The sequence below is a fragment of the Methylobacterium sp. M6A4_1b genome (assembly GCF_053345175.1).
Map to the genome: position 1 here is coordinate 172,132 of NZ_JBKEZQ010000004.1, position 56,897 is coordinate 229,028.

Annotated in this window: 48 protein-coding genes and 1 other RNA gene (1 of these 49 running past the window's edge); 18 read left to right on the top strand and 31 right to left on the bottom strand. The window is 72.1% G+C overall.

Annotated features, from left to right (window positions below; genetic code table 11):
- Positions 1–1,484: the 3' portion of a DEAD/DEAH box helicase gene (locus ACLBWX_RS06125; RefSeq protein WP_447676185.1), read on the top strand. 232 nt of this gene lie to the left of the window's left edge; only the last 1,484 of its 1,716 coding nucleotides appear in the window; the start codon falls outside the window, past its left edge; the stop codon is at positions 1,482–1,484.
- A gap of 35 nt (positions 1,485–1,519) precedes the next feature.
- Here the strand turns inward: ACLBWX_RS06125 and ACLBWX_RS06130 are convergent, their stop codons facing one another.
- Together ACLBWX_RS06130 and ACLBWX_RS06135 are read right to left on the bottom strand one after the other, a co-directional pair.
- Positions 1,520–2,413: a hypothetical protein gene (locus tag ACLBWX_RS06130; protein WP_447676186.1), complete on the bottom strand. Its 894-nt coding sequence runs from the start codon at positions 2,411–2,413 to the stop codon at positions 1,520–1,522.
- Positions 2,414–2,628: 215 nt separating this feature from the next.
- Complete coding sequence (locus ACLBWX_RS06135) at positions 2,629–3,522, bottom strand: DUF6925 family protein (RefSeq protein ID WP_447676187.1); 894 nt, start codon at positions 3,520–3,522, stop codon at positions 2,629–2,631.
- A gap of 100 nt (positions 3,523–3,622) precedes the next feature.
- Between ACLBWX_RS06135 and ACLBWX_RS06140 the strand changes: the two genes are divergently transcribed.
- On the top strand, positions 3,623–5,113 hold the full coding sequence (locus ACLBWX_RS06140; protein ID WP_447676310.1) for an ATP-binding protein: 1,491 nt from the start codon (positions 3,623–3,625) through the stop codon (positions 5,111–5,113).
- The gene (locus ACLBWX_RS06145; RefSeq protein WP_447676188.1) at positions 5,110–5,769 is read left to right on the top strand and encodes a response regulator; all 660 of its coding nucleotides are present in this window, start codon (positions 5,110–5,112) and stop codon (positions 5,767–5,769) included. Before ACLBWX_RS06140 ends, ACLBWX_RS06145 begins: the two co-directional genes overlap by 4 nt.
- 13 nt (positions 5,770–5,782) lie before the next feature.
- Here ACLBWX_RS06145 and ACLBWX_RS06150 read toward each other — a convergent pair whose 3' ends face one another.
- From ACLBWX_RS06150 to tsaD, 5 genes are read right to left on the bottom strand one after another with little or no spacing between them, the layout of a single operon-like run.
- Complete coding sequence (locus ACLBWX_RS06150) at positions 5,783–6,199, bottom strand: EVE domain-containing protein (protein ID WP_447676189.1); 417 nt, start codon at positions 6,197–6,199, stop codon at positions 5,783–5,785.
- A gap of 48 nt (positions 6,200–6,247) precedes the next feature.
- Entirely contained in the window at positions 6,248–6,712 is a 465-nt protein-coding gene (locus ACLBWX_RS06155) for an opioid growth factor receptor-related protein (protein ID WP_447676190.1), read from the bottom strand.
- Positions 6,709–7,698 (bottom strand): NAD(P)H-dependent glycerol-3-phosphate dehydrogenase, encoded by a 990-nt coding sequence (locus ACLBWX_RS06160; protein ID WP_447676191.1) that lies wholly within the window; start codon positions 7,696–7,698, stop codon positions 6,709–6,711. The genes ACLBWX_RS06155 and ACLBWX_RS06160 overlap by 4 nt, the downstream gene beginning before the upstream one ends.
- Positions 7,695–8,627: a GNAT family N-acetyltransferase gene (locus tag ACLBWX_RS06165; protein ID WP_447676192.1), complete on the bottom strand. Its 933-nt coding sequence runs from the start codon at positions 8,625–8,627 to the stop codon at positions 7,695–7,697. The genes ACLBWX_RS06160 and ACLBWX_RS06165 overlap by 4 nt, the downstream gene beginning before the upstream one ends.
- Positions 8,620–9,663 (bottom strand): tRNA (adenosine(37)-N6)-threonylcarbamoyltransferase complex transferase subunit TsaD, encoded by a 1,044-nt coding sequence (gene tsaD, locus ACLBWX_RS06170; protein WP_447676193.1) that lies wholly within the window; start codon positions 9,661–9,663, stop codon positions 8,620–8,622. The genes ACLBWX_RS06165 and tsaD overlap by 8 nt, the downstream gene beginning before the upstream one ends.
- Positions 9,664–9,809: 146 nt before the next feature.
- Here tsaD and ACLBWX_RS06175 point away from each other — a divergent pair, with 146 nt between their 5' ends.
- The 4 genes from ACLBWX_RS06175 to ACLBWX_RS06190 all read left to right on the top strand — a co-directional run bounded on the left by ACLBWX_RS06175 (position 9,810) and on the right by ACLBWX_RS06190 (position 15,957).
- Entirely contained in the window at positions 9,810–10,535 is a 726-nt protein-coding gene (locus ACLBWX_RS06175) for a uroporphyrinogen-III synthase (protein WP_447676194.1), read from the top strand.
- A 129-nt stretch (positions 10,536–10,664) separates the two neighbouring features.
- Entirely contained in the window at positions 10,665–12,878 is a 2,214-nt protein-coding gene (locus ACLBWX_RS06180) for a translation initiation factor 2 (RefSeq protein WP_447676195.1), read from the top strand.
- Between the two features lie 135 nt (positions 12,879–13,013).
- On the top strand, positions 13,014–14,690 hold the full coding sequence (locus ACLBWX_RS06185) for a heme biosynthesis HemY N-terminal domain-containing protein (protein WP_447676196.1): 1,677 nt from the start codon (positions 13,014–13,016) through the stop codon (positions 14,688–14,690).
- A gap of 142 nt (positions 14,691–14,832) precedes the next feature.
- Positions 14,833–15,957 (top strand): DUF2336 domain-containing protein, encoded by a 1,125-nt coding sequence (locus ACLBWX_RS06190; RefSeq protein WP_447676197.1) that lies wholly within the window; start codon positions 14,833–14,835, stop codon positions 15,955–15,957.
- A 33-nt stretch (positions 15,958–15,990) separates the two neighbouring features.
- Here ACLBWX_RS06190 and ACLBWX_RS06195 read toward each other — a convergent pair whose 3' ends face one another.
- From ACLBWX_RS06195 to ACLBWX_RS06205, 3 genes are all read right to left on the bottom strand, one after another.
- Positions 15,991–16,332, bottom strand: a complete 342-nt coding sequence (locus ACLBWX_RS06195; RefSeq protein ID WP_447676198.1) for a DUF1491 family protein — start codon at positions 16,330–16,332, stop codon at positions 15,991–15,993.
- A gap of 31 nt (positions 16,333–16,363) precedes the next feature.
- Positions 16,364–17,113 (bottom strand): peptidoglycan-binding domain-containing protein, encoded by a 750-nt coding sequence (locus ACLBWX_RS06200; RefSeq protein WP_447676199.1) that lies wholly within the window; start codon positions 17,111–17,113, stop codon positions 16,364–16,366.
- 89 nt (positions 17,114–17,202) lie between these two features.
- Complete coding sequence (locus ACLBWX_RS06205; RefSeq protein WP_447676200.1) at positions 17,203–19,143, bottom strand: ATP-binding protein; 1,941 nt, start codon at positions 19,141–19,143, stop codon at positions 17,203–17,205.
- 321 nt (positions 19,144–19,464) lie between these two features.
- Between ACLBWX_RS06205 and ACLBWX_RS06210 the strand changes: the two genes are divergently transcribed.
- Genes ACLBWX_RS06210 through ACLBWX_RS06220 form a run of 3 tightly spaced genes read left to right on the top strand, consistent with a single transcriptional unit; the run spans position 19,465 to position 20,994 of the window.
- Positions 19,465–19,788 (top strand): hypothetical protein, encoded by a 324-nt coding sequence (locus ACLBWX_RS06210; RefSeq protein ID WP_447676201.1) that lies wholly within the window; start codon positions 19,465–19,467, stop codon positions 19,786–19,788.
- A 40-nt stretch (positions 19,789–19,828) separates the two neighbouring features.
- Entirely contained in the window at positions 19,829–20,875 is a 1,047-nt protein-coding gene (gene cydB / locus ACLBWX_RS06215) for a cytochrome d ubiquinol oxidase subunit II (protein ID WP_447676202.1), read from the top strand.
- On the top strand, positions 20,872–20,994 hold the full coding sequence (locus ACLBWX_RS06220) for a hypothetical protein (protein WP_447676203.1): 123 nt from the start codon (positions 20,872–20,874) through the stop codon (positions 20,992–20,994). Before cydB ends, ACLBWX_RS06220 begins: the two co-directional genes overlap by 4 nt.
- A gap of 79 nt (positions 20,995–21,073) precedes the next feature.
- On the opposite strand, the gene dgcA is transcribed toward ACLBWX_RS06220, so the two are convergent.
- Positions 21,074–22,060, bottom strand: a complete 987-nt coding sequence (gene dgcA, locus ACLBWX_RS06225) for an N-acetyl-D-Glu racemase DgcA (RefSeq protein ID WP_447676204.1) — start codon at positions 22,058–22,060, stop codon at positions 21,074–21,076.
- Positions 22,057–23,103: an N-acetyltransferase DgcN gene (gene dgcN / locus ACLBWX_RS06230; protein WP_447676205.1), complete on the bottom strand. Its 1,047-nt coding sequence runs from the start codon at positions 23,101–23,103 to the stop codon at positions 22,057–22,059. Before dgcN ends, dgcA begins: the two co-directional genes overlap by 4 nt.
- A 186-nt stretch (positions 23,104–23,289) precedes the next feature.
- Here dgcN and maiA point away from each other — a divergent pair, with 186 nt between their 5' ends.
- The 3 genes from maiA (at position 23,290) to ACLBWX_RS06245 (ending at position 25,762) form a co-directional block, all read left to right on the top strand.
- Entirely contained in the window at positions 23,290–23,934 is a 645-nt protein-coding gene (gene maiA, locus ACLBWX_RS06235) for a maleylacetoacetate isomerase (protein WP_447676206.1), read from the top strand.
- A gap of 105 nt (positions 23,935–24,039) precedes the next feature.
- Complete coding sequence (locus ACLBWX_RS06240; protein WP_447676207.1) at positions 24,040–25,371, top strand: NAD(P)/FAD-dependent oxidoreductase; 1,332 nt, start codon at positions 24,040–24,042, stop codon at positions 25,369–25,371.
- 22 nt (positions 25,372–25,393) lie between these two features.
- On the top strand, positions 25,394–25,762 hold the full coding sequence (locus ACLBWX_RS06245; RefSeq protein WP_447676208.1) for a hypothetical protein: 369 nt from the start codon (positions 25,394–25,396) through the stop codon (positions 25,760–25,762).
- 24 nt (positions 25,763–25,786) lie between these two features.
- Here ACLBWX_RS06245 and ACLBWX_RS06250 read toward each other — a convergent pair whose 3' ends face one another.
- The 9 genes from ACLBWX_RS06250 to rnpB all read right to left on the bottom strand — a co-directional run bounded on the left by ACLBWX_RS06250 (position 25,787) and on the right by rnpB (position 36,986).
- Positions 25,787–27,046 (bottom strand): O-antigen ligase family protein, encoded by a 1,260-nt coding sequence (locus tag ACLBWX_RS06250; protein ID WP_447676209.1) that lies wholly within the window; start codon positions 27,044–27,046, stop codon positions 25,787–25,789.
- Positions 27,047–27,155: 109 nt separating this feature from the next.
- Positions 27,156–28,517, bottom strand: coding sequence for a UDP-N-acetylmuramoyl-L-alanine--D-glutamate ligase (gene murD / locus ACLBWX_RS06255; protein ID WP_447676311.1), 1,362 nt, complete (start codon positions 28,515–28,517; stop codon positions 27,156–27,158).
- Between the two features lie 25 nt (positions 28,518–28,542).
- Positions 28,543–29,628, bottom strand: a complete 1,086-nt coding sequence (mraY, locus tag ACLBWX_RS06260; RefSeq protein ID WP_447676210.1) for a phospho-N-acetylmuramoyl-pentapeptide-transferase — start codon at positions 29,626–29,628, stop codon at positions 28,543–28,545.
- 86 nt (positions 29,629–29,714) lie between these two features.
- The gene (locus ACLBWX_RS06265; RefSeq protein WP_447676211.1) at positions 29,715–31,190 is read right to left on the bottom strand and encodes a UDP-N-acetylmuramoylalanyl-D-glutamyl-2,6-diaminopimelate--D-alanyl-D-alanine ligase; all 1,476 of its coding nucleotides are present in this window, start codon (positions 31,188–31,190) and stop codon (positions 29,715–29,717) included.
- Entirely contained in the window at positions 31,187–32,665 is a 1,479-nt protein-coding gene (locus ACLBWX_RS06270) for a UDP-N-acetylmuramoyl-L-alanyl-D-glutamate--2,6-diaminopimelate ligase (RefSeq protein WP_447676212.1), read from the bottom strand. Before ACLBWX_RS06270 ends, ACLBWX_RS06265 begins: the two co-directional genes overlap by 4 nt.
- Positions 32,662–34,566 carry a peptidoglycan D,D-transpeptidase FtsI family protein gene (locus ACLBWX_RS06275; protein ID WP_447676312.1) on the bottom strand — a complete coding sequence of 635 codons (1,905 nt, stop codon included), beginning with the start codon at positions 34,564–34,566 and terminating at the stop codon, positions 32,662–32,664. Before ACLBWX_RS06275 ends, ACLBWX_RS06270 begins: the two co-directional genes overlap by 4 nt.
- A gap of 38 nt (positions 34,567–34,604) precedes the next feature.
- Positions 34,605–35,033: a cell division protein FtsL gene (gene ftsL, locus ACLBWX_RS06280; RefSeq protein ID WP_447676213.1), complete on the bottom strand. Its 429-nt coding sequence runs from the start codon at positions 35,031–35,033 to the stop codon at positions 34,605–34,607.
- Entirely contained in the window at positions 35,030–36,088 is a 1,059-nt protein-coding gene (rsmH, locus tag ACLBWX_RS06285) for a 16S rRNA (cytosine(1402)-N(4))-methyltransferase RsmH (RefSeq protein WP_447676214.1), read from the bottom strand. Before rsmH ends, ftsL begins: the two co-directional genes overlap by 4 nt.
- A 486-nt stretch (positions 36,089–36,574) precedes the next feature.
- Positions 36,575–36,986: RNase P RNA component class A (gene rnpB, locus ACLBWX_RS06290), an RNA gene on the bottom strand.
- A gap of 186 nt (positions 36,987–37,172) precedes the next feature.
- Here rnpB and ACLBWX_RS06295 point away from each other — a divergent pair.
- Positions 37,173–37,346 carry a hypothetical protein gene (locus tag ACLBWX_RS06295; RefSeq protein ID WP_447676215.1) on the top strand — a complete coding sequence of 58 codons (174 nt, stop codon included), beginning with the start codon at positions 37,173–37,175 and terminating at the stop codon, positions 37,344–37,346.
- A 44-nt stretch (positions 37,347–37,390) separates the two neighbouring features.
- Here the strand turns inward: ACLBWX_RS06295 and gloA are convergent, their stop codons facing one another.
- On the bottom strand, positions 37,391–37,831 hold the full coding sequence (gene gloA, locus ACLBWX_RS06300; protein ID WP_056476082.1) for a lactoylglutathione lyase: 441 nt from the start codon (positions 37,829–37,831) through the stop codon (positions 37,391–37,393).
- Positions 37,832–37,962: 131 nt separating this feature from the next.
- Between gloA and pepN the strand changes: the two genes are divergently transcribed.
- Both pepN and ACLBWX_RS06310 read left to right on the top strand, forming a co-directional pair.
- Positions 37,963–40,593 carry an aminopeptidase N gene (gene pepN, locus ACLBWX_RS06305; RefSeq protein WP_447676216.1) on the top strand — a complete coding sequence of 877 codons (2,631 nt, stop codon included), beginning with the start codon at positions 37,963–37,965 and terminating at the stop codon, positions 40,591–40,593.
- A 193-nt stretch (positions 40,594–40,786) separates the two neighbouring features.
- Positions 40,787–43,177 carry a PAS domain-containing sensor histidine kinase gene (locus ACLBWX_RS06310; RefSeq protein ID WP_447676217.1) on the top strand — a complete coding sequence of 797 codons (2,391 nt, stop codon included), beginning with the start codon at positions 40,787–40,789 and terminating at the stop codon, positions 43,175–43,177.
- Positions 43,178–43,577: 400 nt separating this feature from the next.
- Here ACLBWX_RS06310 and ACLBWX_RS06315 read toward each other — a convergent pair whose 3' ends face one another.
- From ACLBWX_RS06315 to ACLBWX_RS06335, 5 genes are all read right to left on the bottom strand, one after another.
- Positions 43,578–46,499 (bottom strand): bifunctional [glutamine synthetase] adenylyltransferase/[glutamine synthetase]-adenylyl-L-tyrosine phosphorylase, encoded by a 2,922-nt coding sequence (locus ACLBWX_RS06315; protein ID WP_447676218.1) that lies wholly within the window; start codon positions 46,497–46,499, stop codon positions 43,578–43,580.
- A 3-nt stretch (positions 46,500–46,502) separates the two neighbouring features.
- Positions 46,503–47,915 (bottom strand): sensor histidine kinase, encoded by a 1,413-nt coding sequence (locus tag ACLBWX_RS06320; RefSeq protein ID WP_447676219.1) that lies wholly within the window; start codon positions 47,913–47,915, stop codon positions 46,503–46,505.
- A complete protein-coding gene (locus ACLBWX_RS06325) occupies positions 47,912–48,622 on the bottom strand; it encodes a winged helix-turn-helix domain-containing protein (RefSeq protein WP_447676313.1) in 711 nt (236 codons plus the stop codon). The genes ACLBWX_RS06320 and ACLBWX_RS06325 overlap by 4 nt, the downstream gene beginning before the upstream one ends.
- Positions 48,623–48,848: 226 nt before the next feature.
- Complete coding sequence (locus ACLBWX_RS06330) at positions 48,849–49,391, bottom strand: DUF3016 domain-containing protein (protein ID WP_447676220.1); 543 nt, start codon at positions 49,389–49,391, stop codon at positions 48,849–48,851.
- Position 49,392: 1 nt separating this feature from the next.
- Positions 49,393–49,929 (bottom strand): DUF2244 domain-containing protein, encoded by a 537-nt coding sequence (locus ACLBWX_RS06335; RefSeq protein ID WP_447676221.1) that lies wholly within the window; start codon positions 49,927–49,929, stop codon positions 49,393–49,395.
- 20 nt (positions 49,930–49,949) lie between these two features.
- Here ACLBWX_RS06335 and nth point away from each other — a divergent pair, with 20 nt between their 5' ends.
- Positions 49,950–50,684: an endonuclease III gene (gene nth, locus ACLBWX_RS06340; protein ID WP_447676222.1), complete on the top strand. Its 735-nt coding sequence runs from the start codon at positions 49,950–49,952 to the stop codon at positions 50,682–50,684.
- 333 nt (positions 50,685–51,017) lie between these two features.
- A complete protein-coding gene (gene purC, locus ACLBWX_RS06345; RefSeq protein ID WP_055955211.1) occupies positions 51,018–51,812 on the top strand; it encodes a phosphoribosylaminoimidazolesuccinocarboxamide synthase in 795 nt (264 codons plus the stop codon).
- A 6-nt stretch (positions 51,813–51,818) separates the two neighbouring features.
- Here purC and ACLBWX_RS06350 read toward each other — a convergent pair whose 3' ends face one another.
- Genes ACLBWX_RS06350 through ACLBWX_RS06365 form a run of 4 tightly spaced genes read right to left on the bottom strand, consistent with a single transcriptional unit; the run spans position 51,819 to position 56,765 of the window.
- Positions 51,819–53,489: a glycosyltransferase gene (locus ACLBWX_RS06350; protein WP_447676223.1), complete on the bottom strand. Its 1,671-nt coding sequence runs from the start codon at positions 53,487–53,489 to the stop codon at positions 51,819–51,821.
- Positions 53,482–55,563, bottom strand: a complete 2,082-nt coding sequence (locus tag ACLBWX_RS06355; RefSeq protein ID WP_447676224.1) for a glycosyltransferase family 2 protein — start codon at positions 55,561–55,563, stop codon at positions 53,482–53,484. Before ACLBWX_RS06355 ends, ACLBWX_RS06350 begins: the two co-directional genes overlap by 8 nt.
- Positions 55,529–56,191 carry a hypothetical protein gene (locus tag ACLBWX_RS06360; protein ID WP_447676225.1) on the bottom strand — a complete coding sequence of 221 codons (663 nt, stop codon included), beginning with the start codon at positions 56,189–56,191 and terminating at the stop codon, positions 55,529–55,531. Before ACLBWX_RS06360 ends, ACLBWX_RS06355 begins: the two co-directional genes overlap by 35 nt.
- Before the next feature lie 55 nt (positions 56,192–56,246).
- Positions 56,247–56,765 (bottom strand): invasion associated locus B family protein, encoded by a 519-nt coding sequence (locus tag ACLBWX_RS06365; protein WP_447676226.1) that lies wholly within the window; start codon positions 56,763–56,765, stop codon positions 56,247–56,249.
- Between the last annotated feature and the right edge of the window lie 132 nt (positions 56,766–56,897).

Consider the following 56,897-nt stretch of genomic DNA (forward strand, 5'->3'; position numbering starts at 1 on the left):
TCATCGCCCCGACGCGCGAGCTCGCGTTGCAGGTCGAGCGCGAACTGACCTGGCTCTACGCCGAGACCGGCGCCCGCGTGATCTCCTGCGTCGGCGGCATGGACCCGCGCCGCGAGAGCCGCCAGCTCAACGACGGTGCCCACATCGTCGTCGGAACTCCGGGCCGCCTGCGCGACCACCTGGAGCGGCGCAACCTCGCCACCCAGGACCTTCGGGCCGTCGTCCTCGACGAGGCCGACGAGATGCTCGATCTCGGCTTCCGGGACGACCTCGAATTCATCCTGTCGGTGACTCCGAAGGAGCGGCGCACGCTCCTGTTCTCCGCGACCCTGCCGAAGGCGATCGCGACGCTGGCCGAGCGTTACCAGAGCGATGCCCTGCGCATCGCCGTGAAGGGCCAGGAGCGCGGCCACGCCGACATCACCTACAAGGCCATCCGCGTCGTGCCGCGTGAATTGGAGCACGTGGTGGTCAACACCCTGCGCTTCATGGATGCGCCGACGGCGATCATCTTCTGCAACACCCGCAACGCGGTGCGTCACCTCCAGGCGGTGCTCACCGAACGCGGCTTCTCGGCCGTGGCGCTCTCGGGCGAGCTCGGCCAGGGCGAGCGCAACGCCGCCCTCCAGGCGCTCCGCGACGGCCGGGCCAAGGTCTGCGTGGCCACCGACGTCGCCGCGCGCGGCATCGATCTGCCGACGGTCAGCCTCGTCATCCACGCCGATCTGCCGCACGATGCCGAGGTGCTGCAGCACCGCTCCGGCCGCACCGGCCGCGCCGGGCGCAAGGGCACCAGCCTCCTGCTGATCCCCGCCTCGAAGCGGCGCCGGGCCGAGCAGATGCTGATGATCGCCAAGGTCTCGTTCGAGTGGGCCGGCCCGCCCACCGCCGACGAGATCCGCCGCCTCGACGGTGAGCGCATGTGGCAGGACCCGATCTTCACCGAGGAGCCGGCCGAGGAAGACGTGGCCATGGCCGAGACCCTGATGGCGCAGCGGACGCCCCAGGAACTCGCCGCGGCCCTGGCCCGGATCTACCGCTCCCGCCTGCCCGCGCCCGAGGACGTCACCGATCCGGGCGCCGGTCCCGAGCGCAAGACGCGCCCGGTCTACGATCCCGCCGACACGGATCGGATCGACGCCCAGGGGCCGGCCGTGTGGTTCCGGCTCAATCTCGGCCGGCGCGACAACGCCGACCCGCGCCGCCTGCTGCCGATGCTGACCCGGCGCGGCAATATCGGCCGGCAGGAGATCGGCGCGATCCGCATCTTCGATCGCGAGACCAAGTTCGAGGTCCGCAGCGGCGCGGCCTCGCGCTTTGCCCAGACCTTCGCCAAGAACGGCTCGCCCGAGATCCAGGTGGAGCCGATCCTCGACGGCGATGCGGCGCAGGAGGAGAAGGGGCCGAAGGGCCTCAAGAGCCCGCGCGGCGCGCGCCACGAGCGCGAGGTCGCCAAGAAGCCGCGCGCCAGCCGGGCGCGCTGACCCAGGGGGGGGCGCCCGAAGCGGGCGCTCCTCTCTCAGAAGCGGTCAGGCAGGCTCTTCACCGCGTTGCCGAACGCCTCGACGCTCTCCGCGATCTTGCGCCCGGCCGGTGCGAAGGACGGCACCTTCACACCCAGGAACTCGGTCTGCTCCGGCTCGGGCTCGGCCTGCGCGACCTGCGCAGCCGGCGCGGGCTTGGCTGCCGGTTTGGCCGCGACCGGCTTGGCATGGGCCGCAGCGGCCACGGGCTTGCGCTTCTCGGGCTCGCGCTCCGGCGTCAAGGCGGTAAAGGTGCCGGCGGTGGCGGTAGCGGTGACCCGCGACCGGGTGGTCTCGTTGGGCAGAGGCGCGATCAGCGCCGCGGTCCGCGTCGCCGGTATCAGCGAGGCCGGACGGGCAGGCGGCAGCACGGCGGCGTTCTCGATCTGCGGCAGGCGCGGCGGCTTCGGCGCAGCCGCCAGGACAGCGGGTTTCTCGGCGGCTTTTTCGGCGGGTTTCGCCTCGGGCAGCTTCACGGCGATCGGCCTCGCGTCGGCCACCCGAGCCAATGGCTGGGCGATCGCGGCCGGCTGCGGCTCCACCTGTGCGGGGGCGGCCGGCAGCGCCTGCGCTGCGGCAGCTTCGGGCGCCGCCGCGACGGGCTTCGGAGCCGTGGGTGCCAGGGACGGAACGCCGTCGCGCAGGTCCGGCCAGTCGGAGGCGCTGTGCCCGAGGCCGGCGCTGGCGGCCGTGGCCTTGGCCAGGGTCGGCCGGGTGAATTGGGGTCCTGCGAGGCCGCCGAGGGTCGTGGAGGCCACGGCGGCGAAGGCGGCGAGCGACAGCACGCCGAGGCCGGAGAGCAGCACGACCCGGAGATTCACCCGCGACGGGCGCGGAGCCGGCGTCGCCGGGCGCCGGGTCTCGGAGGGATCGATCGTCACGGACATCATGGTCTCAGACATCTCGCACGCTTTAGGAGGTTCGAATTGACCGTTGCCGGTCGATCACGCGGCGCCGGCGGGGCACGACCGGCGCAGCGACGCCGGAGCGGCGACACCTGCGTGTAACGACAAAGGCGCCGCATTGGGGCATGAAGATGTCCTCGATCCAGGCCCTGAACAGGTTCGGATCAGACGCGGCGCGAAACTGAATAAACCCGGCAGGTTTAACGAGGGGTGTCTGGAGACGACTTCGGACTGTCCTGATTCGCCTCCGCCTCGGCCTGAAGCTGTACGACCCGGCCGATCCCGCGCGTGAACCGGGTCGCCCCCTTCGGCGAAAGCGGCGCCCCCGCGACGCACTGCGCCTTGAGCCGGGCGAGAGCCGGGTCGCCCCAGCGGGCGAGCACGGCCTGGAAGGCGGCGTGCGCCGCGGAATCGAAGGGGCGGGCGCGGCCCGCACGATCCCGGCAGGGATGGGGCGGCACGAACTGCGCCACGGGGACGAGCCCGCGCGGGATCGGAGCGGTGGCGGCATGGGTGCGGCCGAGGGCGAGGATCTTCGGATCGAGGAAGGCGCGCGGACCACTCGGTTCGGTTCCCGTTCCCGCAAGGACCTCGATGCGGCCGAGCGGCGTGGTCACGACCACGTCGGCGACGCCGAGCAGGTCGAGGACGCCGACCGGATCGTCGGTCCAGGCGTGGCCGACCAGCCTCGCGAGGCGCGCCAGCGTATCCGGATCGGTCGAGCGCAGGAGCATCCGGCCCTGCGGCAGGGCCAGTCCTAAGTCGAACCACTTATCCCCAAGATTTCGCGCATGAAGGGCCGCTGCGTCACGGCCAGCCGCGCGGATCGATCCGGTTTCGAATCGCGGGCAGCGCGCCGTCGGCAGGCACAGGGCGACGGCGTGGCTCCAGCCTCCGGCGAAGGCCGTCTCGTAGGCGAGAGGGACCGTCTCGGCCGGATCGAGGGCGATCCCGCCGCGCGGCGTGACCAGCCCGAGGCGCCCGTCCGCCGGAGCGCCCGCCGCCTCGTCAGGATGCCGGTCGAAACGCGCGAGTGCCCCGAACCCGCCCATCGTCCAGGCGGTCTCCGGGTCGGCCAGGGCCGTGGCGATCAAACCCGTCGCCGTATCGGAAAGCTGCCATCCGGCCCCGGGTCCGCTACACACGGGGCGACGACCGCTCACCATGTCCCCGACGGGCCTCTCCCCAAACGCCATGCCTCACGACGCCGCCTCCGCTTCCGGCCTCCGGTCGGACCCGCCTGCCCGGACGGGAGCCCACCCGGCTCCGTCCGGGCGGGCCGGCCGCTGGCCGCGCTGGGCCTCGTGGTCGACGCGGACCCGGATGATCGTCCTGGTCCTCGCCATCGACCTCCTGGCCGCCCTGGTCTCCTGCGCCGTCATCGTGCTGAACGCCCGCTCCGCCGTCGAGGTCGAGATGCAGGCGGCGATGACGAATGTCGAGCTTCTGGTCTCCGACACCATCGACCTCGCCCAGTCCGGCCCGCCCGCGGGCATTCTCCAGACCCTGAACCTGCGCATCCACGACCTGCGCCACGTCCGCGTCACCGTGCTCGACGCCGGCGGCAAGGTCGTCACCGGAGGCCTCGGCCGGGTCCGGCGGGACCAGCACGCGGCGCCGGCCTGGTTCGCGGCGCTGATCGCTCCACCGATCCGGGAGCACGACCTGCCCATCGTGGCCCAGGGCCTGCGCATCGGCACCGCCCGCATCACCACCCAGCCCAACGACGAGATCGACGAGGTCTGGGGCTATGCCCTGTCGCTGTCCCTCGCGAGCCTCTGCCTCAGCCTCGGCCTCCTCGCCGCGCTGACGCTGGCCTTCGGCCGGGTGCTGGCGCCCCTGACGCAGCTCTCCGACGGCCTGATCCAGCTGGAGCAGCAGGACTACACGGTGCGCCTCGAACCGCCGGCCTCGCGGGAGCTCGCCGCCATCGCCGCCCGCTTCAACCGGGTGGCGGAGGCCCTCTCGGAGACCCGCGCGGCCAACGGGCGCCTGAATCGCCAGCTCCTCTCGGCCCAGGACGACGAGCGTCGGCGCACGGCCCTGGAGCTTCACGACGAGTTCGGTCCCTGCCTCTTCGCCCTGGAGGCGACCGCCGCCTCGGTCGTCCGCATGGCCGAGGCCGAGGCGGCGCCCGACCGGGCCCGCCTGAAGCAGCGCGCCCAGGACATCGCCAGCATCGTCGGGCAGGTCCAGACCCAGAACCGCGACCTCCTCAACCGCCTGCGCCCGCACGCCCTCGGGCAGGTGCCGCTGCCGGACTGCCTCGACCTGCTGCTGCGCGACTTCCGCCGGCGCCATGCCGGCACGCGCTTCGCCGGCAGCTTCGACGGGCTGGCCCGCGGCTACGGCGACGTCACCGACCTCACGGTCTTCCGCTGCATCCAGGAGAGCATGACCAATGCGGTGCGCCACGGCCGCGCCTCGAACGTCACCGTGCGGGCCCTCGATGCGGCGGCCGGCGTTCCGGGCGGCCGGGCGCTTCACCTCACCATCCGCGACGACGGCAGCGGCATCACGCCCGAACATGGCCTCGGGCTCGGCCTGTCGGGGATGCGCGAGCGCGTGGAGGCCCTCGGCGGCACGTTCCGGCTTGACAATGCCCAGCCCGGCGCGGTTGTCCGGATCTTGATTCCGCTCGATGATGAGCGCGACGCCGAAACGAGTCCGATTCCCAGCGCATGACCGCGATCGCCACCGCCACCGAGGCCCAGACCCTCGTCATCGACGATCATCCGATCGTGCTCCAGGGGTGCCGGCGGGTGCTGGAGGACGCGGGGATCGAGCGGATCCTCGAGGCCACCAGCGTGGCCGCGGGCTATCGCCGCTTCCTGCGCCGGCGTCCCGCCACGGTGATCTGCGACCTCACCTTCCAGGGCAGCGGCCTGGCCGGCCTCGAATTGATCCGGCGGATGCGCAGGGCCAGCCCGGCGGTCCGCATCCTCGTCTTCAGCATGCACAACGATCCGGTCATCGTCTCGCGGGCGCTGGAGGCCGGCGCCCTCGGTTACGTGCTCAAGGACCACGCCTCGGGCGAGCTGTTCGAGGCCTTCGATCGGGTCCGGTCCGGCCGGCCCTACCTCGATCCGCGGCTGGCCACCGAGGTCGCGATGCTGCGCGCCGATCCGAGGCGCACGCCCGAGACCCAGCTCACACCACGCGAATTGCAGATCCTGCAGCGCCTGGCGCAGGGCAAATCCTACGGCGCCATCGCGAGCGATCTCTCGGTCAGCTACAAGACGATCACCAATGCCTGCTCGATGATGCGTCAGAAGCTCGGGCTGCGCACCCTGGCGGAACTGATCCACGTGGCGGTGACGCAGGCGCAGCGCCAGGGCTGAGCCCCGCCGGGGTTCAGCCGAGTCCGCCCATCTCGCACACCACCGCCCACTCCGCCTCGGTGACCGGCTGGACCGAGAGGCGCGAGTTGTTGGCGAGCACCATGACGGCGAGCCGCGGCTCAGCCTTGATCGCCTCGAGGGTCACGGGGCGCGGCAGCGTCTCCACGGCGCGCAGGTCGACCATGCCGAAGCGGCCGGTCTCGTCGGAATCGTCCGGATAGTAGGGCCGGATCACCTCGACGATCCCCACCACCGCCTTGCCCTCGTTCGAGTGGTAGAAGAATCCGCGCTCGCCCACCTCCATGGCCATGAGGTGCTTCTTCGCGACGTGGTTGCGCACGCCGTTCCAGTGCGTGCCGGCGGCCCCCGCGGCGACCTGCTGCTCCCAGGACCAGGTCGAGGGCTCGGACTTGTAGAGCCAGTAGGCCATGCGCTTCTCCAGAGACGCCGGCTCCATAGCACCGGCCGAGCGTGGCCGTCAGACCCTTCGGAGCGCGGCGTCCCAGTAGCGGAGGCTCGTGGCGTTGACCGGCGCGCCGGCCTTCCCGTTGCGGGCGGTCACGAAGGCGTGGAACTCGGCCGCCGCCTCGGACCCGAGGAGATCCGAGACCGCCGAGAGGATCCGTGTGATGCGCAGGTGATTGTGGTCGTGCGTGCGCAGCCAGCCCTCGGTCTCGGCATAGAACCGGGTCATCCGCCCGAGCGCGGCGCGCAGGCCCGAAAGGGCGGCCGGATCGTTGCGGATCGCCTCGGCCTCGGCCCGGCTCAGCACCGGCGTGCCCGGCACGGCCAGGCTGGCCTCGTGCAGGGGAAAGCACCACTGGATGAAGTCGTGAACGCCCTCGATATGGGCGTCGTCGAAGGCGAGGACGTCTGCGAGGTGCCGGCCGGCCCCGTCGCGGCCGTCGCCGGCCAGGAAGGCGCGGACGGGATGCTGGCTCACTCGGCTTCTCCGCGCAGCGGCCGCGCCAGCAGGGCGGCGATGACGCCGTCGACGCTGGCGCCGCCCGAGACGATGGCGGCGACCGCCTCGGCCACCGGCATCTCGATGCCCCGGGCGCGCGCGAGGTCGACGAGGGCCGCGGCCGTGAAGGCGCCTTCCGCGAGCTTGCCGCCGGCGGCCGCCTCGGGCGAGGCCCCGGCGCCGAGGCGCTCGCCGAAGGCGAAGTTGCGCGATTGCGGCGAGGAGGCGGTGAGCACGAGGTCGCCGAGGCCGGAAAGGCCCATCAGGGTCTCGGGCCGGCCGCCATAGGCGCGGGCGAAGCGCATGAGCTCGGCGAAGGCCCGGGCGATCAGGGCCGCCCGGGCGCTCTCGCCGAGGCCGCGACCGGCGACGATGCCCGACGCGATGGCGAGGACGTTCTTGCCGGCCCCGCCGATCTCGACGCCGCGCACGTCGTCGGTGTGGTAGACCCGGAGCGTCGGCCCCGAGAGCGTGCCGGCGAGGCGTGCGGCGAGCGCCGCGTCCGCCGCCGCGAGCGTCACCGCGGTGGGCAGGTTGCGGGCGACGTCCGCGGCGAAGCTCGGGCCGGACAGGACCGCCACCGGGGCCGGGCCGCCCAGCTGCTCGGCCGCCACTTCGCTCATGAAGGCGTCGGTGCCGCGCTCGATTCCCTTGGCGCAGAGCACGATGGCCGCCTCCGGGCCGAGCGCGGGCGCCAGGTCGGCGAGCACCCCCCGCAGGGTCTGCGCCGGCGTGACCATCAGGACGGTCCCGGCCGCGGCCAGCGCCGACGAACCGGCCGTGACCGCGATGCGCGCATGGAGGGGCACGCCCGGCAGGTAACGGGCGTTCTCGCGGGTGTCCTCCAGCCGCGCGGCCGCTTCCGGATCGCGCAGCCACAGGGTGACGTCGTGCCCGGCCGCCGCGGCCGCGTTGGCCAGCGCCGTTCCCCAGGCGCCGCCGCCGACGACTCCGATCCGTGTCATGCGCACGTCCCCTGCACCCGGTCCTTCACTTGATCCTGCACCTGATCCCGCACTTGGAATTGCGCGTGAGATTCGAATGCGCCCGCCTGCAGACGATACAGGAGATGCGGGCGCAGAGGATGCCCCGGCGGCAGGGCCGGATGGGGGAAGCCTCCTGCGGGACGCATGCCCAGGCGCTCCATCACCCGGCGCGAGGGCGTGTTCGCCTCCGCGGTGAAGGCGACGATCTCCTGGAGGCCGCAGCGGCCGAACAGGTCGGCGAGGGCGAGGCGGGCGCCGCGCGTGGCGATGCCGAGTCCCCAGGCGCTCCGCGCGAGGCGCCAGCCGATCTCGACGGTCCGCCCGGGCCTGTCGCCGCCGGGAAAGGGCATCGGGCGCAGGAGGCGCGCGCCGCCGATCATCCCGACGAAACCGCGGCCCTCCACTTCGACGGCCCAGGGACCGAAGCCGTCCACCGCGAAGCGCCGGGCACAGGTCCGCGCCTCGGTTCGGCTCGCGGCCGCGTCCTTCGGCGCGGGGAAGTGGCGCATGACCTCGGGATCGGCATTGAGGGCGGCGAAGGGCGCCTCGTCGTCCGCCCGCCAGGGACGCAGCAGGAGGTCACCGTCGCGAAGGCTTTTCGGCGGCGTCGCGCCCTCCGCGTTCTGCAGCTTGCCGCGCAGGGCCAGGGAGCGCCGGTTCAAGGCGAAGAGGTCGGCGCGGCCGGTCAGGACGGCCTCGCCGAGTTCTGTGGCCGCCGCGAGCTGGTCCAGGGGCAGGTTCGCCCAGGCGGGGGCCGGCACGCTCTCGCGCCAGGGGCCGCCGCAGGTGTTGTCGAGAAGGATGCGCGCGAAGCAATGATCGCGCTGCACGGGCCAGTCGGGGCCGGCGGCCTCGGGCAGGCGCCGTTCCACCAGGGCGCGCCAGCGCAGCCGCGCGGCCTCAGGCAACCGCCTTCGGCTCCGCGAAGGGCCAGCGGGCGCGGGCCGGCGCGGTGAGATCGTCCACGAGACCGAGGCGCAGGCGCTCGATCCCGGCCCAGGCGATCATCGCGCCGTTGTCGCCACAGAGGGCGAGCGGCGGGGCCACGAAGGCGAGGCCCGCCTCGCCGGCCTGGGTGGTGAGCGCCCGCCGGATCGCGCCGTTCGCCGCGACCCCGCCGGCCGCCACCAGGGCGGTGGGATGGCCGGCGACGGCCGCGAAGTCGCGCATCGCCACCCGCAGGCGGTCGACCACCACGTCGACCACCGCCGCCTGGAAGCTGGCGCAGAGGTCGGCGACGTCGACGGAAGAGAGCGGCGCCAGCTTCTCGGCCTCGATCCGCAGGGCGGTCTTCAGGCCGGACAGGGAGAAATTGGCTTCGCGCCGGCCGAGCATCGGCCTGGGCAGGGCGAAGCGCTCGGGATCGCCGGTCTCGGCCATGCGCTCGACCTCGGGGCCGCCCGGGTAGCCGAGGCCGAGGAGCTTGGCGACCTTGTCGAAGGCCTCGCCGATGGCGTCGTCGATGGTGGTGCCGAGGCGCACGTAGTCGCCCACCCCCTTCACCGCCACGAGCTGGGTGTGCCCGCCGGAGGCGAGGAGGAGGAGGTAGGGGAAGCCGATTCCGTCGGTGAGCCGCGCCGTCAGCGCGTGCGCCTCCAGGTGGTTGACCGCGATGAGGGGCTTGCGTGCCACCAGCGCCAGGGTCTTGGCGGTGACGAGGCCGATCAGGACGCCGCCGATCAGGCCGGGCCCGGCCGCCACCGCGATGCCGTCGACCTGGGCCAAGGTCAGGCCGGCACTGCTCAGCGCCCGCTCGATCAGCCGGTCGAGCACCTCGACATGGGCGCGGGCCGCGATCTCCGGGACGACGCCGCCATAGGCCGCGTGCTCGGCGATCTGGCTCAGCACCTCGTTGGAGAGGATGCGCCCGCGCCCGTTCTCGCCGGGGGCGACCACGGAGGCGGCGGTCTCGTCGCAGGTCGTTTCGATGCCGAGGACGTTCATGGACGGCGGATCATCTCGAAGGATGGCGGGGTGGCCCGTGGGATGCGCGGCACCCTATCGTCCGCCTCCCCCGGCGGCAACGACGGGTTGCCACGGGCGGCGGGACGGGCATGGATGGGAGCCGGGTTCGGGGAGTGCGGAACGGAATGCGGATCTGGGTCGCACGGCCGGAACCGGGAGCGACGCGCACGGGCGCGCGCCTGGCCGCCCTCGGGCATCGCCCCCTCGTCGCCCCCGTCCTGACCGTGCACCCCACCGGCGCGCGCCTGCCGCAGGACGCCTTCGCCGGACTGATCCTCACCAGCGCCAACGCGGTGACGGCGCTGGGACCGGAAGACTGCGCGCGCTTGCGGACCATTCCGACCTTCACGGTCGGGAGCCGCACGGCCGCCCTGGCACACGCGGCCGGCTTCGCGGACGTCCGCGAGGCCGCGGGCGAAGCGACGTCCCTGGCGCGGCTGGTCGGGGCTTCGCTGGCCCGGGGCGCCCGCCTGCTCCACGCCGCCGGGGCCGAGCGCAAGGCCGAGCCCGCCGCCGCCCTGGTCGCGGCCGGTTTCCGGCTCACGGTTCAGGACGTCTACGCCGCACGGGCTGTGGAGCGCCTGCCCGGCGCCGTGGCCGAAGGTCTCGGAGGTGGCGAACTCGAGGCGGCGCTGCACTACTCACGGCGCAGCGCTCGGATCGCACACGATCTCGCCAACGCGGAAGGGCTCGGCGGAGCCTTCGCGGCACTGACGCATTACTGCTTGTCGGCCGATGTCGCCGTGCCCCTGGTCGCCGCCGGGGTCGCGGTCCATTTCGTGGCCGAACGCCCCGGGGAGGATGCGCTCCTCGCGGGATTGCCGGCCCCCGGGCCAACAGGATTACGATAAGGGCCTCGCTCCGGCGGCGGCCCTGGTGCTAGGACGAACGCAAGAAGCTGCGCCGCCAGCCACGACCCACCGGGCGCCGGATGCGCCGAACGGGTCGGGCTGCGGGAGACGGGAAGGGAGCCTTGAACCGTGAAACCACCCAACAGCGACGCCAACCGCCCGGACTCTCCCACGGGTGGCCGGCCGGCCGAGCCCGGCAAGCCCGCCACGCCGGGCGGCGCCGTTCCGCCGAAGGTCGAGGCATCGGCGAAGCCGGGGCAGCCCGGCGGGACGCCCGCTACGGGTGAGCCGGTCAAGGAAGGCACGAAGACGGACGCCGTGAAGACGGAAGCCGCCAAGGCCGCGATCCTCACGCCCGATGCCGCCAAACCCGACACCATCAAGTCCGACGCGGTGAAGCCGGAGGCCTCCAAGCCGGATCTGGCCAAGCCGGACCTGGCCAAGCCGGACCTGGCCAAGCCGGACCTGGCCAAGCCCGATCCGCTGGCCGCCGGGTCCGCGAAGACCGATGCGATCAAGGCCGACGCGCCGAAGCCGGATGCCCTCAAGCCCGATCCGCTGAAGTCCGACGCACCGAAGGCCGAGCCGTACAAGGCGGATGCCGCGAAATCCGAGCCGCCCCGCTCCGGCGGTTTCGGTGGAGCGCAGCCCGGTGCTCGTCCGGGTCAGTCCGTGACCGATGGCCCGATCATCGACCTGAAGGCCAAGCGCATGCCGGACCCGGTGCCGCCTGCCGGGGCTGCCGGGGCTGCCGGGGCTGCCGGGGCTGCCGGGGCTGCCGCTGGGATGTCGGGCAAGCCGGTGGACGGCAAGACGCCGGACGGCAAGCTTCCGGACGGCAAGACGTCCGACAGCAAGAGTTCCGATCCGAGGGGCGCGGCGGAGCCCGCCAGGGCCGGTGGTCCGACGACGCCGCGCATCACCCCGGCGGCAGCGGCGGCGCCCGCCGCTTCGTCCGGGGCCGGCTTCGGCTCTCTCGTCACCGCCGGCCTCCTCGGCGGCGTGGTCGGCGCCGGGTTGCTGTTCGGGGTGGCCCGCAGCGGCCTGATGGCACCGGGCGAGGATGCGCGCATCACCGCCCTCGACCAGCGGATCGCGGCGCTCGCCCCGAAGGACGCGCTGGCGGGACTCGACAAGCGCGTCGCCGCCAACGAGGCCGCCGTGAAGGCCGTGCCCGAGGCGGTCTCGACCGCGCGTCAGGCCCTCGAGAAGGCGAATGCGGCCCAGGGCGGCGCCCCGGCCCCCGCCGAGGGCGCGCCGGCCAATGCGGCGGCATCCGCCGTCCCGGCGGATCTCGTCGCGCGCCTCGACGCCCTCGACCAGCGCGTCTCGGCCCTGCAGGAGGAGCCCGGACGCGACCAGGGCGGCGACGCCCGCATGGCGGTGTCGCAGGCGCCCGCGCCGCAGATCGCCGCGCTCGATCAGCGCCTGAAGGCGATCGAGGGCAAGGTCGATTCCGCCCCGAAGCCCGCCGCGCAGCCCGACCTCGCCCCGAAGATCGCCGCCCTCCAGGGTGACGTCGAGGCCAGGACCAAGGCGAATGCCGAGGCGGCCCAGGCGCTGAGCCAGAAGGTGGTCGCCCTCCAGCAATCGCTGGAAGCGCGCGTCCAGGCCGCCACCGAGGCGGTCCAGACCGCGACGCAGGCGAGCGAGAAGGTCGCCGACGCGAGCAAGGTTCAGGCGACCGAGGCGGCGAAAGCCGTGGAGCGCCAGCTTCAGGCCCAGGCCGACAAGATCGCCGGCCTCGACAAGGCCGTGTCGGAGCGCGCCCAGACCTCGACGCTGCAGGCGGCCCTGCGCGTCGTCTCGGCCGACCGGATCGTCACCGCCCTCGACACCGGGGCACCCTACGCCGACGCCCTCTCGGCCCTTCGCGGGCTCGAGCCGGGCGATCCGGCACGCCTCAGCGCGGTCGCGGCCTTCGCCGACAAGGGCGCGCCGACGGCCCGGTCCCTCGCGGCCGAGTTCCGGCCCATCGCCGAGAAGATCGCCGCCAAGCGCCGGGCCGCCCAGAGCAAGGCCGTGGCCGAGACCGGGGACATCGGCACCAGGTTGATGAGCATGGCCGAATCGATCGTCCAGGTCCGCCGCGTCGAAATCCCGGCCGGCGGAGGCGGCGCCAACGCACCGGCCCCCGACACCGCGCCGAAGGTTCAGGATGCCCTGGACCGCGGTGCGATCAAGGAGGCGGCCGAGGCTTTCGCGGCTCTGCCCGAGGCGGCACGGGCCGAGGCCGGCGAGTTCGGTACCAAGCTCTCCTCGCGCGCCGCCGCCGGCGACGCGGCCCAGGGCCTGCTCGCCGAGGCCTTCAAGGGCCTGCCCGCCACCGGCGCCTCCCGTTGAGCGCGCGGCCGCGCACCCCGATCTCGGACGGGATGCGCGGCGCCCCGGATTTCGCGCGGGAGCGCCGAGTGCTTCCGCCCCCGACTCTCGGTGTCGCCGGACCGGCCGACGCCACTCCCAGGAGTTTCTGATCTCATGTGGCGCGCCCTCGCCTTCCTGGCCCTCCTCGCGGTCGCCGCCTACGGCGCGACCTGGGTCGCCGACCATCCCGGCACCGTCACCATCGTGTGGAACGGCTACGAGGTGGCCACCAGCCTCGCCATCGGGCTGATCGGCGTCCTGATCGCCGCCATTCTGATCGGCTTCGTCTGGGCCATCGTGCGGGGCTTCATCACCCTGCCGGAGACCCTGGTGCGCGGCTCGCGCGACCGGCGCCGGGCCAAGGGCTTCTCCGCCCTGTCCCGCGGGATGGTCGCGGTCGGGTCCGGCGACCCCCTCGCCGCCCGCCGCCATGCCAACGATGCCGAGCGCCTGCTCGGCGCCGAGCCGTTGACGCTGCTGCTCAAGGCCCAGGCCGCACAGATCTCCGGCGACCGCGAGGCGGCCGAGCAGGCCTTCCAGCGCATGGTCAACGACCCCGAGACCCGCGTGCTCGGCCTGCGCGGCCTGTTCGTCGAGGCCCGCCGTCGCGAGGACGACGCTTCCGCCCGCGCCTATGCGGCCGAGGCCGCCCGCCTGGCGCCGAGCGTCACCTGGGCCAACGAGGCCGTCCTCGAGGCCCAGTGCGCCGACGGCGACTGGAGCGGCGCCAACGAGACCGTGGAGCGGCGCGCCTCCCTCGGCCTCATCGACAAGTCCTTGGCCCGGCGCCAGCGCGCCGTCCTGCTCACCGCCGCCGCGCAGGAGCGCGAGGCCGGCGAGCCGGAGGCGGCCACCGAGCGCGTCCTCAAGGCCGTCAAGCTCGCGCCCGACCTCGTTCCGGCGGCGGTGCTCGCCGCGCGCCTCATGGTGCGCCGCGGCGACCTGCGGAAGGGCGCCAAGATCATCGAGGCCGCCTGGCGCGCCGGGCCGCATCCCGATCTGGCCAAGACCTACCTGAACCTGCGCACCGGCGATTCCGTGCGTGACCGCATGGCCCGGGCCGAGACCCTGGCCAAGATCTCGTCCTGGCATCCGGAGGCGCGCCTCGCCATGGCGCAGGCGGCCTACGAGGCGCGCGAGTTCGGCCAGGCCCGCGAGGCACTGGCACCGCTCCTCGCCGACCGCCCAACGGTCCGCGCCTGCCTGACCATGGCGCGCATCGAGGAGGCCGAGCACGGCGCGGGCTCGGGCCGCGCCCGCGAGTGGCTGTCGCGGGCCGCCCACGCGCCGCGTGACCCGCTCTGGGTTGCCGACGGCATCGCCTCCGAGTATTGGGCGCCGGTTTCCCCGGTGAGCGGCCGCCTCGACGCGTTCGTATGGAAGACCCCGACCGAACTCATCGCCGGTCCCGAGGAGGCCCAAGCCGAGGACGAGACGGCGCCGGAGGGTGTGCTCCCGGCCCCGATGGCACCGTCCGCACCGCCCCCCGTCGCCATGCCGAAGATGGACACGTCGACCGGGACCAAGGCCACCACGGTTCTGTTTCCGTCCGGCGGCAATGGCACAGGATCCAGGGACACGGCAATCAAGGACACGGCACTCAAGGACACGGCTCATGCGGGCACGGCTCCGGTGGCCGCCGGGATGGCCGCGGCAGCGGCGAGCCCCGTCTCGACGCCGGTCTCCGGACCGGCCGCGGCGTCCGGCCCGATGGCCGCCAATGCCCCGACCCCGGTGGTCTTCCCCCCGCCGAAAACCGGCGAGGACGCCAAGCCCCGCCGCGCGGGCTGAAGGCAGTCGGTGAAGCCATCGCGCTCGCGGTCATGATCGGCATGGCGCAAGCAGGGACGGTCCGGGCGGACCGTCCTTAAAGGTCGGTTCACGCAATTCCGCTAATCCTTGTGATCAGCGAGTTCTGCGTAACCGAAGTGCCATGTCCCCATCATTCGACGATGCGCCGGACCTCTCCGGCCTGATCGAATTGTCGCGTCTCGACAATCTCGATCTGAAACCCGTGATCCTCCGGGTGCAGACGGATCTCTTCCTCTCGGCCACGGTCCGGGACCGCAAGACCGTGGCGGCCTTCGCGTCCCTGGCCGGCGGACTGATCCCGATCGTCGACGACGAGACCGCCGAGATCGTCGCGCGCAAGCTCGCGCCCTTCCCCGACACGCCGCCCGCCCTGCTGGCCGCCCTGGTGGAACGCGGAGGCGGCGCCCGGGACGCCGTGATCGCGCAGGCGCCGATCCTCACCCAGGCCATGATCCAGGCGGCCCTCACGGAGGATTCCGAGCTCGGCCCCGCCATCGCCAGCCGGCACGATCTCAGCCGCTCCACCCTCGCGGACCTCGTCGCGCGCGAGGACGCCACCATCGACCGGTCGCTCGCCGCCAACCCCGCCGTCAACCTTCAGGGCGAGATGCTGGCGCGCCTCGTCGCCCGCGCGCGGAAGACGCCCGATCTCGCCCGCACGCTCCTCGCCCGCCAGGACCTGGCCCATTCGGATGTGGCGCCGCTCTTCCTCCTGGCCGACGAGGCCCGTCGCGAGGCCATCGGCCATGCGATGATGGCGACGGCGGCCTTGCGGCCGAGCCCGCCCGCGCCGCGCGAGGCCGGAGCGGTGCTCACCGGGTTCTCGGCCCGGGGCGATGTCGCCGGCTTCGTGGCCGCGCTGACCGAGATGCTCGGCCTGCCCAAGGGGTTCCTCGCCGCGACGCCCGATCCGTCCCTGCGCTACGAACTGCTCACCGTCGCCCTGCGCGCCGCCGCCCTGCACGAGGAGGAGGCGGTCTACATCTACCTGACCCTGAACGAGTCCGTCGCCCGCTCGGTCGACCGGGTCTTCGATCTGGTCAAGCTGTTCCGGACCCTGCCGCGGGCCGCCGCGCGCGATCTCCTGGCGGCGATTCTCGACTGGACCCCGCAGGACCGCGCCGGCGCCACGGCCCACCAGCCCTACCACGCCCCCGATGCGCAGCGTCCGCGGGCGCTGGCTTCGACGACCGAGCGCCCGCCCCTGCGGACGCCCCTGCCGAGCCGGCAGCGCCAGACCCACTGAACGCGGAATCGGCCGGCAACCGGCCGGGCTGGTCTACTCGGCGAGGTCGAGGCGATGGCGCCCGGCGCGGTCGTCGATCTCGACGATCCAGAGATCGTCGTCGAAGCGCAGTTCCTTGCCGAGGCGGATCTCCACGTCGGCGGGCGATGCCTCGCTCAGGAGGGCGACGAAGCGGCGGTCGCCGTCGCCTTCGGAATCGACGAGGGATTGCGGGGCCGGCCCATAGAGGTCGGCGCTGCCGTCGAGGCGATCCACCTTCACGAAGATCGCCCCGGCCTCGGGGGAGCCGCGCCGGCGCTGGACCGCGGCGATGCCCTCGATGTCGAGGCGGCGAAGGTAGGCGGAGACCCAGAAATCCGAGCGCAGGCGTGCCATGCGCGGGTCTATAGCACGCCGCCCTGGCGGATCAGCCCCGCGTCACCCCTGCCCGGGTCGCGAGTTCGCGGAAGGTCCGCTGCGACGGCTCGCCCTTCACCGGCAGCTTGCGGTCCCGCTCGAACTTCTCGATCGCCGCCCGGGTGCTCGCGCCCATCAGGCCATCGGCTTTCAGCGGACCGTAACCGAGCTTGACCAGGGCGCGCTGGGCCTGGGCGATCGACAATCCGCCGAGGCTCGCGACCGAGGCCGTGGTCTCGACGCCCGCCGACTCGCCGGACCGGATGATCTCGCCGATGCCGTCCCGCGGAGACTTGGCCGCGCCCTCGGGTTTCGCCGGCTCCTCCCTGGCCCCGGACTTGGTCGCCTCGGACTTGGTCGCCCCGGACTTGGTCGCCTCGGACTTGGTCGCCTCGGATTTGGCGACCTCCGACTTGGTCGCCTCTACCTTGGCGACGGCCGGCGCCGCCGCCTTCGGCCCTTCCGCCGCGCGGGCGACCGTCGCCTTCGGCGGAAGCTTCGGGAAGATCGGCGCGGGGTGTCGGCCCATCTGATAGCCGAGCGCGTTCAGGCAGATCATCGAGACGGCGCCGAGGACGGCGGCGACCCCGAGCACCTCGCCCGGATGGCGCAGGACGGCGCGGCCGGCGCCCCCCGCCAGCGCGCTCAGTCCCGCCAGGCGGCCGGGGGCCGGGCGGCGCCGGGCAACGGGCCGGGCCTCGCGGGTGCGGGTGGGAACCACGATCTCTCGCTGGTCGCGGCGTGCGTGCGGCTCGCGCATCGGATCTCCTCAGGGCTGGTCGCAACGGCGTCCGGGCCCCGCGCGATGCGAGGCCCGGACCGCCCGGTGCCGGCAGGATTCCGGCGCGCTCATCCGGCGCGCCGCAGGGGGACGTAGCTCTCGCGCACCGGCTCGGGGCTCGATTCGAACAGGCCCATCGGCCGGCGCATCGGCACCGGTCCGTCCTTGGCGGCGGCGACGAGGCTGCCGCCGGCGATCGGCGAGCGCAGGCGGGTGCGGATGGTCGCCGCCGGGATGGCACCGGTGGTGACCCGGCACTCGCGCGGGAGCGTGACGGTGATCGTGGTGCCCTCGCCGCGGGTGCTCTCGATGAGGATGGCACCGCCATGCAGGCCGACGAGGCCCTGCACCACCGAGAGACCGAGGCCGGTCCCCTCGTGGGTGCGCTCGTAGCCGCCGGCACATTGGTAGAAGGGGCTGCCGACGCGGGGCAGGTCGGCCTCGCTGATGCCGATGCCCGTATCGGCCACGATGAGGTCGAGGTGCTTGCCCGAGCCGCGCAGGCCGACCTCCACCCGCCCGCCGCGCGGGGTGAACTTCACCGCGTTCGACAGGAGGTTGATGAACATCTGCCGGCAGGCGCGCATGTCCGCGGTGATCTCCACCGGCGCGGCGCCGGCGTCGCGCACCAGGGTGATGCCGGCCTGGTCGAACTTAAGCTGCATGAGGTTGCAGCAGGTCTGGACCAGGGCCGAGAGGTCGAAGGGCTCCGGGGCGTAGTCGAAATGGCCGCTCTGGATCCGCGACATATCGAGGAGCGTGTTCACCACGTCCAGCAGGTGCTGGCCGGAATTGCGGATGATGCCGGCGTATTCGCGGGTGCGCTCGGGGTCGGCGGCGATGCCGCCCTCCCCCGACAGCACCTCGGAGAAGCCGATGATCGCGTTCAGCGGCGTGCGCAGCTCGTGGCTGACATTGGCGAGGAAGCGGCTCTTCACCTCGTCGGCGCGCTCGGCCTCGGCGCGGGCCTGCTCCAGCTCCTCCGCGTGGCGGCGGTGCTCGGTCACGTCGCGGGTCACCGCGACGACGCTCGACTGCAGGCGGCCGGGCACGGCCGTCTCCGCCGCCTGCTCGTCGATCCGGTGGATGCGCATCTCGGCGAAGATCACCCGGGCCGCGCCTTCGGCGCGGGCGGCCGCGAAGTCGAGATGCAGGCGGAACTGCACCCGCGCCGGGCGGCCATGGGCGGCGACGTCGCTCAGCGCCTGGAGGAGAAGGGGACGGTCGCCGACATGGACCCGTTCGAGCAGGCCGTGGCCGTGCAGGGCCGTCGGCTCGGCGCCGAGGAAGCGGCTGGCCGAGGCGCTGGCCTCGAGGACGCGGCCGTTGTGGTCGTGCCACGTCACGAGATCGTCGATCGCCGAGAGCAGCATGCGGTCGCGGCGCTCGTTGTCGCGCAGGCGGGCGAGCCAGCGGCCCTCGTGCCGGAAATGTTCGAGGGCCTGGGCCGCGATGTGCCCGATCGCCGTGATCGCGAAGACCGGCATCGCCAGGGCCCGCGACCATTCCGGCAGGGGCGTGCCCTCGGCGAGGGGGGGCAGCAGGGCCACGGCCAGCGCGCCCAGAGCCGCGACGACGGCGGCGGCCAGGGTGGCGCGCCGCGAGCCCGAGACCACGGCCTCCAGGGGAATCGCCACCAGCCAGATCGCGGCGGCGGAGTTGGCGCCTCCGGTCATCATCGCGAGGCAGACCACCACGCCGGTGAGGCCGGCCGAGGAGATGGCGTGGGCGAGCCAGAGAATACCGGTGCGGGAAAGGAGGACGGCGGCGAAGACCGGCAGCATCAGGCTGGCGATCGCCACGGCCTCGACGCCCGTCGGCACCCCGCGCAGAACGAGGTAGGGCGGCAGGCCCAGCATCATCATCAGGCCGGTGGCGAGGCGGGAGACCAGGAAGCGCTCGTGCCGGAAGCGCACGCCGCCATCCTCTTTCACCGACTCATGGACGAGCCCGGCGAGGCGGACGTCGATGAGGGAAGCCAGGGCACCGTAGATACGCAATACCGACACGCACAGCGCGGACTCTGACCCGAAGGCCACCCCGACGCCCCTTGGCTCGACGAACACTCGACTGAGGCGAACTTCGCAGAGCCGACTTAAGCGAGTCTTGCGCTAGACAGTCCGATTGTCTCCGCATGCTTTCCGGGACGTAACCGTGACCGGTCACCGAGACAGACCTTTTCGGGGCATGACACGAAAAAGCCTGGAAGAGCATCGCGCTAAGCTTGTGTTCACCATTCCGGCGCTTTGCGGGCGGCGGGTCAGGCGGTCTTTAACCGGTCGGCCGCGACGGTCGGCACGCCCCCGCCGGGGCGCGTCCGGGCCAGACCCATGTCATTCCTCATCCGTGCCGGCCTGGTGATCGGCGCCCTGTCCTGGCTGGCGCTCCAGCGCCAGGGCGAGACCCTGACCCCGGGTCCGGCCGGCGCCGGCGCGGCCGCGGCGGCCTGGGACGCCCTGCCCGCCGCGATGCGCGACGCGGCCTTGCGCGAGGGCGCCGCCGAGATCGGCCGGCGGGCTGGTCAGGCGGTCGCCCCCGTTTCGGTTTCCCGTGACACGCTGACGGAGAGCGACCGGAAAGTTCCCTGGCGGGGCGCGCAAAGCCACGCCGAACGCGCTAGGCTCGCCGAGCGCGGGGAACGCTCGTCCCCGTGACGCGGTAGGCGATTCGCGACGCGGACGAGGGACGTAGCGGATGTTCGGCTTCGGAATGGAATACGAGGGCGCGGCCTTCTGGCTCCCGCTCGTCTGGGCCGCGCTGCTCGCGGTCGCGGTGGCGATGTACGTCGTCATCGACGGATTCGACCTCGGCGTCGGGATCCTGTTCACGTCGGCGCGGAAGGGCAACTGGCGCGACCGCATGATGCTCTCGGTCGCCCCGATCTGGGACGGCAACGAGACCTGGCTGGTGCTGGGCGGCGGCGGCCTGTTCGCGGTGTTCAGCGTCGCCTACGCCATCCTGCTGCCGGCGCTCTACATCCCGATCATCCTGATGCTGATCGCCCTGATCTTCCGCGGCGTCGCCTTCGAGTTCCGATTCAAGGCCGACCGCTCGCAGTTCGTCTGGGACAACGCCTTCCATTACGGCTCCCTGGTGGCGACCTTCGCGCAAGGGATGGTGCTCGGGGCCTTCGTCCAGGGCTTCAAGGTCGAGGGCCGCGGCTTCGCCGGCGGCACCATGGACTGGCTCACACCCTTCAGCGTCCTGACCGGAATCGGCCTCGTCTGCGGCTACGGCCTTCTCGGCGCGACCTGGTGCGTGATGAAGACCTCGGGCGAGCTCGAGATCTGGGCCAGGCGCAAGAGCCTGCAGTTCCTGGCCGCCACCATCGTGTCGATGGCCGTGGTGAGCGCCTGGGTGCCGTTCCTCGGCCTCGACATCCAGTGGCGCTGGATCTCCTGGCCGAACATCCTCTACGTCGCGCCGGTGCCGGTGGTGACGGCCCTCGTCGCCTGGGGCATCTACCAGGGCATCCGCAACGGTCGCCACGTGGCGCCGTTCCTGCTCACCATCGCGCTGTTCCTGCTGGGCTTCCTCGGGCTGGCCATCAGCCTGTTCCCCTACATCGTGCCGCCGCACTACACGATCTGGCAGGCGGCCAACGCGGTCAGCGCCCTCCAATTCGCCCTCGTCGGCTACTCGGTGGTGATGCCCCTGACCCTCGCCTATACCGGCTACGCCTACTGGGTCTTCCGGGGTAAGGTGGCGGAGGACATCGAATCCGGGGGCTACGGGCATTGAGCGGGCGATCGTCCGGCGCCAAGGGCCGCCGGCTGCTCTGGTTCGTCGCGTTCTATGCCGCCAGCCTCGTGACCTTCACGGCGCTGGTCTACTTCCTGCGCGCCATCGTGAAGGGGTGATCGGCTCTCCGGTTGCCCGCGAAGGCGCAGCGCGGACCGCCCAGTCCAAGAGGCGTGGGATGGTGTGAGGCCTGTGACCTCACCCCCACAATTCGGGCTCGGGCGGGTAGATCAGGCTTCCCTCGAAGCGCAGGGCCGGCTCCCGGTCGCGGGCGAGCAGCAGCGGACCGTCGAGGTCGACGTACTCGGCGTGGTGGGCGAGCAGCATGGCGGGCGCCATGGCGAGGGAAGTGCCGACCATGCAGCCGATCATCAGGGAGAAGCCGCGTGCCCGCGCCTCGTGGGCCAGCATCACCGCTTCGGTCAGGCCGCCGGCCTTGTCGAGCTTGATGTTGATGGCGTCGTAGCGCCGGCTGAGGGCGTCGAGGCCGGCGCGGTCGTGGAGGCTCTCGTCGGCGCAGATCGGGATCGGCCGGCCGATCTCGGCGAGGAGCGCGTCCTCCCCGGCGGGCAGGGGCTGCTCGATCAGCCGGACGTCGGCGGCGACGCAGGCCGCGAGGTTGGCCTCGATCGTGTCCGCCGCCCAAGCCTCGTTGGCATCCACGATCAGGCGCGAATCGGGCGCGCCGCGCCGCACGGCGGCGATCCGCTCGGGGTCGCCGGCACCGCCGAGCTTCACCTTGAGCAGCGGCCGGTGGGCGGCCTTGCGCGCGGCCTCCTCCATGCTCTCCGGAGCGCCGAGGCTGAGGGTATAGGCGGTGGTGGCCATCTGCGGCGCGGACAGGCCGGCGATGGCGAAGGCGGGGCGCCCGAGCTGCTTGGCCTCCAGGTCGAACAGGGCGCAGTCGAGGGCGTTGCGCGCGGCCCCCGCCTTCATCCCGACCTGCAGGTCGGCCCGGGTCGCCCCCACGGCGATCGCCTCGGCATGATCCTGGATCAGCGCGACGACGCTCTCCACGGTCTCGCCGTAGCGGGCATAGGGCACGCACTCGCCGCGCCCGGCCCGACCCTCCGCGTCGGTGACGGTGGCGACGACCACCACCGCCTCGGTGCGGCTGCCCCGCGCGATGGTGAAGGCGCCCGCGATGGGGAAGCGCTCGACCGCGACGTCGAGGCGACGGGTCACGCGCTCGCCCCCGTGATCGCGAGGGAAGCCTCGGCGGGCGGAAATTCGGCGACGATCCGGTCGACGATCCCCGCGACGCCGAAGCGGACCGGATCGGTGGCCGGCAGGTCGTGCTCGCGGGCGAGGTCGGACAGGAGCGCCCGGGCCGCCCCCTCCTCCAGGTCCTGGGTGTTGACGGCGATGCCCACCGGACGGATGTCCGGGTTGGTCAGGCGTCCGAGCTGGACCGTGAGATCGATCACCTCCCGGATGGTCGGCAGCGGGTGCTGGACGCCGCGCATGGTCGTCCGGGTCGGCTCGTGGCAGACCACGAAGGCATCGGCCTGCGCCCCGTGCAGCAGCCCGAGGCTGACGCCGGCGAAGGAGGGGTGGAACAGCGAGCCCTGGCCCTCGAGGAGGTCCCAGTGGTCCGGCGCCGCCGCGGGCGCGATCCACTCGACGGCGCCGGAGATGAAGTCGGCCACGACCGCGTCGATGGCGACGCCGCGCCCCGAGATGAAGACGCCGGTCTGGCCGGTGGCGCGGAAATCCGCGTCGAGCCCGCGCTCGCGCATGCCGCGCTCCAGGGCGAGCACGGTGTACTTCTTGCCGACCGAGCAGTCGGTGCCGACGCTGAGCAGGCGGCGGCCGGGCCGCCGGGTGCCCTTGCCGGTGGCGAAGGTCTCGGCTGTGTGCCGCACGTCGTGCAGCTGCCGGCCGTTGCGCTCGGCGGCCTCGGCGATCGCCGGCACCGCCCCGAGGCGGGCATGCAGCCCGCTGGCGATGTCGAGTCCCGCCTCCAGCGCCGAAACGACCTCGGCGATCCAGTGCTCCGGCAGGACGCCGCCGGCATTGGCGACGCCGATCACCAGGGTGCGGCAGCCCTTCGCGACGGCCTCGGCCAGGGTGAGGTCCGGAATCCCGAGATCCGCGGCGCAGCCCGGCAGCCGCAGCTGGCCGACGCACCACTCGGGACGCCAGTCCTTGATGCCGTAGGCCGTCTTGGCGGCGAGGCGATCGGGCACGTCGCCGAGGAACATCAGGTAGGGCGTGTCGATCTGCATCGCGTCACTCATCGGCCGAGGATGGACCCCTCGCCTTCTCCTATGCGCGATGATCACGGCGCTGCCAAATCGTGCAATCCGCCGGCATTCGCCGGCAGAACGGGCTTGCGGGCCGGCGCGATGTCGGGTGTGGTCGCCGGACGATAAGAGACGGATAAGATTCCGCGAAGAGGAAACGTTGCGCGCATGAAGATGTACGGCAATTGGCGCTCGGCCGCGGCCTTCCGTGTCCGGGTCGCGCTCAATCTCAAGGGCATCGCCTACGAGGAAGTCTTCCTCGACCTCGATGCCGGCGAGCAGTTCAAGCCGGAATTCCTCGCGATCAATCCGCAGGGCGCGGTGCCGGCCTTCTTCGATGGCGAGGATCCGCCGCTGATCCAGTCGCTGGCGATCCTCGACTATCTCGAGGACGTCCATCCGGCCACGCCGCTGCTGCCGAGCCAGCCCCGCGAGCGCGCCCGCGCCCGCTCCCTGGCCCAGGTCGTGGCCTGCGACACACACCCGCTCTACGTGCCGCGGGTGCGCAACTTCCTGATGGAGACCTACGACCTGCCGCGCGAGCGCATGCTCGGCTTCGTGCGCCACTGGATGGCGACCGGTCTGCAGACCCTGGAGACCCGCCTCACCCGCGAGCCCGGCACCGGGCGCTACGCGCAAGGGGACGCCGTCAGCCACGCCGATCTCTGCCTCGTCAGCCTCTGGGTCGGCACCGGCATCTTCGGCGTCGACACCGCGCCGTTCCCGACCGTGCGCCGGATCGCCGAGGATTGCCTCGCCCAGGACGCCTTCGCCCGGGCGCATCCCCTGCGCCAGCCGGGCGCACCGGCGTAACGGGAATAGCGGTCGGTTTGTAATCCTTTTAAGCTCCAACGCGGGATGAACATGCGTCGCCCGTCGTGGGGGCACGCAGCCGCGGCACACGAGGACGTCAGAGACATGGTACCGGGCGAAACCGAGGACACCTTACACCGCATCGTGGTCGTTGGCGGCGGCGCGGCGGGCCTGCAGCTCGCCACGAAGCTGGGCGACAAGCTCGGTCGCACGCAGAAGGCCCACGTCACCCTGGTCGACCGGGCGCGGACCCACATCTGGAAGCCGCTGCTGCACGAGGTCGCCGCCGGCAGCCTCGATGTCGGGCACCACGCGGTCGACTACCTGCACCATGCCCACCGGCACCATTTCCGCTACCGAATCGGCGAGATGACCGGCCTCGACCGGTCCAAGCGCGTGATTCACCTCGCGGCCAGCCACGACACCGAGGGGCGCGAGGTCACGCCCGTGCGCGAGATCCCCTACGACACGCTGGTGATGGCGGTGGGTTCCACCACCAATGATTTCGGCACGCCCGGCGTGAAGGAGAACGCCATCGCCCTCGACACCCAGGGCCAGGCGGTGCGCTTCCACCAGCGCCTGATCAACGGCATGCTGCGCGCCCACACCCAGCCGGGTCCGGTGCGCCCGGGCCAGCTCCACGTCACGGTGATCGGCGCCGGCGCGACCGGCACCGAGCTCGCCGCCGAGCTCCACCGGACCACCCGCGACGTGGCCGCCACCGGCCTCGACCGCATCGACCCGGCGAAAGACCTCAAGATCACCCTGGTCGAGGCGGCGAGCCGCATCCTGCCGGCGGTGCCGGAGCGGATGTCCCGGGACGTCATGGTGCTGCTCGACAAGATCGGCGTCGAGGTCCGCACCGGAGCGCGGGTGACGGAGGTCCGGCCCGACGGCGTCCAGCTCGCCGACGGCGGCTTCATCCCCTCCGAACTCGTGGTCTGGGCGGCCGGCGTGAAGGCGCCGCCCTTCCTCCACGAGATCGGCGGCCTCGAGACCACGCGCAACAACCAGCTCGTGGTGACGCCGACCCTGCAGACCACCCGCGACCCGGACATCTTCGCGATGGGCGACTGCGCCTACCTGGTCGAGAAGGGCTCCGACACCCCGATCCCGCCCCGCGCCCAGGCCGCGCACCAGCAGGCCTCGCACCTCATCAAGATCATCCCCGACAAGATGGCCGGCAAGCCGTTGAAGGCCTTCAAGTACCGCGACTTCGGCTCGCTGGTCTCGTTGGGCGAATACTCCACCGTCGGCAGCCTGATGGGATTCATCAAGGGCAAGAACATGTTCATCGCCGGGCTGTTCGCGCGGATGATGTACCGTTCGCTCTACAAGATGCACGAGCAGGCGCTGCACGGCACGGTGAAGACCACCCTCGACGCGGTCGCCCGCGCGCTGACCCGGCGGACCGAGTCGCGCGTGAAGCTGCACTGAGCACAACCGGGAACCGATCGGCATGTTTCTCGACATCGTAAAGGCCGTGCAGCAGCGCAATCCGGCGCTCGGCTCCTACGTCCTCGTCCTGCGCGGCGATTCGCGGGCGCGCGACGCGGCCGATCCGAGCCGCCTCTCGCCCGAGGCCGCGGCCTGGCTCGCCGAGCATGCGCCGGGGGCCAAACTGTCGGAGGAGAAGGTCCTGCTGTCGCCCTATCCCGGCGGCATGCCGGCGGACCGGGCCGTCACCGTCCTGGCCTTCGCGGATGCCCGCCATCTGGCAGCCTTCGCCACGGCCTGGACGGCCGATCCGGAGCCGGAAGACCTTCAGCCGGAGGACCCCGCGCCGGAAGACCCCGAGTCGGGAGACCCCGAGCCGGAGGCGGCCTGAGATCCTCTCCGGCCCGGCGCAGCGTCAGGCCCGGTCCCCGGCCGTCAGCCAGCGCAGCCGTGCCGCCTCCAGGCCCCAGATCATGCCCAGCATCATGTAGACGTGGCGCCACTTCTCGATGTCGATCTGGAAGGCCTGCAGGAAGAACATCAGCAGGGCCGGGAAGACGATCTGGGCGTGCCGGCGATAGGGCGTATCGCGGCGCATCAGGCGGAAGCCGACGACGCTCGTCGTCAGGACGAGGCCGATGAAGGTGACGCCGGCGAGCCAGCCGCCATTGGCGAAGCTGCCGATGAAGGTGTTGTGCGGCTCCAGGGCGAAGATCAGGCGCCAGCGCAGGGGACCCATCCCGAAGGGCTCGTCGACCAGCATGCCGAGGCCCCGCATCTGGTTGCCGAAGCGGCCGTTCTCGCCGGTGTCGTAGTCCTGCGTGACCGCGGCGCGCTTGGAGAACATCTCCGCGGTGTCGCCGATCGACAGCAGGCCGACGATGGCGACCGCGGTGGCGACGACCGCGAGCACCGTCAGGGTGACGATGCGTCGGCGCAGGCGCGCCGAGGGCGTCGTGGCGTAGACGCTGGCGACCATCACGAAGACGGCGATCAGCGTGCCCGCCCAGGAGCCGCGCGAGAACGAGAGGAAGATGCCCGCCACGATCACCATCAGGATCGCGGAGGCGAAGATCGGCCGCCGGCTCGTGCCGAGGAGCAGGCCGTGCATGAGGTAGAGGGCGCCCAGCGTCAGGAACGAGCCGAAGACGTTCGGGTCCTGGAAGGTGCCCGAGGCGCGGCCGTACTTGTAGAACAGGTCTTCGGTGGGGATGAAGCCGAAATAGCCGAGGATGCCGAAGGCGCTCGACAGGAGGCAGCTCGCCACGAAGGTCTTGAGCGCGAGTTCCATCCGCGCCTGCGTGTCGTCGGAGAACAGCATCGCGAAGAACACGCCGGTGATCGCCAGGTAGGCGAGCTGGATCGTCCAGGTCACCGGCAGCGGCTGGTCGACATAGGGCAGCAGCGCCACCGTGATCGAACCGACGTAGAGGATCAGCAGCCAGAGCAGCGGCACCATGCCCCGGTACAGGCGCAGGCCGAGACAGAGCCAGAGCACGATGGTGGGGATCGCCACCACGTCGTAGGGCGAGGTGTCCGAGAAGGCGAAGCAGGCGAAGAAGATGAAGGCGACGAGGAGCAGCGTCGCGAAACGCCGGAGCACGTGCAGGACGGGGATCTGGGCCCAGGCGCCCGCCTGCCAGCGCGCGGCGCCGGGTGCCATCGTGAACGCCATGCACTCAACCCATCACCGCGCCGCCGACAGGGCGGGACCGCGCTACACGCCGTCGATGGGAGGCGAGAATGATTGAGAATTTGGATTGCGATTCGCGTGGCGCAGGGCGTCAGGGCAGCGCGCGCACCAGATTCCGGAATTGATCCCCACGATCCTCGAAGCTCCGGAACTGATCGTAGGAGGCGCAGGCCGGGGACAGCAGGACCACGGGCTCCTGCGCACCCGACGCGGCGGCCGCCTCGGCGGCCTTCGCGGTGGCGGCCGCGAGCGTCCCGCACGCCGTGTAGGGGACCCGGCCCTCGAGGGTGGCGGCGAAGGCCTCGCTCGCCGCGCCGATGAGGTAGGCGTGCGCCACGCGGCCGAAGAGCGGCGCCAGGGGCGCGATGCCGCCCTCCTTGGCCTTGCCGCCGAGGATCCAGTGGATGTCGTGGAAGGCGGTCAGCGCCTTCTCGGTGGAATCCGCGTTGGTGGCCTTCGAGTCGTTGACGAAGAGCACGCGCCCGCGCCGGCCGACCTCCTCCATGCGGTGAGGCAGCCCGGGGAAGCTGCGCAGGCCGGCGACGAGTTCGGCGTCGCCGATCCCCAGCGCCCGGACGCAGGCGGCGGCCACCGCCGCGTTCTGCCAGTTATGGGCGCCCCGCAGGGAGCCGATCCCGGACAGATCGACGATGGGCGTGCCGTCGACGTCGAACACCGTCCCGTCGCGGGCCGACGGGCCCTCGAAGCCCGCCTCCGGCGTCCCGACATGGATGCGCACGGTCGGCCCCGTCCGCGCGTCGGCGATGGCCCGGCTGCGTTCGTCGTCGACCCCGACGATGGCGCGGTCCGCGCCCGCCACCAGCCGTCCCTTGATCGCGGCGTAGTCGGCCAGCGTGCCGTGGCGGTCGAGGTGGTCGGGGGTGATGTTGAGGAGGATGCCGAGGCTCGGGTCGAGGCTCGGCGTCAGGTCGATCTGGAACGATGACAGCTCGATCACGTGGATCCGGCCCGGCGCGGGCGGCGCCAGGGACAGGATCGCGGTGCCGATGTTGCCGCCCATCTGCACGTCGCGGCCCGCCGAGGCCAGGATATGGGCGATCAGCGCCGTGGTGGTCGACTTCCCGTTGGTGCCCGTGATGGCGACGAAGGGCGCGCCCGGCGCCAGCGCGCGACGCTCGCGGCAGAACAGCTCGATGTCGCCGATCACCGGGATGCCGGCTTCTGCGGCCTTCTCCACGGTCCAGTGCGGGACCGGGTGCGTCAGGGGCACGCCGGGAGCGAGGACGAGGGCCGTGAACCCGGTCCAGTCGGCCTCGCGGAGGTCGAAGACGGTGATGCCCTGTTCGCGGGCGCGGCCGGTGCTCTCCGGGCTGTCGTCCCAGGCGAGCACGTCGGCGCCCCCGGCGATCAGGGCGCGGACGGTGGCGAGGCCGGAGCCGCCGAGGCCGAACAGGGCGACCTTCTGGCCGGCGAAGCTGGTGACGGGCGTCATGGGGCCGGGCGTCATGGGATCGGGCTCAGCGCAGCTTCAGGGTCGCGAGGCCGGCCAGCGCCAGGATCACGGCGATGATCCAGAAGCGGATCACGACCTGCGGCTCCTTCCAGCCCTTCTGCTCGAAATGGTGGTGGATCGGCGCCATGCGGAAGACCCGCTTGCCCGTCAGCTTGAACGAGGCGACCTGGATGATCACCGACATCATCTCCAGCACGAACAGGCCGCCGACGATCGCGAGGACGATCTCGTGCTTGGTCGCCACCGCGATGGTACCGAGGAGGCCGCCGAGGGCGAGGGACCCGGTATCGCCCATGAAGACCTGGGCGGGGGGCGCGTTGAACCAGAGGAAGCCGAGCCCCGCCCCGATCACCGCGCCGCAGACCACCGCGAGCTCGCCGGTGTCGCGGACGTAGTTCACCTGCAGGTAGCCCGCCGTGAAGACGTTGCCGACGAGGTAGGCGATGACGCCGAAGGTGCCGCAGGCGATCATCACCGGCACGATGGCGAGGCCGTCGAGCCCGTCCGTCATGTTCACCGAGTTGCCGGCGCCGACGATCACGAAGGCGGCGAACAGCACGTAGAACCAGCCGAGGTTCAGGAGCGCGTCCTTGAAGACCGGGAAGGCGAGCTGGTTCTGCAGGGTGGGCGCCGAGTAGACCGAGATCAGCACGCAGGCCGCGATGGCGATGCAGGCCTCGAGCACCAGGCGGAACTTGCCCGAGAAGCCCTTGTGCGACTGCTTCGTCACCTTGAGGTAGTCGTCGTAGAACCCGATCGCGCCGAAGCCGAGCGTCACCGCCAGGGTGACCCAGACGTAGTGGTTGCGCGGGTTGGCCCAGAGCAGGATCGCCACCACGCAGCCGGCGAGGATCATCAGCCCGCCCATGGTGGGGGTGCCGCGCTTCGTCAGCAGGTGCGATTGCGGGCCGTCCTCGCGGATCGGCTGGCCCTTGCCCTGGCGCAGGCGCAGGGACGAGATGATGAGCGGACCGAACCAGAACACGAACAGGCCCGCCGTGAACAGCGCCCCGCCGGTGCGGAAGGTGATGTAGCGGAAGACGTTGAGGGCGGAGACGGTGCCGCTCAAGTCCGACAGGAGATACAGCATCCAGCACCCGGCCGTGGTTCAGTTCGGAACTCGGCCGGAGGCTCAGGGGCGCGCGTCGCCCCTCCCCGGCCGTGATGAAGGTCGCCTCAGCGCGCGACGGCGTGCGGCGGTTCGGCTTGGGCGTTCGCGTAACGGGCTTTGAGCGCTTCGACAATCCGGCCCATGCGGATGCTGTTCGAACCCTTCACCATCACGGCGTCCCCGGGACGCAGGGCCGCCAGCACGGGTTCGAGCAGATCGGCGGAGGTCGCCGCGCACGCGCCGCGCCGGCTCACCGGCAGGGCCTCGAAGAGGCTGCGCATCAACGGCCCGGCCGTGAAGACGAGATCGACCTTGGCGGCGTCCACCGGCCCGGCGAGCGCGCGGTGGTGCGCTTCGCCCTCGGGTCCGAGCTCCAGCATGTCCCCCAGCACCGCGATGCGGCGCCCGCGCGGGCCGGTCTCGATGCCGGCCAGGGTCGCCAGGGCGGCGCGGATCGAGGCCGGGTTGGCGTTGTAGCTCTCGTCGACCAGGAAGGCCTCGCCCTCCCCGACCGCCAGGGCCGTGCGCTCGCCGCGGCCGACCGGCGGCCGCAGGGCCGCCAGCGACAGGGCCGCGCGGGCGAGGTCCGCCCCGAGGGCATGCACCACCGCCATCACGCCCAGCGAGTTCATGGCCGTGTGCCGGCCCGGCGTGCCGAGCCGGTAGGTCACCGGAATGCCCATCACCACGGAATCGACCACCGAGAGGTCGGGGCGCAGCACGATGCGCTGGGCGCGGACATCCGCCTCCGGATGCTCGCCGAAGGTGACGACACGGCCGGCGCGGGAGGCCTGGGCGTGGGCCAGCAGCCGCGCGTAGTTCGGGTTGTCGCGGTTGATGATGGCGGTGCCGCCCGCCTTCAACCCGGAGAAGATCTCGCCCTTGGCGTCGGCGATGGCCGAGAGCGAGGCGAAGTGCTCGATGTGCACGGGCTCGACGGTGGTGACCAAGGCGATGTCGGGCCGCACCATCGCGGTGAGCGGCACGATCTCGCGCGGGTGGTTCATGCCGATCTCGAACACGCCGAACTGCGTGTCGGCGGGCATGCGCGCCAGGGTCAAGGGCACGCCCCAGTGATTGTTGTAGGAGGCGATGGAGGCGTGGGTCGCTCCCTGCCCGGAGAGCACGTGGCGCAGGGCCTCCTTGGTCCCGGTCTTGCCCACGGAGCCCGTCACCGCGACGATGCCGGCCTGCGTGCGCGCCCGGGCCGCGGTGCCGAGCGCCCGCATGGCGTCGAGGACCGGGTCCTCGCCCGCGCCCGAGACGGCCAGGACCGGCCCGGCGCCCGCGAAATCCTGCGCCCGGTCGGCCGCGACGACGGCCGCGCCGGCCCCGCGCGCCAGGGCGGCGGCGACGAAGTCGTGCCCGTCCCGGGCCTCGCCGCGAATGGCGAAAAACAGGTCGCCCGGCTGCAGCGTGCGCGTGTCGATCGAGGCGCCGGTGATCGGCCCGGCCTCGCCCAGCAGGGTGCCGCCGGTGGCGGCCGCGAGGGCGTCGCCGGTCCAGAGCGGGGTGGTGCAGGGCGGGGTGTTGTCGGTCATGCTGAGCGTTCCGCGATCGCAGCCCGGAGGACGTCGTGGTCCGAGAAGGGCAGGACCTGTGACCCCACGATCTGGCCGGTTTCATGGCCCTTGCCGGCCACCACGAGCACGTCGCCGGGCTCCAGGGCCTGCACGGCGGTGCGGATCGCCTCGGCCCGGTCGCCGATCTCCACGGCGCCCGGCGCGGCGGCCAGGATCGCCGCCCGGATCGTGGCGGGATCCTCGCTGCGGGGATTGTCGTCGGTGACGATGACGGCGTCGGCTTGTCTCGCCGCGATGGCGCCCATGATCGGGCGCTTGCCCGTGTCGCGGTCGCCGCCGCAGCCGAAGACGAGGCGCAGGCGGCCGGTCGCGAAGGGGCGCAGGGCCGTCAGCACGCCGTCGAGGGCCTCCGGCTTGTGGGCGTAGTCCACGAGGCAGAGGCCGCCATTGGCCTCGCCGATGCGCTCCATGCGCCCCGGAACCCCGGTGAGGTGTTCGAGGGCGGCGATCACGCCCGGGCGGTCGGCCCGGCCCGCGGGAGTCGTCAGCACGAGGCCGGCGGCCAGGAGCGCGTTCTCGACCTGGAATCCGCCGACCAGCGGCAGGCGCACCGCGTAGTCCTGCAGCCGGCCCGATGGACCGGGCGCCTGGAGCGCGAGGTGCTGGTGGAAGCCTTCGGTCCGCGCCGAGATCAGCCGCACCGTGTCGCCCTTCGACCCCGTGGTGTGGACGTCGAGGCCGCGGGCCGAGGCCGCCGCCACGACGATGTCGGCATAGGCGCCGTCGAGGTTGACCACCGCCGGGATGCCGGGCTGCGCGAGGGTCGTGAACAGCCGCAGCTTGGCCGCCAGGTAGTCGTCCATGGTGGCGTGGTAGTCGAGGTGGTCGCGCCCGAGATTGGTGTAGCCCACCGCGGCGAGCGCCACTCCGTCGAGGCGGCGCTGCTCGATCCCGTGGGAGGAGGCCTCCATCGCCAGGTATCCGATGCCGTCCTCGGCGAGCCGCGCCAGGGTGGCGTGCAGGGTCACGGGGTCGGGGGTGGTCAGGGAGCCGTAGGTGGCGCCCCGGTTGGTGACGATGCCCACCGTTCCGAGGCTCGCCGCCTCGGCGCCGAGGCGCGCCAGGATCTGGCGCACGAAGTCGGTGACGGAGCTCTTCCCGCTCGTCCCGGTCACCGCCACGATCTGGGCCGGCTGCCGGGCCGAGAAGGCTTGCGCCGCGAGGGCGAGGCTGCGGCGCACGTCCGCGACGGCGAGGTAGGGCACGGTGGCGTCGAGCCCCGCCGGCCTGGGGCCCTCGCTCACCACCGCGACGGCGCCGGCCGCCGCGGCCTTGCCCGCGAAGCGGCGGCCGTCGGCGGCGGTGCCCGGAACGGCGACGAAGACGAAGCCCGGCGCGACGTTTCGCGAGTCCGCCGTGAGGCCCGAGACCGGCAGGCCGGCGCTTCCGGCCTCCGCCTCGGGGAAGAGCCCGCCGAGGGTCGGCCCGCTCATCGCCCGTCGACCTGCGTGGCGTGGTAGGCGCCGAGTTTCACCATCAGGGGGAAGGGCTTCACCGGCGGGTCGAATTGCGGCGGCAGGCCGAGGACGGGGGCGACGCGCTCGATCACCCGGCCGGTGACGACGCCGGAATTCCAGGCCGCGGTGGCGTAGCCGCCGGATTCCGGCAGGCCCTGGGGCTCGTCCATGATGGTGACGAAGAGGTATTTCGGGTTGTTCATGGGGGCCGCGGCCATGAAGGTCGTGAACAGGCGGTTCTTGACGTAGCGCCCGTGGATCACCTTCTCGGCGGTGCCGGTCTTGCCGCCGACGTAGTAGTACGGGATCGAGGCCTTCTTGGCCGACCCCTCGACCGCGTTGAGGCGCATGATGAAGCGCATCGCCTCGCTGGTCTCGGGCTTGAGCACGCGGGTGGCCTTGGCCATCGCCTCCTCGGCCGTGGTCTTGAGGAAGGTGGGCGTCATCAGGAAGCCGCCATTGGCGATGGCCGCCACCGCCGCCGTCGCCTGGATCGGCGCCACCGCGAGGCCGTGGCCGAACGCGATGGTGATGGTGTTGATCTCGGTCCAGCGGGCCGGGACGATGGGCTCGGCGCTCTCGGGCAGCTCCGTCCGCATCCGGTCGGTCAGGCCCATCTTCTTGAGGAAGGCCTTGTGGCCGGGCACGCCGATGCCGAGCGCCATCTTGGCCGAGCCGATGTTCGACGAGTGGGTGAACACCTCCGGCATCGTGATGACGCGGTTGGTGCCGTGGTATTCGTGGATCTTCTGCCGGCCCCAGTTCAGCACGCCGCCGCGGGTGTCGAAGGTGGAGTTGACGTTGAACTTGCCGGAATCGAGGGCCATCGCGAGGGTCATCGCCTTGAAGGTCGAGCCCATCTCGTAGACGCCGACGTTCATGCGGTTGATGCGGTCGGGGTTGAGCGCGTCGGCCGGATCGTTCGGGTCGAAGTCCGGCAGGGAGGCGAGCGCGATCACCTCGCCGGTCTGGACGTCGAGGATCATGCCGGCGGCGGCCTTGGCCTTGAAGTGGTCGAGGCCCCAGGCGAGTTCGTCCCGCACGGCGAACTGCGCCCGCAGGTCGATGGAGAGCTGGATCGGCTTCAGGTCGGTCTGCTTGGCCACGAGGCCGAAATCGTTGAGTGCCTTGTTGCCCTGGTTGTCGATGTACTTCTCGATGCCGGCGATGCCGATGTTGTCGAGGTTGGTCACGCCGAGGATGTGCGCGGCCGCGACCCCGTTGGGGTAGACGCGCTTGTGGTCGGGCAGGAATCCGACGCCGGGAATGCCGAGGCGATGGACTTCGGCCTGCTGCTTGGGCGTGATCTCGCGCTTGACCCAGACGAAGCCCTTCTTGGTGGAGAGCTTGGCGCGCAGTTCGGTGGCGTTGATCTGCGGCAGCACGGCGGTGAGGAGTTCGACCGCCTCGTCCTTGTCGTAGATGTTGCGGGGTTCGGCGAAGATCGAGACCGTGCGGATGTCGGTGGCCAGGATCTCGCCGTTGCGATCGACGATGTCCGGGCGGATCGCGGTGGTGGCGGCGGCCGCGATCCGGCGGTCGCCGTTGTCGGCCTCCGGAAAGGCGGCGCCCAGGATCAGGCGCCCGCTGATGGTGGCGAACACCATCGTGAAGGCGAGGCCCACGAGGCCGACGCGGGTATAGGAGCGCTCGATGGCGAGGTGGAACATCGCCCGGACGTTGCGGACGATCCACTGGCGCCTCGACGCCGGCGACGCGAGGCCCTCGGCCGACGGCTCCAGCCGCGTCCGCTCGACACCGATTTCCTCGGGCGTCGCGGACTCGGCGGAGACGGCCTCGTGCGGCGCGCCGGCTTCGGCGGCAGGATCGGGGGCGTGAGCCGGCTCGGCCGGAGGATTGGTCCGGGCGGACTGGATCGAGCCCTGGCCGGGCGGCGGGACTTCGGACACGGGCACTACCTCGAAGTCGTGGTCGGGGTTCTGGTCGTGGTGGTGCGCGGCGTCACGCTGCCGGTGGTGCGCGGCTCGTCGCCGCCGCGGCTCGCCGTCGGCTTCTCCTTCGGCGTCGCGGTGGCGGCCAGGAGCCGGCCGATCTCGTCGCCGCGGTCCGGGCGGGCCGGCAGGTCGGCGAGGCGCCCGAGATGGGCGGTGCCGATGGGCTCCAGGGCGAGGTAGCGCTCCACCGCCGCCTGGAGCCGGTCCGGCCGGGTCAGGAGCTGCCACTCGGCGCGCAGGACCGCGATGGCCTGGCGCTCCTTCTTGAGCTGGGTCTGGGCCTTCGAGACCTGCCCGGCCTGGTAGAGCGTGTCGTACTTGATCGAGTAGGCGTAGATTGCCGAGCCGATCAGGCCGAGCACTGCGATCAGGTTGAGCAAACGGATCACCGGCGCGCTCCTCCGCTCCGACCTGTCCGCGCCGGGAGCGCGGCCAGGGTCTCGATGGCGGCCAGGGGGGCGGGCACGGGGGCGTCCGTGCGTTCCACCGCGCGCAGCTTGGCCGAGCGGGCGCGGGGATTGGCGGCGGTCTCGGCCTCGGTCGGCAGCACCGGGCCCTTGGTCACGGCCGCGAAGCTGCGCGGCGCCGGCGCTTCCAGGCTCGGGAGGTGGCGGGAGGCCTGCGCCGCCCGGCCGCTGCGGGCCGAGAAGAACTGCTTCACGATCCGGTCCTCCAGCGAGTGGAAGGTGACCACCGCGAGGCGGCCGCCGGGCTTGAGGATGTGCTCGGCGGCGTGCAGCGCCTGCACGAGCTCGCCCAGTTCGTCGTTGACCGCGATGCGCAGGCCCTGGAAGGTCCGGGTCGCCGGATGGATGCCGCTGGCCGGATCGGCCCAGACCACGCTGGCCACGATCTCGGCCAGGGCCGCGGTGGTCTCGATGCGGCCCTTGCGGCGCGCCTCGATGATCGCCCGGGCGACGGCGCGGGAGCGGCGCTCCTCGCCGTAGTGGAAGATGATGTCGGCGAGGTCGGCTTCCTCGGAGTCGTTGACGAGGTCGGCGGCGCTCGGCCCGGCGCGCTCCATGCGCATGTCGAGGGGGCCGTCGTTGCGGAAGGAGAAGCCGCGCTCGGGCTGGTCGATCTGCATCGACGAGACGCCGATATCGAGGACGACCGCGTCGGCCCAAGCGTGACCGGCCTCGCGGACGCAGGCGTCGAGGGTGCCGAACCGGCCCGACACGAGGGTCAGGCGGCCGCCAGCCTCCGCCACCAGGAGCGCGCCGCCCGCGATGGCGCCGGGGTCGCGGTCGATCGCCAGAACGTGAACGGCCGGGTCGGTCCCGAGCATCGCCCGGGTGTAGCCGCCGGCCCCGAAGGTGCCGTCGACGGCGAGCGCCCGGCCCGGCAGGTCGAGGGCGTCGAGGACCTCGGCGAGGAGAACGGGAACGTGCGGGGCCCCGTCGACGGATCGGCTCACCCGCGCCTCGCGGGGCGCGCGCGTCACCGGGCGATCCCGGCGCGCGGCGGTCGCGCGGGCATCGCTCGGGCGAAGGGTAGGAGTGAGGGCTCGACCGGATCGAAGCGGCGCATGCGTCCCTTCCACGGGGCTGGAGCGCGCGAGCGCGGCTCGGAGAGACGGGGCGTCTCCGGGTCGACGCGTGACGCGACCGCGCATGCGGACACCGGCCTGCCTGGGACAGGCTGCGTCCGTCGATCCGAAAATCGCCGTTGACGGGATGAATCGGGGTACCATGGGCCTCTGAGCGCCGTCAACGAACCTGGCCGAGGGGGAGCGGCTCCCGAGGATCAGACCTCAGCAAGGTTAACCGAGCGTAAGTTTTCGCTCTCAAAGCGCTTTCCCGATGCGCGACGGCGGCGCCGGCACCGCGCGAGACCGGCGGGTCGGCGGGGGCGCTCCGGCGACTGCCAAGGGCCGCCGCCGCGAGGGCGCGCGGCGCCGTCGGAGACGCGGCGCGCGCCGAAGCGGTGGGGGATCAGCCGGCCTGTAAGCCGGGTTCTGTAGGGCCCGGGGACCTTGCGGCCCCCTGACGTGGCGGCCATTCCTCTGGGACGATCGTTGCCGACCGCCTCGAGCAACCAACCCGGGCGACGGGCCTGGAGAGAGGGCCTGACGGGGCCGCGAGGCCCCCCCGTGTCGCCCCTATTCGGTTTTGCTCCCGGTGGGGTTTGCCGTGCCGTCCGCGTTGCCGCGTCCGCGGTGCGCTCTTACCGCACCCTTTCACCCTTACCGCGGATCGGCCGAGGCCGGTCCGTGGCGGTCTGCTCTCTGTGGCACTGTCCCTGGGGTCGCCCCCGCCGGACGTTATCCGGCACCGTCTCTCCATGGAGCCCGGACTTTCCTCCCCGGGCATGACACCCGGAGCGGCCGCCCGGCCGACTGATCCGGCGCGGATGTGCGCCGCGGGCGGGCCGGGGGTCAAGGCCCATCCCCCACGCATCGTGCCCTCGGGAGCGGCATGGCGAGATTTTGGCCTCGCGGCTTGCGGGCGCCGCGCCTCGCGCCACGTCTCTCGGTCTGGCGCCGGGCGAGCCCGGCGTCACCGAACGTCGAGGATGAGGAGGAAGCGATGGCGACGAACGACACGGCCTGGACGCTCGAATCCGTCCAGCAACTCACCGAGATGGCCCGCGAGGGCATCCCGGTCTCGGTCATCAGCCTCAAGCTGCGCCGGCCGATCGAGGTCGTGGCGGCCAAGCTGAGCCAGCTCGGCATCACGCCCGCGCCCGAGACCGGCGCCTGAGGACGGGACGAGCCGCCCGCGCGGGGCGGCTCGTCGGGGCCGGCCTACCAGGAGCCGGTGTTCTCCATCGAGGACCAGGGCTCCTGCGGCGGCTTGGCGGGGCCCTTCTGCAGCAGCTCGATCGAGATCCCGTCCGGGGACTTCACGAAGGCCATGTTGCCGTCGCGCGGCGGACGGTTGATCGTGATCCCGGCCGCCTGGAGCTTCGCGCAGAACGCGTAGATGTCGTCGACCTCGTAGGCGAGGTGGCCGAAGTTGCGGCCGCCCGAATAGGTCTCGGGGTCCCAGTTGTGGGTCAGCTCGATCACGGGGGCCTGGGTCTCCCGGGCGGTGCCGGCATCGTCGGGCGCGGCCAGGAACACCAGGGTGAAGCGGCCCTTCTCGTTGTCGGTGCGGCGCACCTCCTGCAGGCCGAAGGTGTTCACGTAGAAATCGAGGGCACGGTCGAGATCCGCGACGCGGACCATGGTGTGAAGGAAGCGCATGGGTTGGGGCTCTCCGAAGGGTCAGTGCCTATCTGGTCCGGCGCGGGCACGCGTCAACGAGCCTGGGGCCGCGCGCGTTGCGCCGCCGCCGCGCACCCCGCACAGTGCGGCCCCGACGTCGAGGATCCCGCATGCGCACCGAAACCCCGATCGCGATCCGCCTGGAGGATTACCGCCCCAGCGACTACCGGATCGGCGCGGTGGCCCTCGACGTCGCGCTCCATCCCACCGCCACCCGGGTCCGGGCCACCCTGAGCCTCGCGCCGAACCCGGCCGGGCGCCCGGGCGCGCCCCTCGTCCTCGACGGCGAGGACCTGGTGCTCGAACGCCTCTGCCTCGACGGCGCCGTCCTCGATGCGGACGCCTACGCCGTCTCTCCCTCCGGCCTGACCCTGCACCGGCCGCCGACGGGTCCCTTCACCCTGGAGATCGAGACCCGGATCGACCCCAGCGCCAACACCAAGCTGATGGGGCTCTACCGCTCGAACGGGGTCTACTGCACCCAGTGCGAGGCCGACGGCTTCCGGCGGATCACCTACTTCCTCGACCGGCCCGACGTGATGGCGGTCTACACCACGCGGATCGAGGCCGATCGCGACGCGGCGCCGGTCCTGCTCGGCAACGGCAACCCGGTGGAATCCGGCGAGGCCGGCCCCGGGCGCCACTACGCGATCTGGCACGACCCCCATCCGAAGCCCGCCTACCTCTTCGCCCTGGTGGGCGGTCGCCTCGACGCCGTCCGGCGCCCCTTCACCATCAGCGAGGGCCGCACGGTGGACCTCGCCGTCTACGTCGAGCCGGGCAAGGCCGCGCGGGCGGACTACGCCCTCGACGCGGTGGCGCGCGCGATGGCCTGGGACGAGACCGCCTTCGGCCGCGCCTACGACCTCGACGTCTTCAACGTGGTCGCGGTCTCCGACTTCAACATGGGCGCCATGGAGAACAAGGGCCTCAACATCTTCAACGACCGCTACGTCCTCGCCTCGCCGGAGACCGCGACCGACGCGGATTACGCCGCCATCGAGGCGATCATCGCGCACGAGTACTTCCACAACTGGACCGGTAACCGCATCACCTGCCGCGACTGGTTCCAGCTCTGCCTCAAGGAAGGCCTGACGGTCTTCCGCGACCAGGAATTCTCCTCCGACATGCGCTCGCGTGCCGTGCACCGCATCGGCGAGGTCCGCACCCTGCGGGCGCGGCAGTTCCCCGAGGATGCCGGGCCGCTGGCCCATCCGGTGCGGCCGCGCCAATACACCGAGATCAACAACTTCTACACGGCCACCGTCTACGAGAAGGGCGCCGAGATCGTGCGGATGCTGCGCACGCTCCTCGGCGCGGAGGCCTTCCGGGCCGGGATGGACCGCTACTTCACCGACAATGACGGCCGCGCCGCCACGGTGGAGGATTTCCTCGCCGCCTTCGCGGGCAGTTCGGGCCGCGACCTCGAGGCCTTCGCGCGCTGGTACGAGCGCCCGGGCACGCCGCGGGTCGCGGTGCAGGGCAGCTACGATCCGGAGGCGCGGACCTACCGCCTCGCCTTCCGCCAGAGCCTGCCCGGCGCCCCCGACGCCCCGCCCCTGGTGATTCCCGTCCGCCTCGGCCTCGTCGGTCCGGACGGTCCGCTCGATGCGGCGGCGCACGACCGGGTCCGCGACGGCGTGTTCGTCCTCGACGGCGCGAGCGACACGCTCACCCTCGGGGACGTCCCGGCCCGGCCCGTGCCCTCGCTGTTCCGCGGCTTCTCCGCCCCGGTGCGGGTCGAGATCGAGATGACGGATTCCGATGCGCTGACGCTGCTGCGTCACGACACCGACCCGTTCAACCGCTGGCAGGCGGCCCAGAGCGTCGCCATGCGCCTCCTCGTGCAGGGGACGCGCTCCGGCGCCCTGCCGGAGGCGGGCGCCACCGGATTCGGCCAGGCGCTCGCCGGGTTCCTGGAGGCCGAGGCGCTCGCCGACCCGGCCTTCGCCGCCCTGGTCCTCGCCCTGCCGAGCGAGGCCGACGTCGCCAACGAGATCGCCAACGGGATCGACCCGGACGCGATCCACCGCGCCCGGCACGCCCTGCGCCGCGCGCTCGGAACCCGCCTGAAGCCGCAGCTCCTCGGCCTGCGCGACGCCCTCGCGGAGGCCCCGGGCACGCCCTTCAGCCCCGACGCCGCCGCCGCCGGCCGGCGCGCCTTCCGCAACGCGGCCCTCGACCTCGCGGCGGCGGCCGATCCAGCCTCCGCGACGTTGCTCGCCATCCACCAGATGGACGCGGCGACGACGATGACCGACCGGCTCGCCGCCCTCTCGGTCCTGTCCCAGGCGCCCGGCCCCGAGCGCGAATCGGCGCTGGCGCGATTCGCCGAGGCCTACCGGGCCGAACCCCTCGTCCTCGACAAGTGGCTGGCGATCCAGGCCGGGATCCCCGAGGCCGGAACGCCGGACCGCATCCGCGGCCTGCAGGACCACCCCGCCTTCTCGATGACCAACCCGAACCGGGTCCGGGCGCTGATCGGCAGCTTCAGCATGGGCAATCCGACCCAGTTCAACCGGGCGGACGGCGCCGGCTATGCCCTTGTGGCGGAGGCGGTTCTGGCCCTCGACAAGACCAACCCGCAGGTGGCCGCGCGCCTGCTCACGGCCTTCGGATCGTGGCGGATGATGGAGCCGGTGCGCCGCGCGGCGGCCGAATCCACATTGCTGAAAATTCGCGCTGTTGCCGGAGTGTCACGGGACGTCGGCGACATCCTCGACCGGACCCTTGCCGGCTAGCAAGTGCCTGAAGGGAATCGGCTTTTCACCGGCCCGCGAGACTGAATCCGGACTTGAGATTCGCGCCAGGAGTCAAGCGTGGCCGGAAAAAACGCGTGGACAAATCCCCTGCGGAAATGTTGAATCGTATACGATTCGAAACGCGGATCGGCCCGCGTTCCCGGCACCAAAATCCCAACGGCGGAGTTAGTCCATGCTGGAGGCGGATTCCGCTTCCCTCTCCGCGCGTGCGGATACGATTCTTGGCATCCACCGGCCGCAACACGCCGCTCGTGTCTGTTTCGTGCGCGCCGAGACCTGGTTGCGCTTCGCCCTGCCGGCGCTGTTCGCGACCTTCCTGATCTGCTTCGGGGCCGTGGCGGCGATGCTGCTGCAGGCCCAGCGCGAGGAGGTGATCCGGGCGGCGACCACCGACGTGGAGGCCGTGACCCGCCTCGCCGCGGCGGCCTTCACCGGGATCGACATCGACGGCGAGGCGAAGGGCGAGGCCGCTCACCGCAATCTCGGCGCCCTGCTGCCGCCGGGCCTGCTCCATGCCGGGCGGCAGATCCTGCTGATCTCGCCCAACGACGTCATCGTGGCGGCCAATCCGCCGCTCTCCGGCCCCCGGCGCACCCTGACCCAGCATCTCGGGGAGATGCAGGCGCTCTCCACCCTCGGCGAGAGCGCCGGCGTGATGACCGTGACCCTGGCCGACGGCTCCGTGGTGATCGCGGCCCTGCGCAACCTGCCCGCCGGGCGGGGCCAGGTCGCGGTGCTCCAGCCGCTCAGCGCCATCACCGCCGCCTGGACCACGCGGATGCGCAACCAGGCGATCCTCCTCGGTGCCGCCGCCCTCGTGATCATCGGCACCGGCATCGCCTATGCCCTCCAGACCCGACGGGCCTACGCGGTCGACCGCGTCTGCGAGGAGATCAAGCAGCGCCTCGACACCGCCCTCGGCCGCGGGCGCTGCGGCCTCTGGGACTGGGACATCCCGCGCGGCCGGATCTACTGGTCGGATTCGATGTACGCGCTTCTCGGCTATCACCGCGAGCGCGAGTTCCTGTCCTTCGGCGACGTCAACGCCCTCGTGCATCCCGACGACGGCGACCTCTACAGCCTGGCCCGCCACCTCGCCGCGAGCCAGTCCACCGTCGACCACGAGTTCCGGGTGCGGGGCGCCACCGGCAACTGGGTCTGGATGCGCATGCGCGCCGAGATCGTGCCCGACACGATGGACGGCGGGCGCCACCTCGTCGGCATCGCCCTCGACGTGACCGAGCAGCGCAATCTGGCCGAGCTCAACGCCACCGCCGACATGCGCCTGCGCGACGCGGTCGAGGCCATCTCGGAGGCCTTCGTCCTCTGGGACACCGGCAACCGCCTGGTCCTGTGCAACTCGAAGTTCCGCCACCTCCACGCCCTCAGCCCCGAGGACGCCATCCCGGGGCGGCGCTACGCCGAGATCATGGGCCGGGGCGTGCTGCCGCCGGTCCGGCGCGAGCTGCGCGACCTCGAGCCGAGCGGCGCCACCGCCCGCACCTTCGAGGCCGAGCTCACCGATGGACGCTGGCTCCAGATCAGCGAGCGGCGCACCAAGGACGGCGGCTACGTTTCGGTGGGCACCGACATCACCAGCCTGAAGCGCCACCAGGAGCAGCTGGTCCAGTCCGAGCGCGAACTGATCGAGACGGTGCGCGATCTCAAGCGCTCCCGCCGCACCCTGGAACTCCAGACCCAGCAGCTCGCCGACCTGGCCGAGCGCTACCTCGACCAGAAGGCGCAGGCCGAAGGCGCCAACCAGGCCAAGTCCGAGTTCCTCGCCAACATGAGCCACGAGCTGCGCACGCCGCTCAACGCGATCATGGGCTTCGCGGAACTGATGGAGAGCGAGGTCTACGGCACCCTCGGCTCGCCCCGCTACACCGACTATTGCCGGGACATCCGCTCCAGCGGCGACTACCTGCTCTCGGTCATCGACGACATCCTCAACATGTCGCGCATCGAGGCCCAGACGGTGAAGCTGGCGCCGCGCGAACTCGCGGTCGCCTCCGCCATCGAGGGCACCCTGAAGCTCGTCGGCGAGTCCGCGCGCGCGAAATCCCTCGCCGTCAACGTGGATGTCGTCGAAGCGCTGACGGTGCTGGCCGACGAGCGCGCCCTGCACCAGATCCTGACCAATCTCGTCCAGAACGCGGTGAAGTTCACGCCGCCCGGCGATGGCCGCATCATCATCAAGGCGCGCCCGGCCGGCGACCACGTCCACATCTTCGTCGAGGATACCGGCATCGGGATCCCGAAATCGGCCCTGCGCCGCCTGGGCGCCCCCTTTCAGCAGGTCGAGACCAACCTCACCCGCAGCCACAAGGGCTCCGGCCTCGGCCTCGCCATCGCGCGCTCGATGGCCGAGCTCCACGGCGGAGGCCTGCGCATCCGCTCCCAGGAGGGCCTCGGCACCATCGTGATGGTGCGCCTGCCGATCCCGACCCCGGAGAACCGTCGCAACCTCGTGCCCGACGCCGCCCAGGAGACCGTCGCCTCCCTGCGCGACGCCGCCGGCGCCACCTCGCGCCCGCCGGAGGCGGTGGCGGAGCGGGTCTGAGGATCGCGCCGCGGGACGGAATTGCCGTGAGAACAGGGTCGGACGCAGCGGGCATCCTATTCTGAGAGATGACCCACCTCGCCCTGCCCCTCGCCCCCTTGGGCTGGGCGCGTGCGGATGCCGCTCCGTGCGTCGGAAATCCACACGCAGCACCGGGTCCTCCCGGGGCCGCGCAGCGGAGCCCGGGATCGAGACATGCAGGTGGTCCGGAATTCGACGCCGTCGGCGGCTCTGGTTTCCGGGCGCGCCTGCGGCGCCCCGGAACGACGGTGTGGTTCCACCGGCAAGCCGCCGCCCCTTCGAGCTCCGGCAGGCACGATCCGGGCTTCATCGCGCCACCTTCGCGAGGCCTTTCGCGCGGCCTTTCGCGCGGTAGGTCGAGCCGGACCGGCCTGCCCCCTCACCCCGCCATCGACCGCTCGAACAGCGCGCGGATCTCGCTGCGCGTCTCGTCGAGCTGGGCGATGAGGCGGTTCGAATCCGGGGCGCCCATGGCGACGGCGAGGCGGGAGAGGGCCACGGGCGAGGCCTCGGCCGGGTCGCCCTCGACCATCAGGCGCTGCCAGTGCAGCACGTCGTCGAACTGGCGATAGGCTTCGACCAGGCGCTCCGCGTCCGGCCGGACGAGATCGCCGTGGTCGGCGGCCTCGGCGAACACCGCGCAGGCGCCGAGGCCGACGAGGTCGGGCCGGCGATGGGCCTGCCCGAGCACCAGGGCCTGGGCCAGGAAATCGAGGTCGAGGAGGCCGCCGGGGGCGAGCTTGAGGTCGAGGGGGCCGCGATGGCCCTTCTCGCGCTCGACGAGGGCGCGCATCTCCCGCACCGCGCGCCGGACCTCGCCGGGCTCGCGCGGGCGACCCACCACGGCGCGGATCGCGCCGTCCAGCTCGGCACCGAGGCCCGGATCGCCGGCGATCACCCGCGCGCGGGTCAGGGCCATGTGCTCCCAGAGTTCGGCCTCCTCCGCGTGGTAGCTGCGGAAGCTGCGCCACTGCACGGCCACCGGCCCCTGCCCTCCGCCGGGGCGCAGGCGCAGGTCGACCTCGTAGAGGTGCCCGCGCCGGGTCGGCACCGTCAGGGCGGCGACGATGCGCTGGGCGAGGCGGTTGTAGGCCACCGCCGCGTCGAGGGCTTTCGGGCCGGCGCTGGTGCGGTCCTCCGGGTCGAAATCGTAGATCAGCACGAGGTCGAGGTCGGAATCCGCGGTGAGCTGGCGCGAGCCGAGCCGGCCGAGGCCGAGCACCGTCAGGCGCCCCTTCGGCACCGCCCCGTGCTCGGCGAAGAAGCTTTCGGAGACCCGCGCGACGGTGACGGCGATCACCGCGTCGGCGATCCCCGCGAAGGCGCGGCCGGCCTCCTCGGGCGCGAGGATGCCGGACAGGAGGCGGGCGCCCGTGAGGAAGCGCAGCTGGCGGGCGGCGTCGCGCGCGCGGTCGAGGAAGTCCTCGTGGTCGCTCGGCTGGCCGAGGCGGGCGCGGAACTGCAGCGCCAGGGCCTCGGCGTCGGTGCTGGGATCGGCGAAATCCCGGTCGATCACCGCATCGAGCACGTGCGGACTGAAGGCGACGGTCTCGGCCAGCCGCGGCGCGGTGCCCAGGAGGTCTGCGAAGAGCAGGCGCAGGCGCTCGTTCGAGCGCAGGATCGTCAGGAGTTCGAGGGCCGCCGGCATCCGGGCGAAGGCCCGGTCCAGGGTGTCGAGGGCGGCGTCCGGGTGGGCGGTGCCGCCCAGCGCCTGCATCAGCACCGGCACCAGCTCGGTCAGGACCTCGCGGGCGCGGGGCGTCCGCACCGCGGGGCGCCGGCCGAAATGCCAGCCGCGCACCGTCTCCACCGCGCGCTCGGGCTCGCGGAAGCCGAGCTTGGCCAGGGTCGCCAGGGTGCCCGGGTCGTCGCCGGTGCCGCTGAAGACGAGGTCGCCGACATCCGACGAGAGGTCGGGCTCGGCCTCGAACAGCAGGGCGTAGTGGCCCTGCACCCGGCGGGCGTGGTGGAACAGGGCCGCCTCGAAGGCCGCCAGCGTCGGAAAGCCCGCGAAGCGCGCGAAGCGGTCGAGTTCGTCGGCCTCGCTCGGCAGGCGCTGGGTCTGCTCGTCGCGCAGCATCTGGAGGCGGTGCTCGATGGTGCGCAGGAAGCCGTAGGCCGCCGTGAGGTCGTCGCGCGCCGTCGCGTCGATCCAGCCGTCGCGGGTGAGGCCGTCGAGCATCGCCACGGTGCCGCGCCCGCGCAGCTCCGGCCGGCGACCGCCGAAGACGAGCTGCTGGGTCTGGACGAAGAACTCGATCTCGCGGATGCCGCCGCGCCCGAGCTTGATGTCGTGGCCCGCCACCGCGATCGTATCGTGCCCGCGCACCGCGTGGATCTGGCGCTTCATCGCGTGGACGTCGGCGATGGAGGCGAAGTCGAAGTACTTGCGCCAGACGAAGGGGCGCAGGTTCGCCAGGAAGGCCTCCCCGGCCGGGATGTCGCCGGCGATCGCCCGCGCCTTGATGTAGGCGGCGCGCTCCCAGTTCTGCCCGAGGTTCTCGTAATAGACGTAGGCCGCGTTCAGCGAGAGCGCCGCCGGGGTCGAGCCCGGGTCCGGGCGCAGGCGATAATCGACCCGGTGGACGTAGCCGTCGGCGGTGCGCTCCTGCAGGAGCTTGGCCATGCCCTGCGCCAGCTTGGTGAAGAACAGCGTCGCCGGCAGGTCGGGCTTCAGCGGCGCGATCTCGGGGTCGAAGAAGACCACGAGGTCGATGTCGCTGGAATAGTTCAGCTCGCCCGCCCCGTGCTTGCCCAGCGCCAGCACGATCAGGCCCGAGCCGGCCTGCGGCGCCTCCGCGTCGCGGGGCAGGAAGCGCCCCGCCGCGGCGGCCTGGAGCAGCATGGCGTCGGCGGCCGCCCCGACCGAGGCGTCGGCGAAGTCGGAGAGCGCCTGGGTCACCGTGGCGAGCGGCCAAAGGCCGCCGATATCGGCGAGCGCCACGAGGAGCGCGTGCTCCGCCCGGTTCTGCCGGAGATGGCGCGTCACGGCCTCGAGGTCCGGCGCGCGCCCCGCCGCCCGCTGCCGGGCGATCAGCGCCGCCAGGGCCGCCTCCGGTTCGGCTTCGGCGAGGGCCACGAGGCGCCCGGGCGCGCGCGCGACCAGCTGCCAGAGGAACGGCGAATGGTCGGCGAGGCCGAGGAGCAGCGCCCGCAGGGGCTCGTCCAGGAACCCCGTCGGCAGGCCGGATTCGATCTCGGCGAGGCGCGACGCCGCAGTCTCGGGGTCGGACAGGACGGGAGCGGCGGAGAGGCGCGCGCGAAGGCTGCGGCGTGGCGCGTCGTCGGCGGCCTGGTTCATGCCCTACCCTCCCGTCGGATCCCCGGCCGGCAGGGTTATCACGACGGCGAGCCCGGGGGCACGGTCTTCGAGCGCCAGCGTGCCCTGGTGCAGGCGCACCACCGCGTTGACGAGGCTGAGACCGAGGCCGAAGCCGGGCCGCGAGCGCGCTTCCTCCAGCCGCACGAAGCGGTCGAGCACGCGGCCCCGCGCCTCCGCCGGGATGCCGGGCCCGGAATCGGCGACGCAGAGGCGCAGGGCCTCGCCAGCCCGCGCGGCGCCGAGCCGGATCTCGCCGCTCGGCCCGCCATACTTCACCGCGTTGTCCACGAGATTCGCCAGCGCCTGCCCGATCAGCTCGCGGCTGCCGCGCAGGATCAGGGGCGCGCCCTCGGTCTCGACCCGGAGGGCGAGGCCGTGCTCGGAGGCGAGGGGCTCGTAGAGCTCGGCCACGGCCTGGACCACGGCGGCGACGTCGAAGGTCTGGAAGTCCTCGCGGGCGTTCACGCCCTCCAGCCGGGCGATCATCAGGAGCGCGTTGAAGATCCGGATCAGCCCGTCGCTCTCCTCGATCACCCCCTCCATCGCCGTGCGCAGAGCGTCCGGCGTCTCGGCGGTGCGCAGGGCCTCCTCGGCCCGGTTGCGCAGGCGGGTCAGGGGCGTCTTGAGGTCGTGGGCGATGTTGTCGGAGACGTCGCGCAGGCCGCGCATCAGCTCGCCGATCCGCTCCAGCATGGCGTTGAGGTTGCGCGCCAGGCGGTCGAGCTCGTCGCCGGTCCCCGCCACCGCGAGGCGCCCGTCGAGGTCGCCCGCCATGATCCGGCGGGTGGTCTCGGTCATGGCGTCGACGCGCTTCAGCACCCGGCTGGCGATGAACCAGGCGCCGATCACGCCGAGGACCACCACGAGCCCCACCGACGAGCCGAAGGTCCGCCCGATCACCGCGCGCAGCCGGTCGCGCTCGGCCACGTCCCGCCCGACGAGGAGCCGGAAGCCCCCGGGCAGCACGAAGATCTGCACGATGGCCCGGTGCTCGAGGGTCTGGGTCCCGCCGATGCGGGCATAGTCGGCCTCGGTCTGGCCCGGGTCGACGATGAGCCCGGTGGGCAGGGCGTCGATGTTGCCGACGATGCGCTCGCCGGCCGCGTTGGTGACGAGGTAGAGCGAGGCCCCGGGCTCGCCGGCGCGCCGCTCCACCGCCGAGATCAGCCGCCGCAGGCCGCCGACCTTGTACTGCTCGGACAGCCCGTTGATCTCGGCCTCGATGGTGGAGACCATCTGGTCGTCCAGCGCCCGGCTGGCGTTCCAGGCGACGTAGCCCAGCGCCAGCAGCGCGAAGGTGGCGAACACCACGAGATAGGCGAAGGACAGCTTGAAGGCCGTCGTGCGGAACAGGTTGCCGAGGCGGCCGGCCGGGGCGTCGTCGAGGGGCGTCACGCGGCCGTGCCGGGGCCGCGGGCCTCGTCGACCCGCAGCACGTAGCCGGTGCCGCGCACGGTGTGGATGATGGGATGCTCGAAATCCTTGTCCACCTTGGCCCGCAGGCGCGAGACGTGGACGTCGATCACGTTGGTCTGCGGGTCGAAATGGTAGTCCCAGACGTGCTCCAGCAGCATCGTCCGGGTCACGACCTGCCCGGCATGGCGCATCAGGTATTCCAGCAGGCGGAATTCGCGCGGCTGCAGCGCGATCTCGTGGCCGGCCCGGGTGACGCGGTGGGACAGCCGGTCGAGTTCGAGGTCGCCGACCCGGTAGGCCGTGGCCTCCACGGCCGCCCCCGGCCCGGCCCGGCGGCGAGCCAGCACCTCGGCCCGGGCGAGCAGCTCGGAGAAGGCGTAGGGTTTGGGCAGGTAGTCGTCGCCCCCCGCCCGCAGGCCCTTCACCCGGTCGTCCACCTGCCCCAGCGCCGAGAGGATGAGGACCGGCGTGGTCACGGCCTGCTCGCGCAGCGAGCGGATCAGCGAGAGCCCGTCGAGCTTGGGCAGCATGCGGTCGACGATGAGCACGTCGTAATCGCCCTCCTGCGCCAGGGCGTAGCCGTCGAGGCCGTCCGAGGCTTGGTCCGGCACGTGACCGGCCTCGCGGAAGGCCTTGACCAGATACGCGACCGCCTCGCGGTCGTCCTCGATGATGAGCAGACGCATGGGACGGAGTGATAGGGTCTCGCCCGTCCGCGGGAAACCGCCTTGTCCGGCGATGGTCATGCCGTGCCCTCCGCGCTGGATCGATGGACCGGAGCGTGGGCCGCCGCGCCTTGCACGACGCTGGCGGAAACATGACGCTTTGGTCATGTGCCTGGCGCCCGGGCGCCACGGGGCCGGGTCCGGTCCGGGCGGGTCCGGCGGAGGCAGGTCTAGTCCGGGCGCGGCTCTAGTCCGGGCGCGGCCCCGCGCCGCCGGCCCGGGAGGACAGCCGGGTGCGCGCCCAGTCGCGCAGAAGGGCCTCCTCGTAGCCGAAGCCCCCGGTTGCGGCAGCGGCGTGGGCACCGAACAGGAAGTTGACGTCGGTCAGGCGCTCCTCGCCCGCGGCGAGGCGGCGCCCCCCGCGCCGCAGGTCGTAGCGCAGGCGGATCGCCGGCGGGGTAGCGTCGCTGACGATCCGCAGGCCCGGGGGAACGTTCAGGTCCGGGCGCACGAAGCCGGCCCGGTCGATGTCGAGGACGTCCACGGACAACGTCTCGTCGGGTCCCAGCACCCGCAGGGCGGAGGCCTCGATGATCCGCCGGATCTCGGCCAGCGTGCCACGCAGGCCGGGGCCGGAGCCGTAGCGGTCGTCGGCATCGGTGTAGCGCTCGGGCGCCACGAAGCGGACGGCGACCCGTGCGGGTGCCGCCGCGCCGTCCCGCGCCCAAGCGGCATTCCCCAGCCCCGCGCCGATCAGCAGCGCCAGCCCGGCCCGGCGGCACCGGCTCACCTCAATAGCCCTTCTTCACCTGCGCCAGGGCGCGGGTGAGGCCGTCGGCGATGACCTCGCGCTCGGGCGGCGAGGCGTCGCGGGCGACCACCACGAATTGCCGGCGGGATTCGAGGGTCAGCGTCTGCATGCCGTACTCGTCGTCCTCGACCCGGGTGAGCTTGGTCCAGAGCGGGTTGAAGCGCCATTCCCGGCGTTCACCGCGATGGGTCACCCGGGCCAGCAGGACCTCGATCGGGGTGATCACCACCTCCTCGAACGAGCGCCCGCGCCGGAAGCTCGCCTTCAAGGCCACGTAGAGGGCGATCATGTCGAGGCCGAAGAAGCCCGCCACCGGCCAGAAGCCGGCGCGGATGCAGGCGACCGACGTGACGAGGGAAACGACGCAGCACCCGATCATCACGTTGCGGAAGCCGTCGGGGCTCAGGGATTGGTGCGGCCGGATGGTGGCCTGGAACACAGGCCGGTCCATGCTGTCGGGATCGAGGCCGTCCGGATGCCGGCCGATCGGAGGGACGTGGTCATTGCCGCTCGCCATGCGAGGAATATAACGCAGGGATGCCCAGCCGACAGCCGACCCGACCACGGAAATCGCCGATCTCCGCGCGACTCGCCGCGCCGATCGTCGCAGAGGCGCCCGCCACGCCGGACCCCGTGGGCGCGGACACCGTCGCGGAGATCTTCGCGCGGCTCAGCGCGGCCAACCCGGAGCCGCGCGCCGAGCTCGAATTCCAGAACCCCTTCACCCTGCTGGTGGCGGTGGTTCTGTCGGCCCAGGCCACGGACCGCAGCGTCAACCTCGCCACGGCTCCGCTCTTCGCCATCGCGGACACGCCGGCGGCGATGCTGGCCCTCGGGGAGGAGCGGGTGCGCGACTTCATCCGTACCATCGGGCTGTTCAACACCAAGGCCAGGAACGTCATCGCCCTGTCGCGGATCCTGGTGGAGCGGCACGGCGGCGCGGTGCCCCGCGCCCGCGAGGCCCTGGAGGTGCTGCCCGGCGTCGGCACCAAGACCGCGAGCGTGGTCCGCAACGTCGCCTTCGGCGAGGAGACCATCGCGGTCGACACCCACATCTTCCGGGTCTCCAACCGGATCCCGCTGGTGGTCGCTCCCACCACCGACAAGGTCCAGGCCGGGCTCGAGGCCATCGTGCCCGCCCCCTACCGGCTCAACGCCCATCACTGGCTGATCCTGTTCGGGCGCTACGTCTGCAAGGCGCGCAAGCCCGAATGCTACCGCTGCCCCATCGCCGACCTGTGCCGCTTTCCGGCCAAAACGCCTGCTCCGTGAGCAAGTCGCTGACGGCCCGCGCGAGACCCTGACGGCTCGAAGACGATCCCGACTCAGTGAGCGAGTCCCCCCGCCCGGTGAGCCGGACGGCGCGGCCCGCCCCGGACCCGTGGCCCTTGCGTGCGGAGCCGGCTCCGAATAATCACCCGCCTTCCCTCAGGGCGGCATGGGTCCCATCCGGCCAGCGCGTTGTGCTGCCAGCCGCCTTCGGGTAGTTTGCGCCACGGTCGGGGAGGCTTTCGACGTAACGACGTGTTGTCTCTCGGCCCGGCCCCGCAGACGGGCCGCCACGCCGCGGATTCCGCATCGTTCGCTCGCAAGGAGTCACGGCCCATGGACTTCCTCAAACCACGGTACACGCCTATGAACCGCCGCCGTCGCATCTACGAGGGCAAGGCGAAGGTCCTCTACGAGGGTCCGGAGCCGGGAACGCTCATCCAGCACTTCAAGGATGATGCCACCGCCTTCAACGCGCAGAAGCATGATGTCATCGACGGCAAGGGCGTGCTGAACAACCGGATTTCCGAGTTCGTCTTTCAGCACCTCAACGACATCGGCGTGCCCACGCACTTCATCCGCCGCCTCAACATGCGCGAGCAGCTGATCCGCGAAGTCGAGATCATCCCGCTCGAAGTGGTGGTGCGCAACGTCGCCGCCGGCTCGCTCGCCACCCGCCTCGGTCTCGAGGAAGGCACGCAGCTGCCGCGCTCGATCATCGAGTTCTACTACAAGAACGATGCGCTCAACGATCCGATGGTCTCGGAAGAGCACATCACGGCCTTCGGCTGGGCGACCCCCCAGGAGATCGACGACATCATGGCCCTGGCCATCCGGGTCAACGACTTCCTGTCCGGTCTCTTCCTCGGCGTCGGCATCCGCCTCGTCGACTTCAAGATCGAGACCGGCCGCCTCTGGGAAGGCGACATGATGCGCATCGTCGTCGCCGATGAGATCTCCCCGGATTCCTGCCGCCTGTGGGACATCAAGTCGTCGGACAAGCTCGACAAGGACCGCTTCCGCAAGGATCTCGGCGGCCTGATCGAGGCCTATACCGAGGTCGCCAAGCGCCTCGGCATCATGTCCGAGAACGAGAAGGTCCAGACGGGCGGTCCGCGCCTCGTGCAGTAGGGGGCCTCAGCGCAGCTCGATCGGGCCGGCCTCGGGCCAGCCTGGACGCATCCGCGCATAGGTGCCGAGATCGGGGTCGAACCCCGGGTGATAATGGGGGTCCTGCGCCAGCAGCGGCCCCCATCGCTCCCTGAAGGCCGCGACCTCGCGCCCGTGGCGCTCCCGCGCGGCGGGCGTCCAGCGCCGGCTCGCGGCCTCGTCGTGGCGCAGCACCGCCTCCGGGACGAACAGGGTGCGGTAGCCCGCCGCCCCGAGGCGCAGGCACAGGTCGACGTCGTTGAAGTCGACCGCGAAGGCGCCCGCATCGAAGCCCGCCACCGCCGCGAACTTGCGTGTTTCCACCACGAGGCAGGCGGCCGTGACCGCGGCGACCTCGCGGGTCGCCCGCAGGCCGGCGAGGTAGCCCGGTGCGTCCCCGGGAAAGAATCGGTGCGCATGGGTGACGAGCCCGCCCGGCCCGAGCAGCACGCCGCCGTGCTGGACGCGGCCGCGCCCGTCCAGGAGCTTGGCCCCGACCGCTCCCACATCCGGCCGCAGGGCCTCGCGCACCAGGCGCTCCAGCCAATCCGGGTGCAGGGCCGCGACGTCGTTGTTGACGAAGGCCAGGACGGCGCCCCGCGCCTCCGCGGCGGCCCGGTTGTTCATGCCGGCAAAGTCGAAGGGGCCGGGACAAGGCACGATCCGCGCGATGCCGCGTGCCTCCAGGTTCCGGAAATACGCCAGCGTCTCGGGTTCGCGACTGTCGTTGTCGCAGATCAGGATCTCGCGATCCGGCCAGTCCGTGCGCTCGACGAGGCTGGCGATGCAGGTCCGCAGGAGATCGACCCGGTCTCGGGTTGGTACGATGAGGCTGACGCGGGGGCGTCGCTCGGGCAGCGGATGCACCAGGGTCAGCACGCCGTCCGGCTCGACGCGGACCGCGACGGCGCCTTCGCCGCTGCGGTCGAGCCTGCGGCGCAGGGTGGCGGCGCGTTGCTCCGGCGTGTCCGGAGCGGCCGCCGCCGCGCTGCGCGAGAGGACGCGCGGCAGGTGCCCGATCGCCCCGCGCCCGAAATGCCCGGCGACCCGCAGGGTGAGGTCGAAGGCATCGCTGACCGGCCCCGCCGTCTCGGTGATTGCGGCCAGGGCCGAGGCCCGGACCGCCAGGACCGGGCCGAGATAATCCACCGCCCGCGCGTAGTCCGGATCGAAGGCCGGGCGCAGAAGCGGCATCGCCGTCCCGGTCCCGGACCCGAGCAGCGCGTCCCCGTAGACGAGCTGGGATGCCGGGCTCCGCGCGAAGGCCTGGGCGAGGAGCGCGCGTGCGCCCGGCACCAGGGCATGACCCGGCGCCGTGAGGACGAGGATGTCGGCGCCGTCCGTCCGATTCGCCGCGAGGTCCGCGATCGACGGGACCAGGGCGGTCTCGCCCGGCCTCGCCTCGCCCGCGACGGCGGTCGCCCGCAGCAGACGGCCTTGCGCCGCCGGGTCGCAGAAGAGGCCCGTATGGTCGAGGCCGAACAGGGCGGCGCCGGCCTGGGCGGCGCGGACGCGCTTGCCCGCCAGCCGCGCCCGCAGGATCGCCACCCCCTCCCGCGGAAAGCGGGCGAGGAGCGCGGCCGCCCGCTGCCAGCGCGTCCAGGCCGGGCTTCGGGCCGCGCCCGCGAAGGCGACCGCCGGGTCGCCCTTCCTATTCAAGGTCTTCCCCGAACGTCGTCAGCGTCAGGGCCGGATGGTAGTAGGGATCGTGCCGGATGGTGTCGCGCCAGCGTTCCACAAAGCGGTCGGCCTCCTGCTCGAAGCGCTGCCGCGCCGCGCCGACCGCCGGTCCGCGACTGGTCGATTCGAGATGGGCCATCACCGCCCGGGGCGTCCAGATCGTCCGGTAGCCGGCCGCCGAGAGGCGCAGGCAGAAGTCGACGTCGTTGAAGTCGACGGCGAAGTTCTCCGCATCGAGCCCCCCGACCGCCTCGAACTTGGCCCGCCCGACCGCGAGGCACGCCGCGGTGACGGCCGAAACCTCGTGAGCCACCCGCATCCGGCCGAGCATCCCCGGCGTGTCGGCCGGACGCCGGCGCAGGATGTGGCCCGCCCGCCCCCCGAGCCCGACCACCACGCCGGCATGCTGCAGCGTCCCGTCGGCGTAGAGGAGCTTCGCCCCGACCGCTCCGATCTCCGGCCGGCAGGCCTGTCGGACCAGCGCCTCCAGCCAATCCTCGCGCAGCACCGCGACGTCGTTGTTGAGCAGGACCACCACGTCGCCCCGGGACCCGGCGACCCCCGCATTGATCATCGCCGAGAAATTGAACGGTCCCGGATAGGACAGGATGCGGACCCGTGGATCCCGTCGCAGCCCTTCGTAGTGGGCCAGCACGGCCGGATCGGTCGAGCCGTTGTCGACGATGACGAGTTCGATCGCCGGATAGGCGGTTCCGTTGAGGACCCCGTCGGCGGCGACCCGGATGAGCTCCAGCCGATCCCGGGAGGGGATGACGACGCTGACCAGGGGCGGTGGCTCGGGCAGGTCCCAGAGCAGGTCGAAACCGGACGGGTGCGACTCGACCCGCGCCGGGATACGGTTCTCGACGAGGTGAGCCTGGAGAATCGCGGCGTGACGCTCGGCCGAATCCGACGACGGAGGCGCCGCGCGGGCGAGAATGCGGGGCACATGCGCGACCTCGTCACGACCCACGTGGTATACCGCCGCGAGCGCGAGGCGGGTCGCGACGGTCTCGATTCCCCCGAGGGACCTGGTCCGGAGGTGCTCGAGAAGGCCTCCGGCATAAAGGGTCGGCGTGCCGGGATAGGCCGTGACGAGCGCCAGATCGGGGCTCCAGTCCGGCTTCAGGGCCGCCTTCGCCGCGGCGCCCTCCACCCAGGCATCCGCGTAGACCATCTGCGGCCGGCTCGCCTCCGCCAGCGTGCGCACCAGGATCGCCAGGGCATCGGGATCGAGCCCATCACCCGGCGCGAGCAGCATCAAAGCTTTGTCGTCATTGAGGAAATCACCGAAACGGCCGGAGGCCGGCCAGATGGTCTGTTCGATCCGCGCATCGTCCGAGGCGACGGTGAATCCCGGTTCCGACCAGCCGACGACGAGGCTCCAGGCCGGAAAGCTCTGCGCCTCGAGGCCGCGGATCGTCGCCGCGACCCGCTCGGCCTCCTCCGGCCGCGCCGGCATCACCAGCCGGACCGCAGGCCCCGACGGTATCGGAGCGCGATCGCGGCGCGCCCGCGCGGCCATCCAGGCCTCGACCTTCGCCATCGGCGTCACGGCGCAGCTCCCGCGGAGGATGTCGCGCATCCGCCGCTCGTTGCGCCTAAACTTTTGATATCCCGCGGAGATCGCCCGGAGGGGCCGCTTGCGCAGACACTCGGCGAAGACGCTCCCCTCTGACCGAAGGCGGACCCGCTCCAGCACGACCACGCCGCGTTCCGCGATGGCGAGATCGATCGCGGCGGCATCGGGCGGCAGGTAGCCGAGCCAGGTCGCCGTCCCCTGCCCCGCCCCCGGCAGAACGAAGACCTCGCGCCGTCCATCGTCGCGCGTCAGGCGCAGCACTGGCCGCAGCGCATAGGCCGCGGGATCTCCTTGATAGATCAGGACAATCCAGCAAGCACGCGTGGTCTCGGACAGGCGCAGCCGCCGGTCGAACAGAGGATCGTCGGTGGCTTCGAGGGAGAAGGCGACGTCGCGTCCGGACGTGGTCAGGACGTCACCCGCGCAGGCCCAACCTTCACTCGGCCGCACCCGTGGCCGGGGCCGCGACACGATCCTCCGATGTGTTGGCCAGTGCCGGCTTCTTCTTCCGCGGTGCGGCCTTCTGCGGCGCACCTCCGAGCCGGACCTCGATATCGTAGTCGCGGGTCATCGCCGCCGGGACGAGGAGATTGTCCTCGACGAAGGAGAATAGGCCCTGGGCCGCCCCCGGCGCCACCGGGACCGACACCCGGTGTGCGCGCGATACCAGGACCTTGTCTCCCACCTTGATGCTGATCGTGACCGGAGCGTCGAAGCGGCCCGGCTTACCGGAAGGCCCGAGCAGAACCTGCCCCTCGACGCCGACCTTCACCGACACGGAGCCGTCCTGAAGCTTGGCGCATTCCCGGGCGAGGCGCCCGATGGTGACCTGATGGCGGAGGCTGGTGCTGTCGCCTGCCCGGCCCGCATAGACCTGGATCGCCGCGCCACCTTCGGGCACAGCCACGGTCGGGCAATTGGGCGGATCGGTGTCGGCTGGCTGCGACGGCGGAACAGAGGTGCCGCCGTATTTCAGCATGTTCGTGAAGAAGTTCCCCTCCTCCGCAGAGAGGCCGCCCGTCCCGAGATCGCTCGCCGCGAGGGTCGTCGCCAGCACCAGTCCGAACCGCCGTCGCCCCTTCACCCTGCCCAGATTCATGCCGAGATCCCGCTCTCTTCGCACCATCGGTCCCGTCCGCATCCTGCGGCGCCCGTCACTTCAGGCTTTCGAATCCCTGTCCAAAACCCTTCATCGAGAGCGGAATGCCGACGCCTTCTTCCGGTGTCTGGAACACGATGAAGGTCGCTTGCGCTCCACCGCTGAACTGCTTGATGAGCCCATCATCCATCACGACCTCGGCGACGCAGCCCGTCGTGAGGCAGCGGACGAAGCCGGCCCGGCCGACATCGGTCTTGTCGATCTTCAGCCCGAGGCCAGAAGGCAGCAGGACGCCGAGCGGAGCGACCACGCGCAGGAGATAGCCCCGATTGTCAGCGGTCTTCAACACGATGACGACCAGGGTGAGGTTCGGCCGGTCTTCGGCCGCGAGGTACTGCACCAGAGCGCACTGCTCGGCCTTGGCGCCCGCCGGGGTCTCGCAGCGAAGCTGCCAGTCGCCGAAGGTGTTGCGAACCATGCCTTGAGCCGCCGCATCGTCGGGAACCAGGATCGCTCCACCGAGCAGGCTCGCCGCGACACCCCGGGCGACCAGGCCGCGTGCACGCTGCACCATTCCTCGAAACCCCACGCGTCGACCCTTTCGCCTGGTTCGCCGCCCCGCGAACCGTTAACGGAAAACACGGGTGTTCCGACCATGCTGGGCCATCGAATGTCAAGCGAAGGCCCGCCTTCGGGAACCGACTAT

Excerpts from the sequence above, each read along its gene's own strand:
- ACLBWX_RS06130 (WP_447676186.1), bottom strand. The coding sequence starts at position 2,413 with ATGATGTCCGTGACGATCGATCCCTCCGAGACCCGGCGCCCGGCGACG.
- ACLBWX_RS06140 (WP_447676310.1), top strand. The coding sequence starts at position 3,623 with ATGCCTCACGACGCCGCCTCCGCTTCCGGCCTCCGGTCGGACCCGCCT.
- ACLBWX_RS06145 (WP_447676188.1), top strand. The coding sequence starts at position 5,110 with ATGACCGCGATCGCCACCGCCACCGAGGCCCAGACCCTCGTCATCGAC.
- ACLBWX_RS06150 (WP_447676189.1), bottom strand. The coding sequence starts at position 6,199 with ATGGCCTACTGGCTCTACAAGTCCGAGCCCTCGACCTGGTCCTGGGAG.
- ACLBWX_RS06160 (WP_447676191.1), bottom strand. The coding sequence starts at position 7,698 with ATGACACGGATCGGAGTCGTCGGCGGCGGCGCCTGGGGAACGGCGCTG.
- tsaD (WP_447676193.1), bottom strand. The coding sequence starts at position 9,663 with ATGAACGTCCTCGGCATCGAAACGACCTGCGACGAGACCGCCGCCTCC.
- ACLBWX_RS06175 (WP_447676194.1), top strand. The coding sequence starts at position 9,810 with ATGCGGATCTGGGTCGCACGGCCGGAACCGGGAGCGACGCGCACGGGC.
- ACLBWX_RS06185 (WP_447676196.1), top strand. The coding sequence starts at position 13,014 with ATGTGGCGCGCCCTCGCCTTCCTGGCCCTCCTCGCGGTCGCCGCCTAC.
- ACLBWX_RS06190 (WP_447676197.1), top strand. The coding sequence starts at position 14,833 with ATGTCCCCATCATTCGACGATGCGCCGGACCTCTCCGGCCTGATCGAA.
- ACLBWX_RS06195 (WP_447676198.1), bottom strand. The coding sequence starts at position 16,332 with ATGGCACGCCTGCGCTCGGATTTCTGGGTCTCCGCCTACCTTCGCCGC.
- ACLBWX_RS06200 (WP_447676199.1), bottom strand. The coding sequence starts at position 17,113 with ATGCGCGAGCCGCACGCACGCCGCGACCAGCGAGAGATCGTGGTTCCC.
- ACLBWX_RS06210 (WP_447676201.1), top strand. The coding sequence starts at position 19,465 with ATGTCATTCCTCATCCGTGCCGGCCTGGTGATCGGCGCCCTGTCCTGG.
- cydB (WP_447676202.1), top strand. The coding sequence starts at position 19,829 with ATGTTCGGCTTCGGAATGGAATACGAGGGCGCGGCCTTCTGGCTCCCG.
- dgcN (WP_447676205.1), bottom strand. The coding sequence starts at position 23,103 with ATGCAGATCGACACGCCCTACCTGATGTTCCTCGGCGACGTGCCCGAT.
- maiA (WP_447676206.1), top strand. The coding sequence starts at position 23,290 with ATGAAGATGTACGGCAATTGGCGCTCGGCCGCGGCCTTCCGTGTCCGG.
- ACLBWX_RS06240 (WP_447676207.1), top strand. The coding sequence starts at position 24,040 with ATGGTACCGGGCGAAACCGAGGACACCTTACACCGCATCGTGGTCGTT.
- ACLBWX_RS06245 (WP_447676208.1), top strand. The coding sequence starts at position 25,394 with ATGTTTCTCGACATCGTAAAGGCCGTGCAGCAGCGCAATCCGGCGCTC.
- ACLBWX_RS06250 (WP_447676209.1), bottom strand. The coding sequence starts at position 27,046 with ATGGCGTTCACGATGGCACCCGGCGCCGCGCGCTGGCAGGCGGGCGCC.
- murD (WP_447676311.1), bottom strand. The coding sequence starts at position 28,517 with ATGACGCCCGTCACCAGCTTCGCCGGCCAGAAGGTCGCCCTGTTCGGC.
- mraY (WP_447676210.1), bottom strand. The coding sequence starts at position 29,628 with ATGCTGTATCTCCTGTCGGACTTGAGCGGCACCGTCTCCGCCCTCAAC.
- ACLBWX_RS06265 (WP_447676211.1), bottom strand. The coding sequence starts at position 31,190 with ATGACCGACAACACCCCGCCCTGCACCACCCCGCTCTGGACCGGCGAC.
- ACLBWX_RS06270 (WP_447676212.1), bottom strand. The coding sequence starts at position 32,665 with ATGAGCGGGCCGACCCTCGGCGGGCTCTTCCCCGAGGCGGAGGCCGGA.
- ACLBWX_RS06295 (WP_447676215.1), top strand. The coding sequence starts at position 37,173 with ATGGCGACGAACGACACGGCCTGGACGCTCGAATCCGTCCAGCAACTC.
- gloA (WP_056476082.1), bottom strand. The coding sequence starts at position 37,831 with ATGCGCTTCCTTCACACCATGGTCCGCGTCGCGGATCTCGACCGTGCC.
- pepN (WP_447676216.1), top strand. The coding sequence starts at position 37,963 with ATGCGCACCGAAACCCCGATCGCGATCCGCCTGGAGGATTACCGCCCC.
- ACLBWX_RS06310 (WP_447676217.1), top strand. The coding sequence starts at position 40,787 with ATGCTGGAGGCGGATTCCGCTTCCCTCTCCGCGCGTGCGGATACGATT.
- ACLBWX_RS06315 (WP_447676218.1), bottom strand. The coding sequence starts at position 46,499 with ATGAACCAGGCCGCCGACGACGCGCCACGCCGCAGCCTTCGCGCGCGC.
- ACLBWX_RS06325 (WP_447676313.1), bottom strand. The coding sequence starts at position 48,622 with ATGCGTCTGCTCATCATCGAGGACGACCGCGAGGCGGTCGCGTATCTG.
- ACLBWX_RS06335 (WP_447676221.1), bottom strand. The coding sequence starts at position 49,929 with ATGGCGAGCGGCAATGACCACGTCCCTCCGATCGGCCGGCATCCGGAC.
- nth (WP_447676222.1), top strand. The coding sequence starts at position 49,950 with ATGCCCAGCCGACAGCCGACCCGACCACGGAAATCGCCGATCTCCGCG.
- purC (WP_055955211.1), top strand. The coding sequence starts at position 51,018 with ATGGACTTCCTCAAACCACGGTACACGCCTATGAACCGCCGCCGTCGC.
- ACLBWX_RS06360 (WP_447676225.1), bottom strand. The coding sequence starts at position 56,191 with ATGAATCTGGGCAGGGTGAAGGGGCGACGGCGGTTCGGACTGGTGCTG.
- ACLBWX_RS06365 (WP_447676226.1), bottom strand. The coding sequence starts at position 56,765 with ATGGTGCAGCGTGCACGCGGCCTGGTCGCCCGGGGTGTCGCGGCGAGC.